Here is a 56,084-nt window from a genome sequence, read left to right on the forward strand (position 1 = left end):
ATGTATCGTCACTGGTGATGAGGAGAGGAATTCGATATATGTTCATCAGCATCCACTATCGAAATACCTGGGAGCAAACTCATAGGGTACACCAACAGCAGGTTCAGAATATAACCATATATAATATGAATATCTATGTTGAGAAATAGGATCCGGAACAAGATGGATGAGGGGATCAGAAAGGGATGCTATGAAAATAGTTGAAATGGACAGGGTTGACAAATTTGCATTCTGGGTATCTTCAATATTCAGATTGATGCTGGTGGTAGGATGCATAGTAGCAATGTTGACAGGGAACTGGATGCATCTGGGGTTCTTCATCTATGTTTTGCTCGTGACCTTCCTGCCAAGTATGGTCGAGAAAAAGTACAGGTTCGAGTTTCCCAATGAGTTCGAAGTACTGATCATGTTCTATATTTATACATCTCTCTTTTTGGGCGAATACCGGGAGTATTTCGAAATATTTTGGTGGTGGGATGTCTTCCTGCACACATTATTAGGAACTATCATTGCATCCCTTGGGTTTATTCTGGTATATGTCCTGAATTCTGAACATAAGGTGAACCTAAGCCCTTTTTTCGTAGCACTGTTTTCATTTAGCATTGCAGTGGCATTTGGTGCGATCTGGGAGATATTTGAATATGCAATGGATGCGCTGTTCGGGATCAATATGCAAACATCAGGTCTGGTGGATACTATGTGGGATCTGATCGTTGAAACGCTGAGTGCATTGTTGATATCTACACTGGGATACTTGTATTTGAAAAAAGAGATCCATGTCCATCTGTTCGAGAATGCTGAAAAGAAGTTCATCGAACGAAATCCGCGGCTGTTCAGAAAATAATGTGTGTTGATTTTTTAGAGGAGCTTATTGAAGAGAAAAAAATTAAAGGCAGTCATTGATAGACGCTATCCGTTGGGACAAATAATCGAGGCTTACAGGTATGTCGAAAAACAAAGCCAGAGAAGCTGGTGGTTTGGAAGAAATAGAACCACAGGACTATGGGTGGATGTACGGACGCAGCTTTGAAGGTATTGATGGACATATTTGGGCAATATTCCATATGGATGAAAGTGATATTATCAAAGTGATCGGAACTCAGATCGAGTTCATTTAACTTTTTATCGATTTACAGATATTTCAGCTCTGTAGGGCTCCTGATTCATACAAAATTTATAACCTCAAAAAAGACTATTTCTATTTTACCAGTTTATCAGTAGATTGATAGTGAGCACTGCCTGGATCAGGGATAGGATCAAGGTTGCTACAAGAATGAACAATGAGATTGGTATTTTGAACTCATCCCTGCCTTTCCTGATAAAATACATATGGGCTGTAAAAGCAAAAATTCCGCCAAGACTCAGGACCAATGAGAATAACAATCCTGTGAAGGATTGCTGAAAGACTAATATTAGTCCATATAGAACAAAGAATATCAATGGAATGTGTATAATAATGAATCCCGTGATACCACCCGGCAATTTGAAAAGTTCCCACTCTTTCCAATAAGCAGAGTCGATCTCATGATTTATCAACAGGACTGAATTGACCAGATATATCCAGAATAAAATTTCTGACATATTATTCTACCATCTTTTTTTGGACTTTTATAAATTATTTCATCCATATTTTTGTTCATTTTCCAGGAATTCTGCTTCATGCAATATGACACAAATAATATATAATTAAGAATTACTTCCATCTCTTTAATTTTGGAAGATTCTGTTGACTCAGTTCTTTTCCCTCTTCCAGAGACATAATTCCATATGCATCAATTGCTTTAGAACATTGTTCGATCATTTCTTCCAAAGTAATGTCAGGTTGTGTGAACTTGCCATTCTGGTAGCAATAATTGCAATATTCATCACTTTTTGAGCCATCGGCATTAGTTCCAAAATCTTCATCTTTCTCCAAAGGCATTCCGCAACTCTGGCAAAAGACCATACATTCCGGTTCTTTCATATCCATGTTTTACCCTACTCCACTAGTTAAGTACCCATTTAATAATTGTAAAACAGTCTATATCAATTCGACTGTAGAAAAATAATATACTCTGTATTAATAAGACTCTCCCCATTTCTCCAACCGCTCTCATACATGATTGTTAAAGATAAACGATTCATAAATTTTAGCATTCTCCTTCATTTAATGTAAAGTCGCCTTTGAAAATCCCATCTTCTTCCATTCAACATAAGGCATATCCAGAATCATCCCTCTCAGTCATCATAAAATACCCTGATAGCATCGACCCATGTAGCTCAGACAAACGATGAGAGGGTTTTTATACACATAAAATCCTAAAGATATTGGGGGTTTAAATGCTCAGATTGAGATTCCACGGCAGGGGTGGCCAGGGAGCAAAGGTTGCCAGCAGAGTGCTCGGGACTGCTGCATTTCTGAATGGTTACAATGCTCAGGATTTCCCGTTGTATGGTGCCGAGAGAAGGGGGGCACCGATCACTGCCTTCACCCGCATATCCAGAGAAAACATCATGGAGCGGGGCTTAGTATCGGAGCCTGATATTGTGATAGTTATGGATGAAACCCTACTGTCAGATCCTCAGGTTATGCCGCTATCAGGACTTAAAAAAGGTGGTGTCTTTTTTGTAAATACACCCCGTAGTCCTCTTGAAACAAAAGAAGGGTACGGGATCGAAGATCATGTTATCACACTCGATATCACAAAGGTCAGCCTTGATATGATTGGAAAGCCTGTCCTCAGCAGCCTCGCAGCTGCTGTTGCTTCAAGGATCGCTGGTATTGGAGAGGAGGCTTTAAGGGGTGCCCTGGAAAAAGAGCTATCCGGTATCATGTCGGACAGGGAACTTTTAGGGAAGAATACAGAGGCTGCACTTTATTGTTATAACGCCGTGATGCCGGTCCAAGTAAAAACTGCTGAGACCATCAGGGAAAGGGAGAATGTTATCACTATACCTTTCGAAACTGCTCGTGTATCCAGTCCTGCCATAAATGCCACCGGCAATACCCCCTTGCGAAGAACGGGGAACTGGCGGGTATTTAGACCTGTCTGGAATTATGACCTCTGCACCAGGTGCATGACTTGTGTTGCCAGGTGTCCTGAGGGTTGCATCCGGTTGAACGAAGACGGATATCCATACGCGGATTACGACAACTGTAAGGGATGTATGATATGCGCTGAGGAATGTCCGGCAAAAGCTATCAATAAAATACGGGAGATGCATTCCCGATCCGGAGATAGTGATCAATAATGGGAAAAGAGATGCTTACCGGTAACGGCGCCGCTGCCTGGGGAGTGCGACTGGCAGAAGTGGATTATATTCCGGCCTATCCTATAACTCCCCAGACGGAGATCATCGAGACAATTGCAAAGTGGGTCTCTGACGGTTCTATGGATGCGAGTTTTGTTACCATGGACTCGGAACATTCCATGATCACGGCAGCCGGGGCTGCTTCAGCCACAGGTGCCAGAACCTTCACGACCACGTCCAGCCAGGGCCTGTTGTATGGTTTTGAGATGATCTATACGGTGGCAGGGTGGAGAGTCCCTCTGGTGATGGTCAACGTGTCTAGGGGTTTATCCTCACCAATCACTCTTGGGCCGGACCATAACGATATTCTGGCAGTCCGGGATTCGGGATTCTTACAGATACATTGCGAGACCTGCCAGGAGGTACTTGATTCGGTCCTGATGGCATACAAACTGGTTGAGGATGAGCGAGTTCTCCTGCCGGTCATGGTGAACATGGACGGTTTTTTCCTCTCATTTACCAGAGAAACCGTAGAAATTCCGGATATTGAAACAGTCAGAAGTTTCCTGCCGGAATACCAGCCGGTACATGCCTTTTTCAAGGCAGGTCAGCCCATGGCCCAAGGAGTGGCGGTACTTGGCGGTGAGTTCTATTCCTACTTCAAATACCAGATGCACCTTGCAAGTCAGAATGCTCTTGAGGTCTACAAGGAAGTATGTGATGAGTTCGAAAAGAAGTTTGGCAGGAAATACGGGTCCATTGACGAATATATGCTGGAAGATGCCGAATATATCCTTGTAATGACAAACTCTTTTTCCACCCTTGGAAAAGCTGCTGTGAAAAGAGCACGGGAAAATGGAATCAAGGCTGGGTTATTGAGACCCAGGTTCTTAAGACCATTTCCGGATTCCGATATAAAGACTGCCTTGAAAGGAAAGAAGGCTGTGGCGGTTATCGATCAGAACATCAGCATAGGCAAAGGTGGTATTATTTATTCAGAGATGGCCGGTTGCCTGTACAATGAGAAACAAAGACCCCTTTTGCTATCTTTTATTGGAGGGCTTGGAGGGAAGAACATCAGCCAGGAAGAATTCGAATTTATCTTTGACAAAATGATCAGTGCAGTGGATACGGAAATTGTAGACCCTCCTCATCTCCTGTATACAGAGAATGAATGGAAGGGGATGACTAAATTGAAAGAGATCGCAGGGAAGGAATAAAGATATGGATACAGCAACCATCAGATCCATCAGGGAACTACCATCCGAAGAGAATATGCTACCAGGGACTCCTGCATGTTCGGGCTGTGGTGGTCTCCTGACCCTAAGGTATTGCCTGAAGGCACTGGGTGAAAAGATCGTTATCGTAAATGCTGCAGGATGTTTCACTCTCCTTCCCATCTATCCCTTCACACCATTTCAGAATTCCTGGCTTTATACAGCAATGGCATGTGCACCTGCCGGAGCCCAAGGTGTACGGGATGCCCTGGATATATTGATCAAAAAAGGGAAGCTGGACCCTGAAGAGAACCTGAAGGTGGTAGTACTGGCAGGTGACGGTTCTGCATATGATATGGCCCTCTCGTCCACATCCGGTGCTATTTACCGCAACCTGGACTTCTATTATATCTGTTATGATAACGAGGCATATGGAAATACCGGATTCCAGCACTCAGGTGCAACACCCTTTGCATCAAGAACAGCAACAACCCCGCCTGGAAGGATGAAACCGTTTGGTTCACAGCTTCAAAAGAAGAATCTGTTTGATATATGGAACAGTCACAAACCGCCCTACCTTGCAACCATTTCACCGGCATATCCCGTTGACCTGATGAACAAGTTCAAAAAAGCCGAACAGTTTAAAGGTCCAAAGCTCTTCATATCCCATATCCCCTGTCCGCCAGGATGGGGATTTGATCCATCCAACTCCGTGAAGCTTGCAAAGCTGTCAGTCGAGACAGGGCTCTGGCCATTAAAGGAGTCTGTTCATGGCAAGGTGGAACATACTTTTGTTCCAAAGAAATTCAAGCCTGTGGAAGACTACCTGAAAGAGCAGGAAAGGTTTTCCCATCTTTTCAAACCGGTAAGACAGGAGGATACCCTGAAATGTATCCAGGATATGGTGAATGAGTATTGGAGGAAACATAAACTCCTTCCTTAATTCCCTATCAATATTCATGTTCATTGTCGGGACATGACCTTCTTCCATGATTGGAAAACGGTCATATCATTTAATCATTATACGAATCCCGGGGCTGACGAGAACAGGGACCATCGCCTATAACCCATAGCTTTGCGAACCCTCTGCAGGGCAAGATCAACAGCAGCTTCCCTGGGAAGTACACCTTTGCTTGCCGATTCTTTCAACACCAGTCTGGTATTGGCACGCACCTTCTCTTCTATGGCCTGAAGTGCTGCACATTCACTGGCTCCCTCATACTCCGTAGCAGCGCAGATCACCCCGCCTGCATTGGCAATGAAGTCCGGAACGCAGATCACTCCTTTTTCATGAAGATATTTTTCCGCACCAGGAGTGATGGGGATGTTGGCACCCTCGACGACAAGCTTTGTTCTCAGACGGTGGACATTGTTCTCATTCAGAACATCCTGACGAGCTGCCGGGATCCAGATGTCACAATCAATGTCTATAACTGCATCACGCTCAAGCTTCTTCCCACCAGGATAATCCATCACACTTCCTCCGGCTTCTTTCAAAGCTATCAATACATCAACATCAAGCCCTGCAGGGTTATAGATGGTACCAAGGGAATCTGCCACAGCCACCACTAAGGCGCCCTTTTCTGTAAGGAAGCGGGCTGCATTCTTACCCACTGCACCAAATCCCTGAACTACAATTCGAGCTCCTTCAAGCTGGAAGTCACAGAACTCAAGGGCGACTTCTGTGGAATGCCTTAGACCCCATCCGGTAGCCCCGATCTCGTCTAAGGGGATCCCGCCGATAACTCTGGGAAGTCCCACCGCTCTGCCGTTCTCATCTTTCACAGAGGCCATGCAGTCCTCATCCGTACCCATGTCAGGAGCAAAGATGTACTCCTTAATTTCCCTTAGCGAGGAAGCCAGGGCTCTCATAAGTTCGACCTTTTTTTCCGGCGCCATCTTCGGGTCACCATAGACAACAGCCTTTCCCCCTCCATAGGGAAGACCTGCAGCTGCATTCTTCAACGTCATGGCCCTTGCCAGACGGAAACATTCCTCTGTGCTAACATCCGGCGCCATACGTACTCCTCCAATTGAAGGTCCGGCCGCCACATTATCTACTACCAGCACAGCTTTCAATCCAACAGACGGTTCATATATATGGATGATCTTGCTCGGTCCAAGCTCATCCGCAAATCGAAAGATATCTTCCGTATCAACCCCTCCCTTAAAAGTCTCCTGATCCACAAGATCGCAGGACATCATATTGTATTTTCTCTCTCCTGAATAATAATATTTGCCGATAGACCGCCTTTTTGATCTTTATTTCAATCAGCTCTTTGCCACAGCCCCTTTTCCTTTAGCTTTTTGATCACATCCATTTTTGTCTCGAACTCGGTGACCCTGAGTTCTTTGCGCTTGATCTTTCCACTGATGGTCTTTGGTAGTTCCCTTAAAAATTCGATATCCCTTGGATATTTGTAGGGAGCAGTCACCTTTTTGACGTGCTTCTGGATATCCTTAATAAGTTCTTCAGATGGCTCGAATCCCTTCCTCAGGACAACAAAGACCTTAACAACCTCTCCTCTTATTGGGTCCGGACTCGGGATCATCGCCGATTCAAGGACGGCTTCATGAGAATTTACCGCACTTTCAACCTCAAATGGACCGATCCTGTAACCCGAGCTTATACATATATCATCAGTCCTTGATTCGAACCATATGTATCCGTCCTCATCCAGCATTGCAAGGTCACCGGTCAGATACCAGTTTCCAACGAAGCATTCTGCTGTTTTTTCAGGCTTGTTGTGATATCCTTTGAAAAGCATCGGATGGTCCTTCAATACAGCAATTGTTCCCTTTTCGCCTGAGGGTAATTTTTCACCTGTATCGGGATCGACAATTGCCCCTTCGACACCGGGTGTGAACCTGCCCATGGATCCGGGCTTTATTTCCATTCCGGGCAGGGTGCAGGCAATGACACAGGTTTCAGTTTGTCCGTATCCCTCTCTCACAGATACCCCGAACTTTTCATCGAAGAAATTAACGATTCCCGGTGTGCAGGGCTCACCTGCAGTTAAGATTACCTTCAGTTCCGTCAGGTCGTATCTCTGGTCCGCATCTTCGATCGTTGCCATGGCCCTGAGTTCCGTTGGAGTAAGACATGCCTTATTTATCTTCCATCTATCAAGCAGTTCAAACCATTTTTCAGGCTCAAATCTTCCCGAGTAATGAAAGTTGGTAGCTCCTGCATTTAGAACAGCACCGAACGGTCCCCAATACCATTTTGCCCAACCTGGTTCTGTTGTTGCCCAGCATAGCTCGTCAGATCGTGTATTCCACCAATAATATCGATTTAGCCTGTCGAAGCAGTACATCAATGAATGGGTATGCAACACACCCTTTGGTGCACCTGTGGTCCCGGAGGTGTAATTGATGGCCAAAAGATCACTTGCATTAAGTGGTTCGATCTTCAGGTCTGTCGATGCAGAACAGATTTCCTATTCATAGTTTCTCCATCCTTCCCTCTGACCTGAAAAGAAAAGGTTGATTTTCGGGATTCTATCCTTTATTGCATCTACCTCATCAGCAACTGCCGGATCATTTGTTACCAAAGCCTTTACTCCGGCATCCAGTATCCTGTAGTCTATATCCCTGCTTTTGAGCATGATCGTACCGGGAACGACAACGCCACCTATGGCCCATATCCCGATACTCGCAACATAAACATCCGTTCCCCTGGGAAGTATTACCAGCACCCGGTCACCTTTATGGACACCCGAACCCTGAAGGACATTTCCAAATCTCATTGTATTGTCCCAGACTTCCCAGTACGCTGCTTTCTCGATCTTTCCGTCCGGATGCTCGGTAACTGCCATCAACTTTGTTCTATCCGTTGCCCATTCCTTTATGGTATTAACAAAATTGTAATCTTCAGGAACATCCCAATTGAATTTCCTTCTCTCTTTTTCATAGTCGAATGCTGCCTTTTCCTTCCCCATTTAATTCTCCCCTTTTGGTGGGTATGCTCATCCAAAATATGAATTCCTATCTTTCTTTTCTTCTTCTTATCTGTCTTGCCGGAATCTCGTGGCAATCCTATCAGGCAGATCTTCCCGATTAACTTCATCAACTGTCAGGACCTCGAAGTCCTCCCTTATCCTCTGTGCCAGTGGATGCTTGCTCGATCTATGAAGCACAGTAAGTATTGACCTGTCCGAATCAAGCGCCTCCTCAACGGCCCGGATGAAGTTCTCTGACTTGAGCTCCATGGGCCCGACCTCATCTATGATCACAAGATCACAACCAAGGGCATCCCTGATCGCCTCTGCACCTATGCCGTCAAGGTCTTCAAGGTTCACATGATATTTTCCCAGCTTCGGACCGTTGCATTTGACATGGCTTAGGATACCTTTCCTGCCTGTATCTATATCCTCTATCGAAAATCCCTGGCGTTTGCCGTCCACACGCATCTCTGCGGCCCGGATACCACAGGCTTTTAGATCAAGTTTCTCCACAACCCTTGCCAATACCGTTGATTTTCCCACACCGGGTTTTCCTGTTACCGCTATTCGAAGCATCCGGTTTTCTCCCCTATATAAAGATGGATCGGGTGGTATTTAAGTTGAATTGGTTTTTGATTAGTCATTAATTTTAGGTGTATTTATCTGCTTTATCGCGCAGATTCTGGCATATCTTCTTGTGGGATTCATTTCTGTTTTCTCTCAAGAATCCCAACCTCTCCACCAAACTTATACTTAAGATGTTACCTGTGTTGCATAATTGGGCAATTGGGTCTACAAATCATTTGCATAATCAACTTTTGAAATGTTTCATCAAAGCATTAAAATAATTTTAGATTTCAGGGAGAAGACTGCTGCCGGGACGGCAATAAGCAGATTCCTTCTTGACACCACATTCGATGAGACGATGTTTTTGATAGCCATCATTTCGTTGTCATATGAAATACCGATAGTGCCAGCAGAAGCTTAAATGTTCCTGATAGGAACGGAAACGATTGCATAGGGGATATGCAGCATTGGGATTATGACTACGATATGAATAACAGCAGATACTAACATGAGCAATCTGACAACAAGGAGTAGTGGGAGTTCCAGAAGATATAATGGATTAAATTGTGTCATTCATAGCTCTAGCAGTTCTAAGTCAAATTTTAGTATATTCTGTTCCCGAATATTGCAGAACCAACACGCACCATCGTAGCTCCTTCCTCGATGGCTATCCTGTAGTCATTGGACATTCCCATTGATAGTTCCTGGATGTCTATATTGTCCTGATCTACCTGCTTCATTTCATCAAAAAGTGCTTTCATCTTCTTGAAATATGAACGTGTTTGCTCAGGTGATACGTAAGGGGGTATGCACATTAGTCCTTTCACATCAACATTTTTGAGTGAATGGATCTCTGTTAGCACCTGTCCGATCTCATCGGACCCAAAACCGAATTTTTGTGGCTCGTTGCCAATATTTATCTGAAGGAAGACCTTCTGTACCTTGTCAATGTCTTTGGCTTTCTTATCAATGTCCTGTATCAACTTCAGTGAGTCAACCGATTGGATCACATCAAAGTGGTGAACGGCTTTTTTAACCTTGTTTGTCTGTAAATGTCCTATTAGGTGCTTTTCACAGGGCAGGATCTCATCACATTTGTCCTCGAATTCCTGAACTCTGTTCTCCCCTATGATGGTGGCTCCGGCTTTGATGGATTCATTTATCCTGTCAGGGTCTATCGTCTTTGTGACGGAGACAAGTTTTATGCTTCCAAGTTCCTTAAGGATCATCTTTACATTTTCATCGACTGTCATTTAAGTTCCCAATACGATTTTTATTCAAGATATAATGCATTTAAGAGGTTAATTTGCGGTCTATATTGACTAAGTACAATGAATTTTATATAAAACGTTCGTTTGGTTCTGCGGGCTTCTTCATGTAATACTAAGTAACCTTCGAGAACTTTATTTTCATCGATTTAGCATATAATCATGGACTGCTCCATTGATATTCAGTAAATCTCAGATAGCTTCGAAATATAATTTTGATGATTTTTGCTTTTACTCTTTAATTTTATACTCGTTATAAGAATGCTCACATAAAAAAGAATATATGTGATAATGTAAATCTTCTTTATGGGTTTGGGAATGCTGAAATGAAATTCTCTTATCTGGATCAGCTGTAAGCCGGGGGCTTTGGCTGTGATTAGTTAAATCGATAAAATGTACGTAAGTGAATGGGGAGTGTTAAGAAATGTTGTTCATAGATATAGTCACATGGGATCCAAAGGATAGTAAAGAAGTAGAAGAGCGTTATTCAACCTGGGAATTTCCGGAAGGAATTAAGGTAATAGGAGAATGGATCGACCTGTCAAGCTGCAGGACCGTTCTGATATATGATGCAGAGAATGCAGAAGCTTATGCAGCTGCCACTTTCCCCTGGAGGGATATATTCTATTTCGATAGCTTCCCAGTAATGGAAGCAAGTGAAGTTATGAAATTCATGACCGAGCATATGGATTGATCACTCAGGAAATTGATAAACCGAAGTTTTCAGTTTTCATCATTTAGTTCCTTTTTTCCATTTTTTCATATTTGAAAACCTACAATTAAAATGGACCTTTGTACCAACAAGTATAAAGGCAACCTTTAACTCAATAGATTTTAATAATTATTAAAAGCTACGAAAGGTAGAAATTATGGAATGGATATACTTACTAATTGCAGGAATATTTGAAACTGGATGGGCAGTTGGATTAAAATATAGTGATGGTTTAACAAAGTTTTATCCAGTGGTATTTACAGTAGTTACTTTAATTTTAAGCATGTATCTATTGGAAAAAGCTTTGAGAACATTGCCTGTTGGAACAGCCTATGCGGTCTGGACAGGCATTGGGATCATTGGGACGACAGTATTGGGAATTTTCCTTTTTAATGAATCAATGAATATGACCAGGCTCTTCTTTATCGGATTAATTGCTGTTGGAATTGGTGGATTAAAACTGGTATCCGCTTGATCATGCATTTCCCAATCTTTAATAGAAATAATCTGATATATAAGTGAGAAAAATGACTGACATTGAAGAAAAGATAATTGACATTGGTCATGAGATCTTTAGAGGCTATGGAGTTGATGATTCCACTGCACAGATCTTATCGATACTTAACTTTGAACCCAATGAAATAAGTATGGAGGAACTGGTACAGAGGACCGGATATAGCCTTGCTTCTATCAGCCTTAAGATAAAGAATATTGAACATTTCTGGGGTATAAAGCGGATACACAAACCCGGATCTCGCAAGACATATCTGCATATGGAAAAGAATCTGTTGGATGCCTTTGCTATACAGATCAGGAATGGTTTTGAAACTGAATTAGACATTGCAAAAGAAAAGATAACTCCTCTTATAGAAGAGTATGGAGACCATGCCAATACTGAAGAGCAAAAAATAAAACTCCAAACGTATGAGAACTATCTCTTAGAGATCAATAAGTTTGAAGAATTGATCCATCATATATATGATCGAATAGATCACTTAAAAAAGAAGCAGATTTAAGCTGTTACTTGCTTTTTCCAATACCTTTTTTGCATTAATTCAATTTTTAGAGATATGGTACTTCTATATCATTCTCTAATTAGAGGAACTATTTGGTATCTTGATAGCTCTAATTCTTATGCCAATTAGTCTGGTTCAGATCGTTAAGGGGAAGTAAGTTTTTCTCCTTTCTTTTTTAATTTAAATCACTTCATTAAAGGCATAAGTACCACTCTTTATTTACTTTTAAAGTAATTCTTATTAGGGGGATTATGTGGATACATATATAATCGTAGAGTTTATCTTAAGGATAATCGCAAGCTTATTCACGATCGTAGGAAGTATTTTAATAACGTATGGTGGCTTGAGATCAATTTATAAAGTAATCATGCTTGAGATCTTTAAGGAACCATATGAATATAATGGGATCCGAAGAGACCTAACTAATAAAATAATATTCGGACTCGAATTTTACATAGCAGCCGATATTCTTGAGACGGTGTTAGCTCCAACAACTGAAGAGCTTATACTTTTGGGTGCAGTCGTAGGTATCAGGACTGTTCTGGGATATTTCCTGGGTAAAGAAGCACAAGAGTATCAGTTAGATTGAATCAATATGATGATTTAAAATCAATGATTTGGTAGTATCGATCATTGAATGCATAACAAATACATATGTTTGTTTTAACTGTTGAAGTGATTCATTATGCAAGAAAACGCCCTTTCAATGAAAGAGATCGAGGATCTGGGTTACTATGATTTCATGAGCCACCTTGGTGTGCCGTATTTTCATGTGGGTGGCTTAACATCGACAGAACGATTGGCTGAACTGTGCCGGATCAACAAGGACAGCAAGGTACTGATGGTTGGATGTGGTACAGGATTTAGTGCGTGTTTTGTAGCTCAAAGCTTTGGTTGTTCTGTTGTTGGTGTCGATATTGCGGAGGTTTCCATCAGGAAGGCAAAGGAGCGGGCAGAGGCATTAGGTCTTGGTGAGAGGGTGGAATTCCGCATGGGTGATGCCTACGACCTGCCCTTTGAGCCTGATACTTTTGATGTGGTGATCACCGAGTTCGTGTCACAGTTCCTTGATGCGAACAGGGCATTCAGGGAATTCGTACGCGTGTTAAAACCCGGAGGAATGGTTGGGATCAATGAGATGTATAGGGATAGGAATATCCCTCAAGCCTCAGAGGAAGAGATCATGGAAGCTGAACGCATCTTTGGTGAGATCACACAATTGCCTTTTTCACTCCCCTCGTCTGAAGATTGGGGGCAGTGGCTTCAAAATGCGGAATTAAGCGATGTCCAGGTGCACAAAAATAAAGTCTCTGTGAGTGTAAAGGATCTAAAACTGATGAGCAAATCAATGGGCGGTTTCGGAAAATTTGCCCGGCTGTTCATGAGCTTGATGGTAGGAATGACCAGATATACATTAGCAAGCAAGAAGATCAGGAACAGGTTCCGGCAACTTAGTAAAGGTAAAAGGATCCTGATGAGAAATAGATCTACTTCGAAGCATGTGGGTTACGTTCTTGCTGTTGGCAGGAAGGTCTAAAAATCAAATATGTTGAATTCTAATTAATTGCTAAGTTCCCCGGAACCACTGAGCTCCAGGATGTTTTCCTCAAACCATGCGAGTTCCTTTATCGTCTTTGCCAGACATGCGACAAGCCATTCCTTTAGAAGTGTTCTCTCTCCAAGCATTCTACTTGTTTCGCTTATCTCACCGTGCAGCCAGGCATTCAGCTCCATGACATAATGCAGTGCCATTATTTGGTGTTCTTCATCATGAGAACTACATCCTTCAAAGTCAGGTGATGGCTTTAGTTCTCCTATGGCTTCAATCGTCTTTTTGATATTTTCAGGGAATGCATAATGGCAAATGTCGGTTCGATCGATCTGGTAAATGAGGGATTCGAACTGTTCCTCTAATGCTTTTCGTTCTGTCTCTAAATACAGGAGCCTGTCAAGCAGCGCTGAAACGAGTGCTTCCTTGTGTTTGCTTCTTTCTCCCAGAGAGCTATATACTTCCTCGAAAAGCTTTTCGGGAATACCTCGAGGATCTTCTTCTGGTGGCTTCTCTCCCGAGAGCCATGTCTGCAGTACCCAGATATATTCCTGTCCTTTCCGACTCCTCCCTGTCTTGTCTGCACGCCAGGCATTTTCTCCACATCTAGGGTGTGCACTGCCAATTGAGTCGGGATTAATGTCAATCTCCATCCTTCCAATGGATTCTATTATTCGCAGGACATGATGCTTAAATTTAAAATGGCAGATTTCCAGCCGGGTGATCAGGTTGCGGATGTCTTGTGCTACCTGTGGAAGGCTGCCTATGCGCTGCTCCAGCCGGTAGATCTCTATTATTTCGAAGTCCGGCTGCTCAAATCCGATATTTGCCCATGGCTCCAGCGGGATTTCTTCTGATCGTTTGTCCATTAGAAGTAATTAGAATTTGATCATGAATAGTTCTTTTGATTGTGTTTGGATGTGTACTGCTTTTTGTCAGTTTCATAGCTTCTATATTCATCTATATCTGGATATTTGGTGTCATAAACTAATTGTAGCTATACGTTAATTACTTTTTATGGAAAAGTTCAGGGGTATGGTTGTACAAACTATTAAAAAGTGGAACGCTGACGACGGTATATCTTTCAGTGCAGCTCTCTCATTTTATTTAATAGTCAGTCTTCCTTCCTTACTTTTGTTTTCATTATCAATTGGTGGAATGTTCCTGAAAGTGGAACGACTTCAGGCAACAATTATCGAGTACATTTCACCTTTTGCAGATGAAGAGATCATAAACTCATTGAACCTGCTTTTCCAGCAATTACCGGAAACAAGTTCCCTTACCTTTGGATTGATGATCAGTTTCTTACTTTTTCTTTGGAGTGCTGGCAATATCTTTTTGCATTTCCAGAAAACGATCAATAAGATGTGGGGAGTTTTAGAGTATGAAAAAGGATTTGTTCGAAGAATTTTTAATAAACGTATTTCTTCATTTGTTGCGGTTTTTATATTTAGCTTGTTATTTATAATGAGCATTCTTGCCGAGATATTTTTAGTAGTGATCTCAAAAATACTGACGACCATTATTCCATTTTCTCTGGACATTATCCAATATACTTCTTCTATCGCAAACGTGTTCGTACTCACAGTTCTTTTTATCTATCTTTACAAGACACTTCCTGAAAAGAAGATCGACATCAAGTATATTGCAACAGGTTCATTTCTTACTGTTTTTTTCATTACCATTGGCAAATATCTTTTTAGCTTATATCTTTCATACAGCAATTTAACAACGGTCTATACACAAATTGGGGCTTTTCTTGCGATCTTTTTATGGTTGTATTATTCTTCTATTATCGTAACCCTGATGGCCGAATTTATCACAATCTATTCAGACATTGAACACCAGATTGTTGGGAATAAATGATACTTTTCTACCCTGTCCAATTATCTATTCAATAATAATTGGGTTATAGCCATGCACTTCACCCTCTGATCAACTGAGTTCAAAATGTCACATGCTATTCCTCTAAAGAACCTGCACAGAACACCTATATAAATTGGATGAATATCTACATGAAGAATGTTTTAAAGAATAGAGACTAAGTTTCCTGAGGTTTTGTAAAGAGATTAAATAGCCTCATGATCTTCATGTGGCAAAAACAAAGATGTTAATATGATAATATAATGTGGTGGGATCGGCTTGAGATATAATGTAGTTCTGGGTGTACTGGGTTCTATCCTCTGGCTGCTTGCTGTATTTATGTTCATTCCATTGTTTGTGGCTCTTTATTATGATGAACCACTTTTAACTTTTGGCTTACCTTTGATAATAACGATGCTTATTGCTTTTGTTTTTTCATTGTTCTTCACAAAAGTAGAAGAGGAATGGAATATGAAGGAAGGCTTTTTCATTGTAGCATCAGGCTGGCTTATTGCAGCAGTGATCTATTCTCTTCCTTACATGCTCGAGGGTGTACCTCCGGTCAATGCCTTATTTGAATCTATGTCCGGGGTAACGGCTACCGGGGCCACAGCACTTAGCGATATTGAAAGTCATAGCAGAAGCCTGCTCTTCTGGAGAGGTATGACACAATGGCTTGGTGGTATGGGGATCATCATGTTGTTCATTGCTATCCTGCCAAAACTCGGCATTGCAGGGCGCCAGATGTTCCGTGCAGAGGTTCCGGGTCTTCACGAAGAACAACTGCGACCGAGGATCAGGGAGACTGCCAAGATCTTGTGGATTGTTTACATTGCACTCTCAGTTACAGAAGTGATCGTTCTGGACCTTGCAGGATTGTCTCTTTATGATTCAATAACCCATACATTCACATCGATCTCTTGTTCAGGTTTTTCCCCTTATTCAGACAGCATCGCAGCTTTTAATGATCCTCTGGTAGAGGGTATTTTTATAGTTTTCATGTTCCTTGGGGGGGCAAACTTTGCCCTTCATTACAAAACAATATTTTCTGATAAAAAAAGCCTGATAAGGGACCAGGAGTTTAAGTTCTACTTCGCGATAATTGCCATCGCCACCGTTGTTCTTGCCTATATGCTTTTTAGTACCCGAGTCTATTCGTTCTCAGATGCCTTCAGGTACAGCAGTTTTCAGGTCATTTCTATCCTCACAACAACCGGTTATGCAACAGCGGATTTTAATCTCTGGCCTGATTCCTCAAGATTCATCCTCTTCCTGTTGATGTTCATCGGAGGTTGTGCAGGTTCCACTTCAGGTGGTGTGAAAGTAGTGCGTGTACTTCTCCTGCTAAAATACGCACAGAATGTACTCTTCAAGGTGCTTCACCCAAAAGCCATCAGGCATGTCCGCTTTAACGGCAAGACAGTTCCTGAGGATGTTATACATTCCATCGTGTCCTTCATGGTAATTTACTTCATGATCTTCGTTGCCAGCTCGACCATGCTCTCACTAATGGGAATGGACTTCGTTACTTCCCTGAGTGCTTCCATTGCAACCCTTGGCAATGTCGGTCCCGGTCTCGGTCTTGTAGGTCCAATGGCCAGTTTTGATTCTATTCCTGATCTTGGGAAGCTGCTTCTCACCGCAAATATGTGGATCGGAAGACTTGAAGTGTTTACAGTCATGGTAATACTGACGCCGGCTTTCTGGAAGAAGTGAAGCAGATCGTTTTATACTTGTTTCTTACCTTATTTTCTTCATTTTCTTTATTTTTCAAAAATAGTTTGACTTGACATATAATTATAAATATAATAACAAAGGAATTTCTATTGGGGTTAATTGTTCATATTGCACATATCAATTCACATCGATATTTGCGACATGTATGTCCGGGGGAATTCAATGAATGAGCTTACTTATTCAAAAACTATTTTTCGCGAAATGTCAATTATTGCATTTTTAACTATCATTGTGGGAACTTATTTTATAACATTTGATCTGTTTGAAAAAATGTTTTTCCATGTCTATCTGTATGAGCATTATGAAATAGGTGACATACTTCTAACGTCTCTTTTTTTGGTATTCTGTCTCTTTGTTTTTTCATACCATCTTTACAGTGAAATTAAAAGAGAATCCGCAAGCCTGATCGAGGCTAATAATAATTTTCAGGAGATCTTTGATAATTCAAATGATTCAATAGTCGTGTATCGGGAAGATGGTTCAATTGTAAACGCAAATAGTACAGTTATCAGGACATTAGGCTACAGTACGGATGAGCTATTGCACATGTATGTGCAGGATCTGTATGATTCTGATTCAAAACCAATGAACATTAAAGGTGAAGTTTTTCAACCTCTCGAAAATTCATCAATATTAGAGATAACTGCTATTCAAAAGGACGGTTCAAGGATTCCTGCAGAAGTAAGTAGCAGTCTATTTACGTCTACTGGATATCCTTATATAATTTCTGTTGGCAGGGACATTACTGAACGTAAGAAAGCCCAAACTGCAATACTTGAAAAGAATAAGGCCCAGGAAGCCAGTCAGATCAAATCTGAATTCCTCGCGAACATGAGCCATGAATTGCGTACTCCTCTTAATTCTATCATCGGCTTCTCACAGTTTCTAAATAGCAATCCTTATGGCAACCTGAACGAAAAGGAAGTAAAATATTCATACAATATAATGAATGCAGGAAATCACTTGCTGGACCTGATCAATGACATTCTTGATATTTCTAAAGTAGAAAGCGGTAAAATTGAACTCGAATATGAAAAGTTCGGTTTACATGCTTTCTTTTCTGAAGTAGAAGGTATAGTGCAGCATCTGGCAGACAAAAAGAACATTAACATCTCTAATCAGTATAGTTCAGAAAGTATCGAAATGTATGCTGACAGGTTAAGGATGAAGCAAGTTCTGTATAATCTATTAAGCAATTCCGTGAAGTTCACACCTGAAAATGGGTGTGTATAGGTAACTGCGACTGATCGTGACGACCTGTTAGAGATATCTGTATCGGATAACGGTATAGGCATCCCGAAAAATAAACATGATGAAATCTTTGAGACCTTCAAACAGGTTGATTCTTCAACCTCAAAGCAATATGGGGGCACAGGTCTCGGATTAGCTTTGGCCAGACAGTATGTTGAGTTGCATGGCGGAAATATATGGGTTGATAGTGAAGAAGGCAGGGGTAGTACCTTTACTTTTACTATTCCTTTTAATTCCGTTTCTTACATGAACCCATAAGCTCTTTTATTGAACTTAAAAAAGCGCTTCAAGCGAGAGTCTTCTTCACGATTACATTACAGAAATTAGTATCAGAATATTGTTCAATGTATTTCTTTACTTGACCCCTTAAATTCTATCTCTTCATCAGTAAGAGAGAAGCACAAAAAGCAAAATTTTTCTTTTAAGTAGAACAGCCTCCGTATTTCTCTAAAATAAATAATCAGAAGGCATGAATGTTGTCGGTGACGTTAAGATAGTCGGTGATGTGCCCTGCATGAAATGTGGCTATGGTGAGGTGTGTGAGCTCAGCGGATCAAGCTTGAGATTTGCATATTACTTTTTAAAGTATTACAAAGTCATATCTGCAATCTTGCCTTTTTGACCACAACTTCTGCTAAGATCTGTGAAGGATCTATTAATGGAACAGGTACTTCTTCTTTAATGGAAAGTAAAGTAAGTTCTGTACAACCAAGAATTATAGCTTCTGCACCCTCTTTGATGAGCACTTCAATTACCTCTAAAATGTTTTCACGTGCACTTCCCTCTATGTATCCTGCCTTTATTCCTTCTTCTCCATAAATTGAATTCATGACTCTTTCTTGTAATTCTTCATCTGGAGTTATTATTTCGATTCCATCGATCGAATCATGATATAGTCTGGTCATTAGTGTGCCGGTAGTGGCCAATAACCCTATTTTTTTGATCTCCGGAAATGCTTTATGGATGTAAGAGGTAGTTTCTGAGATCATGTTTATTATGGGAATCCTTGTGCTATTTTGTAGTTCACGATAAAAGTAATGCATAGTATTGCATGGTATTGCGATCACCTCTGCACCAGCATTTTCCAGAGTCTCGATAGACTATTTTGCTTCCTCTACAGGGCTGATACCCAATCCAAGTATTGCCAGTGTACGGTCTGGTATATTTGGATTATTATCAATGATGATCCTCAAATGATCCTGATCAGTTTTGGCGGGAGTATTTTTGATAACTTTTAAGAAAAAACGCGCAGTTGATTCAGACCCCACCCCCCCTAAAATTCCAACCGTTTTGTCATGTGCTCTGACTTTCATTCAATTGCTCCCCAAACTTCCCCATTTGCAAGATCTTCCCATATATTCTCATTTTATGGCTAAATTCAGTACCTATATTTTTATTGGGCTATTATCATAAATCAATTTTGTATTTTTATTAATATATCAAAAAATTTTTATCATCGTAAATCTGATATTACCAAAGTTATTTTTGGGATAAAAACAACCGTTCTTTGTTATTAGATTAGCAAGGGGATATGAGGGTGTAAAATGTGCTCACATTAAAAGATTCCGTAACAATAAACCGACCGCCAGAAGTTATTTTTGAATGGTTATCTCATTTCACAGAAAATTACACATCGTGGCATCAGGATCATGTAATTGCAAAATGGATCAGTGGGGGAAATTTTGAGAAGGGCTCGGTTCTTTACTCCGAGGAATATCTCGGTGGCAAATTGGATAAATTAAGTTTTGAAATAACCGGGTTCAAAAAAGGTGAATTGATAGAATACAAAGTTCTGTTCCCACATTCTATGATTTCTCCCGGTGGTTCATTTTCCGTAGAACCTCTTAGTGGTAACAGTTGCTTGTTCACAGCTACACTTTCTTTTCGATTTGGATGGTTGTTTTCGAAAATTGCTAAAAAAAGAGTTAATGCTATAAGGGAGCACATGCGGGAGGAAGGAGTAAATCTTAAAAGTCTACTGGAAGATCCAGATCCTTAAATCCCTTTAATGAATTCTTATCTAATAGTTAATATATTATATGGAACTGCTCTGGAATAATGGTATGTGAAGTTTTCATTGATCTTTCATTAAATGGTACATGTCTGTCGATTTTGTTTTCTTTATTTTCTATGCAACAATGTTCGGAAATACTAAGCGTAAACCTTTTAGGAAATTCTCCTGAAAATATACGAGTTAGCTGTTTTAGTGTACCCTATTCCTTTCCCGAGCTCCTCGAGATATTCTTTTGTAATCTTGATCTGCTTTTTTGGAACAAAATATGATCCCAGGTTCCTGTCAGTGATATGATGCCTTCCACTCTTTACATAGATAGCTGCAATGAATTCATAATCATCATCGATGAATGCCACCCCTGCATCCCCATGACTGTTGTTTGCAAGCAGTAACCCACCAATTTTCAGATATTTTTTACATTCCTGTGAAACAAAGCCAGCATACTGTGAGATGAGCAGATCGAAACTCTTTTCGTTAAGATCCAGCTCTCTGGAGTAATCAGAAGGTATGAAATGGAACACAGCATTTGTGTCATAGGCTTTTTTCTTTGAGATCTGATCAGCAACTGAACTTTTTTGTTCAAAGAATTTCTTTGCTCGCGGATCACTATCCACATATACAACTTCAGGGAAGAAAAAAGAAGGAGTAATATGTACAAAACTTCCTGGATAAAGGGCACTATTAATGTTGAATCTGGTTTTCAGGGATTCAAACAGATCTGCCCTTTCAAAGTTATTGTCAACATAGGATTGCTTGTATAGTTCCTGTACATCAACTTTTTTCATATAAATTATGAAGAGCTATAGTTCTATAAATTTGATCGTATGATCTGCTGATAATTAGCGGTTTTGTAGTTGACCATTTTACTTAATAAAAAATATGCAAACATATAAGTCATTAAATGCGAATGTTAACATGATAGATTGTTATTATCAAAAAGAATTGAAAACAAGGGTAAGTGATTATCGTTGTTCTTTCTGATACCGGTGAGATTTTTTAGTACTAATTTTGTTGAAGAGAGGTGATAGATATGGATAAAGGTTTTTCAAAGGATCTGAGTGAATTGATGCAGTTTCCATCTGAAGGGATCTTCAGTACGGTACTTGCCAAGGCTGAAGACTATAACTATACCCTGATGTGCCTTGCTGCCGGAACGAACATTGACGAACATACTTCTACGAAAACAGGAGTTGTTCAGGTCCTGAAAGGAAAAGGTGTTTTCAGATTGTTTGATAAGGATATCGGGATGAAGGAAGGTACCTTTATCTTCATGCCAGCAAATGCACCCCATTCTCTTCAGGCGGAGGAAGATCTGGCAATACTTCTTTGTCTCACAAAGTAAGATCGGTCAAAGGAAAAGCTACAAGGATCTATCAATAGACAGGAAAAGCTGCTAAGCTCTGGCTTAACAGTTTTTCATTCCAGCTCAATGTCATAGATATTTAATAGGGCGATCACTTCCGGGATCGAAAATTTTGTCTTTTTGAGGATATTATTATTCGGATCGATATCGTAGTTCTTTGCATTCCTGAATGATGTAAAGCTCAGATCAGTATTTCTAAAGAGACTGTTCTTAAGATCGGAGTTTTCAAAATTCGCTTTTGTAATGTTAGTATTTACAAAATCACAATCATATACCTGGCAATTGATAAAATCCGTATTTTCTAATTTCAGATCGGAAAACACTGACAGTGAAAGGAAAGAGTCTTCAAATCCAAAAGTGAGTATGAAGTCATTGCATTTTGAAAAATCCAGTCCCAATATCTTGCAGTTCCTGAATCGGACATCCTGGAATTTAGTGTTATCCAGATCTACGTTTGATAAATTGCAGTTTTCAAAATCACAATCAATAAACCTTGAATTTTTGAAAGATGCATCTCTAAGGTCGATATCCTTAAAGGTTTCCGCTTCGAATTCTTCGTTCTGGTACTCCATGAGCTCTGGATATTGTTTTTGTTTTATATGATATCTTTGCATCTGAGATCAACAGTATTCTTATTTCGCAAGCGACTGGGCTGATAATTATGTCTTAATAACGGTTGAAAGTCAATTTATTCCATTAGTTATTTTTTATGAAAAAATGAAGTGATCATTTGATCCTCATTTCGGAGTAGTTTGCTGTTTTTCCATTACTGACCGGATATGTAAATTCAAGACCATTTCTACCAAGCATACAGGACATGGGCTTTGCTTTTTCAATATCCATTTCGCCATTTTGATTAAAGAAATTTTCGTTTACCTCAAGGTTTACAACTTTGCCTATGATAAGAGAAAATTTATCCCTTAATATCTCTTCAACAAAAGTACATTCTGCCCAGGCAAGACACCCGTTCACTCCTGGAGTTTCAATGCTGGAAGAGGCTTTTGTGGTCAGCCCTGCTTCTTTGAATTCGTCGATGTCAGCAGGATAATTCTTTGAGCAGATCATTACTTCATCAGACATATCCACTGAAGGTATATTGATGACGAATTCTTTCATCTCCCTTATGTTATTGAGAGTATCTCTTTTTATCCATGATGCAAGTACGATCTCTTCCAGAGGCCTGAGAATTGGAGTTATATTGGACCATGGGGCCAGGTTTAGCACTCCGTTCTTTGAAGTAGTGGAGATCAATGCGACAGGGAGTGTAAATATTTGTTCTCTTTTTCTTGGGGCGATTTTCATTGTATCACTTTAACTTTTCTTTATATTCAACGTTATCATACGTATTATAATTTTTTTATTAATAATTATGTAATAAACTAATTATAATATAATTTTAGACTTAACGATCACGGTCAAAAATTGAAATGAATGATAGTTTTCACTTGAATCTGCTTTATATTATATATTTATATTTTTTTATGTATCACCAAATAACTTATCTCTGTTTAACTAGATAGTTCATATTAATGAATGACCAATACGAGCCAGAGATCTCTGGTCATTCCTGCACAAATAACCTCCCGGGTTGGAATAAGGAACTGGAATCGGCTTTTTCTGCTTATTCAGGTCCATACTTAGCTGGAAGAGTGGTAGCTCAACACAAAGCAGTCTTCGACATTCTGGTTCCAGATGATGTGATCAGCGTACAGTTCGATCCCTCACTCCTTCAAATTAGTAAGCAACCGGTAGTTGGAGATTTTGTTGTCCTGCTGGATCAGGATGAGTTGAACTCATATAAGATCGTGGATATTTTACCCAGAAGAACCTGCTTATCGCGAGGAGCTTCCGGGGATTGTCGTGAGGAGCAACTGATCGCTGCAAATATTGATACTATATTTCTAATAACTTCGATCGAAAAGGATCTCAATTTGCGAAGACTTAAACGATATCTTACCATTGTTCATTCATCTGGTGCTAAACCAGTGGTCCTGCTTAATAAGATCGACCTTGCAGATGATCCATCTCAAATGCTAGAAAAAATACAGTCTGTTACAGGGGATGTGCCTGTAATTGCTATCAGTGCTCTTTCAAAAGAGAGTGTGGTTTTGCTTAAGTCTTATATAAATCCTAGTGATACAGTAGCACTTCTTGGTTCACCCGGGGTTGGGAAATCTATGCTTATAGATGCTTTTTTTGGTAAAAATGCCCCGGAAATAATGAATGTTTGGAAAGATGATGAGAATGGAAGGCAGATGCTTACAACTCGTCAGGCATTACTTCTTCCAAATGGTGCAATTATTATCAATAATCCGGCCATCCATTCATAAAAGACCTTGTATCCATAGCTTCCATTTAGTTCAATCTCATGAGGGTAAGGTCAGTTTCCATCTTTTCAAAAGGAACAGGATCGACTACTACTCCCATTCCTATCTTCATCTCCATCCTCATCCTCACCACCACCACCACTCCCATGTACCAAATTATTCTCTAACATGAGCATTGAGACTAAATGGCTTACCAATTTTCCTATTCTCCTTCATCCAGCATTCCGTAACATCAGCCACCTTATCCACAGCATCTACTATAACACTGTCAGCAGTTGCTATTACTGCATGTGCTCCCGCTTCCTTGAGATCGAAATCCACATGCTTTGAGGTTCTTGCATCGGCTTTTAATCTTTTGGTTTTGGCTTTTTCGCAGATGAATTTTGCAAGTTTCTCACTGTTGCTCATCTGGGAGTCCAGGAGGATAGTGGATGATCTTACTTTCAAAGCTGAAAGCGTTGAGAGCATCTCGTCAACTGCCATGCAGGTCGTATCCGTGATCCTGTGGTTACCGAATACTCCACTTATGTCACGCAGGAATCCATCATCTGCAAACCATATGGGTTCATTTTTCAGTGCACTTTCTATGGTTATCAGGACATTGTAGCCATCAACAAAGATATCGCATCCTTCTAACTGAGAGCAACTGAGCTTCTTTTTGATTCGGATTTCTGCAGTTTCGGGTGAGAACACAAGTCTTGCGAGTATATGCCTTTCCTGTCCGGTCAGTCGGTGATGGTTGCTTACAAAAGTGATAGCACTCTTTCTCGCATATCCTTTTGAGAGCAGGTACCTTACTTCTATTGCAGGCTCTGAAAGCTTTTCTTTCAGTTCTTCGACTGGAAGCAGTTGTCTATCAGACATTGCAAATACTTTGCTGTGAGTAAGATTTATAGATGTCGCAGAACGATCTCTTGTTTTGATGAGTGGGTATACAGAAAAAGACCGAAATTATCAGTTTGATCCGGAGACCGGTCCTGCACCCCCATTACCTTATCTCGAACTTCCTGATCCGATCCTTGAAAGTAGTATTTCCATCGTAAGGATCCTTAAAGGAAGGCGGTCCGTTCGTTCCTATTGTTTAAGTCAAAATACACCTAAATATATCGTCTTCTCAATTATATGAGCATGAGGTGCATAATTAACATCTTCGAAGATCTGCCTTCTTCCATCATGTCTATTTTTAAAAACGAAAATAGAAGCAAATATAATAACTATATTTTTATAATATAATACCTTATTTTCCTGAAAATATTTCATTAACTGAAGGTGTTTTCATGTTCTACCCTAGCTTATATTCGGATTTCTTAATAATTTCCGGTATCTTGCTCATAATAATGGCACTGTATATCCGGCAGTTCAAGGACTCTGAATACATTACTTATTTTGCAATGCTACTATTTTCGGTTGCAATATATTCAATATTCTATGCTTTGGAAATATCTTCGACAACACTGGAGACTTCGTTGTTCTTGTATAAGCTCCAGTATGTTGGCATCGTTATGATCCCTGCTTTTTTGCTTCTATTCTCGATCAGCTATACAAGAGGAGAAAAATGGGCCACCCTTTCAAGGATTATTGCTATCTTTATTGTTCCAGTGATCACGCTGATCCTTGTATTCACCATTGAGATGCATCACCTGTTCCACGAAGTTACTTACATCAAGACTGCAGGTCCACTTTTTTGTCTTTACTTTGAACCGGGTATCTATTATTGGTTCTATCAGTTCTATTTGATCATATTGGTAGTGTTTTGCATTGTCCTTTTCTTTAAGATGTACTTCTCTAACAGATCCTTTTTTGGTATACACCTGCTACTTCTAATTATCTACTCTTTGTTACCTTTTTCAATATACCTGCTTTATCTGGCAGGATTTTTTCCTGAGGGTTTCGATCCTATACCCTTTGCTTTCATTCTAACTGCAATAATGATATACATCGGTATATTTCGTTATAGATTATTCAATATAACTCCTCTTGCACGCAGTTTCCTTTTTGAGAATATGCCTTCAGGTGTCATAGTTCTTGATGGGAAGGGGAGAATTGTTGATATTAACCAATTTGTAGAGAAAAATCTGGGCCTTGGTGCAAAAGATATAGGTAAATCGGCATCAGAAGTGCCTGGATACTGGCATGAACTTCTGGGGCTTAAACTTAATGATAAAGGGATGAACAATATCGAGTTGAAGAAAAGCGTTGGAGGTACAACTTTCTGGTTTACTGCCAATGTTTCCTCCCTTTATGATAAACATGGTGACTTTCATGGAAGAATGATCGTTCTGGACAATATTACAGCTCGAAAGCTTACAGAAGAGATCGTTTCCATTCAACATAATCTTTCGATCGACATGGGAACACGTTCTGATCTTATAAGCACCCTGAATTCCCTGTTGGAACATCTGGTAACTATCGAAGCTATCGATTCCGGTGGGATCTATCTGGTAAGTGATAAAGGGGGGCTGGATATGATCGTACACAATGGGATTTCACCAGAGTTCGTAGCACAATGCAGCCATTACGATAAGGATTCATTGAATGCAAAAATTGTAAGGGATGGCAAACCGGTATACATAAAGTATTCTGACATGCTATCAGGCAATCTTGTTAATAGTCTGTCTGAAGACTTTTTGTCTGAAGGATTGAGGGCAATGACTGCAATTCCTATACTTTTCGAAGGCAAAGCTATTGCATGTATGAGTCTTTCATCTCATACTTACAACGACATTCCTGATCAAACAAGGAATGGGCTTGAAAGTATAGCCTCTTTTGCAGGGGAATATATCACAAGAGCAAAAATTCAGGATATCCTGCATAGGCAGAAGACCGATCTGGAAAACCTGTTTAATTCAATTGATGAGCTTTTTTTTGTGCTGGATTGGTCCGGCAACATCATATCAACAAATGAATCAGCAAGATTAAAACTTGGATACAGTGAAGAGGAATTTTCATCAATGAAAGTTACTGATGTTCATTCTAAAGAAAGTATGGATCAGGTCTTATTTGTTATTAACGAGCTGCTTTGTGGTAAAATTGATTCATGTTCAATTCCTCTTGTTTCCAAAGATGGAGCATACATCCCCGTTGAGACCAGGATCACAGTCGGTAAGTGGAACGGCAAAAAAGTAATGTTTGGAATTTCAAGGGATATAAGTGAGCGCCAAAAATTTGAAAAAGACATAATTGATGCTAAAAATAAAGCTGAAGAAGCTAATCGTATAAAATCTGAATTCCTGGCAAACATGAGTCATGAGCTACGCACACCTCTTAATTCTATCATCGGTTTTTCACAGTTGCTAAGTAGCGATCCTTTCGAGAACCTGAGTGCAAAGGAGATCAAATATTCTTACAATATTGCAACCAGTGGCAAACATTTACTGGCCCTTATCAATGGCATTCTGGATCTTTCAAAGATAGAAAGCGGAGAACTAAAACTTGAATGTGAGAAATTCGATCTGGTTGCTTTCATTTGTGAAATGGAAGAGTCAATAAAACATCTGGCAGATAAAAAGAACATTGAAGTTTGTAATAACATTCGTTCTGAAAATATCGAAGTGCATGCCGACAAATTAAGGATGAAGCAAATATTGTATAATCTACTAAGTAATTCCCTGAAGTTCACACCTGAAAATGGTTGCATATAGCTAAATGCTATTGATCGTGACAATAGGGTAGAGGTTTCTGTATCCGATAACGGAATTGGTATACCACAAACTAAGCACAATGAAATATTTGAATCCTTCAAACAGGCGGATTCATCAACTTCAAAGGAATATGGTGGTACAGGCTTAGGACTTACTTTGGTGAAAAAATACGTTGAGATGCATGGCGGAAATATTTGGGTTGACAGTGAGGAAGGTTTAGGCAGTACTTTTACTTTTGCTCTCCCTTCAAATTCGGATCACTACGATTAAAATACGAAGTTTTAGATTCATCAAAATTTAAGGTAAAAAGTCCATTGCTTCCGTAGAGGTCCACTAATTAAACAGTTCTCAGTCTCTACAAAAAATATATATGTTGTCATTCCACTTTTTTATTTAGGGGTTTTTGATATTATGGCAACAAGACAGATTGAAGTTACAAATCTGGAAGAGATTCATGAAAGAAGTAGGACTAATTCCATCACAGGGTTGGAAATAATATGGAACTAATTCCCTATTTGCATGTAATTGTTGGTATCCTTATCTTTATTGTAGGGTTCATTTTCCATTGGTTAGGTCAATTTATCTCAATATTGAATTGGGATCTTGCCACAAAAATAGGACTTCAGGAAAAGAAAATGATTCCTGAGTTCAAGGTATATGAACATGCAATAGCTGTTGCTGATGCATCAATTGGCTGGATATATGGGCTTGTGGCTGTCGGTCTGGTCCTGAATTTACCATGGGCGTTTAAACTGGCTTGGATCCCGGGTGTGATCTTTCTATATCATAGCTTAAGTTTTTGGTTTTGGGTCGGGAACCAGAACAGGTTAGGGTATCAGACCACCACGGACAGATTTAGGATCATCTGGTTCCTTACAAATTTCATAACCGGTATTCTGACAATTGTAGTTGCGTGGTAATATGGTGTTTTGATCAGCCATGATCACAAAATATGAAGCACATCTAATAAATTCAAAATGAATATAAAATTCGTTAATAAAAATCCAAACTGAGGCTGGAATATACAGGAACTTGAACTTCTGTCACGAGTGACTTTATATATTCTTTTGGTATTGTTCGGTTTAGTTACACTTATCCTCGGATGGTTCCAGATCAATGTCTACAAAGGTAAAGCCATGGATAATCCGGATGGTTCAACCGATGATTGGCATGAGCAAAATATATTGTTTGGAATGTCATTTGCAGACATAGTCATAATTTGTCCGGCTACTTTTGTAGGCATTGCCTTAATACTGATAGATTCCCACTTGGGCTTTTTCATTCTTGGATTGCTTAGTTTCTGGCATGTGTGGGTGAACACTGCTTTTACAGTTACCAGCTTACGGTTTGAAAAACCAGAAATTACTTTCATGTGGTTCATAGCCTATCCATTTGGGATATTGCTCGGTTTACTTTACCTGATCTGGCTGTTTATTCATTTCGACATTGTGTTTTTCCCCTGATAAAGTTAGATCATAGAATTAAATGGGGATGCTGATCAAAATTCAATTATGAATTTATAGCAATTTCCAATATGGTTTTGAGCACTTTTTGGGATATGTAAATTAGAAAGAGTTACTTCTTTCTCCTCTTTTTAGAAATGTTGACAAATAGGACTCATTGAAGTATAGCCTTAAGTAGAAGGAATCTCAAATTTATTAATTACCAAAGGGGGTATATTATTTGCAAAAAGGATATAACCTAAAGTATTGTATTACTAACATATCATCTTTAATTGAGGGTATGTTCCATGGCAAACGAGGATAGCAGGATACACGATAATGAGAAAGAAAGAATAAAGGCATTAAACGCCAGGCAATTAAAACGACTATTGGAGAATACCAACAGCGATACTAAAAGGAAATTGTACCAACGATTCATTAATTCATACATAATATCAGGTGCAAGCGTTTACACAATCCGTAACCATTTATCCGCATTGCTGCAATGGGATAGTATCATTATCAAAGAATACAACGAACTAACAGACATTGATATCGAAAACGCTTTGATTGAATTAGAAAATAGCGATATGTCGGATAGTTCAAAGAAAACACGACAGATCAACCTTAAGACTTTTTTGAATTATGCAGGTTTGGAGGAACTTTCCGACAAGATCAAGATTAGGAAGGTAAAACGCAAACTTCCAGATGAGTTATTGACGGCTGATGATATAGACCGACTAATAAACGCATGTCAGAATCAACGAGATAAAGCCGTTATAAGCCTACTGTACGAATCCGGTGCAAGGCTAGGGGAAATGTTGAGTTTACAAATTAAACACCTTGAGCCACACGACAAGGGCATGTATGTACAGTTCCCAGACGGTAAGACGGGTGCAAGACGTATCATGGTTGTCTATTCAGCCATGTACATGAATCAATGGATTATGAACCACCCGAACAGAAGGGATCCAGAATCATTTTTATGGTGTCAGATCGGGGGAACACATGAAGTTTTAACGATTCAGTCATTCCGGAAGTTACTAAAAAGTGCAGCAAAAAGAGCGGGTATAACAAAGCCTGTAAACCCACATGCTTTTAGACATGCACAGGCTACAGAGTTAGCAAAGGATTTTACAGAGCAGACTTTAAAGCGTTACCTAGGGTGGACCGCAGACAGCAAGATGGCTGCAACCTATGTACATCTAGCTTCAAAAGATGTTGATGAAGCAGTTTTGAAACGTGCAGGTATTGAGATTGAAGAAAGGGATACTAGGCTTAGAATGGACGAATGTCCACGTTGTCATAAGTTAATTAAGCCGGATATGTCATTTTGTGGTTTTTGTGGCCTCCCGTTGACAAAGGAAGTAACAACAGAGAATAATGATACAATATCTGGTATTATTGAAGTATTAAAGAACAATCCTGAAATACTGATGCAGGCATTGAGCAAAGCAGGAAAGGAATAATAAAATTGGTGTGAAATAAGTCACACTACTTCATCCAATTTTTCCCGAATTTCTGGGCTCAAGTTGTCTCCAGCAAACCTAAGAAAATCTTTGTAATTACAACTCAACTCATATTTGTCGGTTTGTAGTTCGTTTGCATAGAAGGACAGGTGGAAATCAAAGTCAACATAACAGCGGGCTAAAAGCAAACTAAGTTTTGTTGTCATGTTAAGCGGGGGCTTCACTAATTTCGTGATGTCATTTAATGCAGGTACAAACACGGCTTCAGTGAATTGTTTAAACTCTATTTCTGCATTGCGTCGGTTTTCCGAATTTGAATATTCTCCAAGGGCTTTAAGCAATTCTCTTATCAATATTGTGAAGCTAACATCAAAATTAATCAACTGTGCAGTAGATACGTAGTCTCCCTTGCTAACCATATCGTTCTCAATTAGAATTTCTCTTGATTCATCTATTTGTTTATTAAAAATCGAGAATGGGGCTCTGTTTGTAAACGAATAAACGACCGGGTTCCCCTTCCCGCATATCTCTTCGCGTTCAATTTCATGAATCGACACTAGTCGTTTTAAACATTTTACTACAGTCGAGTGGCTGCTTTTTGTTCCAGTCCTTTCAATCAATTTTGAATGAATGTCTTTTGTAAGGATGGGGTCTTCGGATTCTTTTATGATTTCTAAAATTGTGTCACAAGTTTTGGTAAATGGTTTTTTTTCCAAACAACCAACTCCCTAAATAATAAATTACAGTTTTCTACAAACTGTATATATATGTTTTAGACCATATATACTCATTGGTGAATGCCATGTTAAAAAGAAAAGTTCAGAAAGTGAAAGAAAGTTACTTAGTCACAATCCCGAAAGACATGTGTCGTCTTTTTGGAATTACTGACAGTACCGAGATGCAAATGGAAATCACAAGCGAAAATAAGATCGTAATGACCCCTGTCCATGCCCGCCAAGACAATGCAGGGGCCATGCTGAACAATTAGACGTGCGGTGTCCAGCATGGAAACTAAGACAACCAGCAATAAAGAACTGTCGGACTGGGCGAAGCAGTTCTCAAAAGAACATCAATCCAGTATTGATTATTTCTTGAAATTCGGATCCCCTATAGAAAAGGCCCTTTGCGAAACAGTCCAGGAACTAGCCGAGGGGGCCACAGCATGAGTCCGGAAACATTCAAGAAATTAGAGGCCCCGGAAGAAATGACCGAAAGTAAAGACAATGTGGCGCAATTTGAAACAGAAGAAATAAAAAATACACATGAAGTTGAGGATTGTAGCAGAGAACAGATAAACTATCTGTGTAGGGTCAGAGGGGACCTTAAATGAATCCTTCTTCTACGTTTGTTGATATGGACGTCCATCTTGATTATGATGTATGCAAAATACGCTTTTCATTGGAAGGCGAGTTCATTAGTTACTATTGCCACACCCCACCAGTGAACAAGGGGCGCAAGACTGACGTTTAGAAGTTCCGAAGGGGTAAGACCACAGGCAAGGACAAAATGGCCATAGCGTGCATGATAAGTCACTTTGCAGGCAAGCGAGAGGACAGCGATAAAGCAGAGCTTCTTATGCTCGCAGATACCTTCATCGAAGAACTGGAGGGACTCTCGTGGTATAATGAACTCGCATCTATCGACCTCACAAGGTGCTTTACCGTACGGGATAGTGGAAAAGTGGAAATTGTCCCGGAAGCAATCGCGGAGGAAGTCGCGGAGGCATACAACGTCATTAGCTACAACGATTTACTGTATGTCTATCAAGATGGATACTATCAGGAAGGAAAGCGACGCATCGAGAGTCTTATTCATAGCATCTTAACGAATGTCGGGGACGGGAACAAGACTTACGACAAGTCACACGAAGCTGCGACTCGCGAGATTATACACAGGCTAAAAGTCACCGATCCATACTTCGAATATCCCTTCAATAATTATGAAAACATTATTCCAGTAAGCAACGGACTCGTAAAAATTGATTTTGATGCAGAAACGTATGAACTGATCCCAAACAATCCGTATTACAAGTTCAATTATAGGCTAAACGTTGCCTATGATCCTGATGCGGAGTACGATGCGATACACGACGATGTTATATCAAAGTACGTGGACGGTGAGGAGTGTGGGATATTGTACCAGATACCAGCACAGGCAATCCTTCAAATGATGGGAACTGCACCATATAAGAAGGCATACATACTACAAGGGGACGCGAACGCTGGCAAGACTGCATATCTTACGTTCCTCGCGTTGATGTTTGGAAAGGCAAGTATCAGTAACATGTCACTGCAACAGCTTACTGCCGATCGGTTCAGCACTGCCAACCTCGAAGGTAAGATTCTAAACACCTATGACGACCTATCCGACATTCCACTTAATGAAGGTGGAGTTATCAAGACCATTACAGGAACTAAGGACCATTGGGTTCAAAAGAAGAATGTTCAGGCATACGAGGCCACAATAAACGCGGTACACTGCTATGCGTGCAATATTGCACCGGACGCGAGCAAGCTGCATAATGATACTGCATTTTGGGAAAGGTGGGAGTTCATTTACTTCTCAAATTTGTTTGAGGTCGACCCGGGATTCTATGGGACATACTTCACTCAAAAGAACATTAGCGGATTCTTTAACAGGGTGTTGGAGATGGTCGTTAGGATCAAGAAGTATGGGCTGATGTATAAATCATCTGCATCGGACGTGTTGAATAAGTGGACACAAAATTCTGATCCGCTATACAGGTTCTTAGATGATAACCTTGTATTCAATGATAACCCGATGTACTACACCAAGGACGACTTCTTAAACATGTACCGCGCATATTGTGAACACGAACGCATCGCGGAGAGTAAGCGACCAATGAATGTTGCAGTATTCTCGCAGCTCCTGTTTAAATATGGTGTCGGTGAATGTCAGGTAACATCCCAGGCGGACGGTGTAAGGAAACGGTGCTATTCTGTGTATCGTACATGGTGCAGCAGCTCTGTTTACCAGAATATGTTTGATAGAGTTATAGCAAGTACCAAACAGAGCAAGATATAAGCCTAATATTCTTACCCACTTCTTTTCTTTTTTTGGACGACACGTTACTGCACGGACTGCACGGGAATTCCCAACTTCCTTATTAGTATTATTTTTTTATAACGTATAAGAAGTAAAAAATACCTGTGCAGGTTGTGCAGCAGAATGGATGTGGGGTATAATTGGCTTTAACGATCGTAAACTTTCTGTGGGTGTTCTTATCCTTTAACTAACATCGTGGGGGGGAATGTCCTTAAAATCGATATCAATATTCAGCATCTTATATTTTATGTGTATATCTCGTAATTTTTACTATATGTATAAATACAATGGTGTACATAATATAATGTATATGTCAAACTATAGATTAGAGGTTCAGATTCCTTACAAGCTGAAGGCCGGAATAGACCAGACCATCGAATCCGGGGACTATTCCACACAGTCGGAGTTTATCAGATCTGCAATCAAAAGAGAACTAAGCACATTATCCAGGAGGGAAGCATGGCAAGACCTACCAAATTAACCCCAGAGACTCACAAAACGATTTGTAAGAACATAGCATTGGGTATGCCATACGAACACGCCTGTAGGGCTGCTGGTGTATCCTATCCAGCTTATAGAACTTGGATTATAAGGGGAGAAGAAGAAGCCCGGAGGGTAGAGGAAAATCCCAGGGCATCGATTAAGAACAGTGAAAAGCCCTTTGTAGAGTTTCAAGATGATATAAAAAGGGCCGAAGCCCAGGGAATAGAGAAAAACCTCAAACGGATATCAAAAGCAGCCGATGAAGGAAACTGGCCTGCAGCTGCATGGGTTCTTGAAAGGCGGCATCCTGAACATTTCGCAAAGCGTGACTATCTGGATATGAAAGCAGAGCATAGCGGTGGGGTCAGTATAAACCTACAGATGATGGATTGTAGCAAGAAATGAGCCCTTATATCTTATGTCATTTTCTCAATAATTTATAATAGACATAATTATTTATACGATGATTTGATGGGGATATAGGGGTGCAACATACTAACCATGGGTTTATGTCTTCATCCTTCTAATGAGGTAATCGAGAATGACATATTGTAAACATTGTGGAAGAGAAGTTAAAGGGCACAGAGCATGGAGTATAACCTCATGGGTAGCATTCAATTTTGTGTGTGCCATAATACTATTGGGCCGGGGAAGTGCAGGCCATATACCTGATGCCTTGGTAGCGGGGTCAATTTATGGGACGTTCTTATACACGTTTTATTGGGCTGCATTCGCTAAAGATAGTTGTCCCATCTGTAAAATGGAGTTGACAAAGGACAAAGTTGCATAATTGAGGTGTATGAAATGAACATGAAAACAATATTAATGATACTGTTTGCTGCATTTGTGATTATTGGGATGGTTGCAGAATTGACCGGATCAGATGACCAATCATATCAGGACGATGAGTTTCTCTTATTTGCTGACAATTCTTTTGCAATAATCGGAACTGATTTAAATAACGTGGCAGACGCACTTGAAGCCGGTGATTACGTTCGAATATATTCTGCAGGATCTGTATTGTGTGACCACGCCCAATCGGGAATGATGAAATACAACGATTACAAAGTTTCTGAGGATGTGAAGCCTCTCCAACATCAATATTATGAAATGATGACGGAATATGCCTTAGTCGGTTCTTATCTTAAATCCGCAGCAGAAAACATGGAGGACGGCAATATGATCAAGGCAGATGAGGATTTCAAGCTCGCTATGACATGTCTTAATCGGGGGTCGGATGCCCGTGAAACATACGTATCTCTGAAGAACGAATTGTAATATTAAACACTTGCATTTTGTTAGTTTATATTAAAATCAAAGGTGTGAATCATGAAAACAGCTTATAAAGTGATAACGGTTCTTTTAATATTGGTATCGATGACTGCAATTGGTTGTACAGATGTTGCAGGCGATGAACCAGTGAACGAAGCACCGGGTGTAGAAGCAGTTGAGGATAATCAAACAATGGACGTCGCTGAAGATTTTGATGATCCTGAAGAACTTGATACTGGTGAACCAGAATTAAAAATAATGTCAGTGACCGGAACACAGAACGGCATGGAGATCACCGTCAAGAATGTAGGGAATGCTACAGCCGAAAGTGTTTACTGTGGAATTCTTCCTTTTGGTTATTCCAATAGCATTACATTCAGTGAATATATGACATATGAAGAGATGCACGAGATAATGTTGCCAGCTGTAATAGAAGGTGTGTCCGGGGATGCACACGTTTATGAAACCAATTATAGCTACAAGGATACTCCGAATTTGATTATAAAGTACCGTCTCGAGAGCATTGACTATATCGGAAACATTCCTGAAGGGGAAGCTATGGCAGGTGAAATGAACGCTTACGAAGAACCATATGATGAGGAATACTGGAAGATTGCATGGATTGAAGGAGATGAGGAAAACTACGTCGTTTATTGAATGGATGAGGTCCGCTCTTCAATTTTTTAATTAATTTATTTTTTCTTTTTTTGTTTTATTATTCCGGCCCAATGTTCCTTTAGAATTGGGGTATGTGTTAACTAAAGAGTTTAAACATCATGGAAATGGTGGAAATTAGAATCAACCATACCATTAAAAGATCATGTTGCAGCAACGGATTTAAATTAATAGAAAATGGGATTCTCTAAGGGTACTTTACATTACATGAAGCTGAATGCCAAGATTGATAAGCCGTTGATAATCAGTGCTCATGTAAGACTATTCTTAATTGCACAATCCCAACAATAAAGAGAAGTTATCAGACATACCTATCATTCTTTGTGTGTGTTAGTTCATGGTATAAATTTAAATATCACTTGATTACAAAGTTATTACATGGGGGTATATAACAATGGACATACCACAGAACAAGGAAGAAATACTAACCTCTAGGTTATATCAGCAAAAGGAAGAGAAGAGTTCATCAATTCAGCCAGAGCCAATACCTTGTCCGGAACCGGAACCAGAGCCTTCGCCAGAACCAGTTCCCTGTCCCGAGCCAACCAAAAAGCCACGGGATAAGAAAGACTGACTGAAACATTAGAATGGTAGAAGCACCTCTGCTTTAGAAATTTGACCATTATAGCTAGTTGAATTTCAGGATCATTGAAGGGCAGAGGTCATAGGGGGTAATAGCAATGATAACCAGAGTCTATATTTCCCACACTGAGCAGGACATCGGTCTGGCTCAGGAACTGGAACAGGCTTTATGGGCAGTGAACCTGGAGAGTTTTTCTTCTCTGCTCAAAAAGACCGAGTCACTATCCGATGCGGAACTGATCAGCTTTGGGATCCGCCATTCAGATTGTATGGTCGTCATTCTGACTATGGACGGGGTATTATCTCCCAAGGTGAACGAGGAGATCGGGCTCGCTGTGGGTACGGACCAGTTGATAATTACGTTGTTAGAATACGGGGAGAAATCACCGGCTTTGATAAGCCACCTTCCTGCCATCGGCTTTTCCAGAGAGACCTATAAGGATGCACTTGGAGTTGTCATAAAAGACATACGGCAGCTTACCAAGCTGGACTGGTTGAAAATTAAATGTCCTCATTGCGGGGAAGAAATGACGCAGTACATCACACCTCAGGAGGAGGTCGAAAAGGTTCTTCTGGAAGGTACTGACCTTAAGACCATCTGCAGCTACTGTGAAAATGATGTGTTTTTGGACCCCAGAACATTCAGGCCTCGTACTCCTAAGTGATTTTTGAATGAACATTCAGTTTGAGTGGAGTATCTGTCCTCCAAATACTTCAGATCAGACTAAATCCCAGTTTTGATAGCTCTACAAGAAGAACAATAAGTGTAAAATTACCCACAAACAACGGGACGATCATTTTCCGGAACGGGAAATTCACGATTGCAAGTGCTATTGCGATCACATCACTTGGAAGGGGTGTGAGGGAGTAAAGGAAGATCATCAGCATGGTTAGCCTGTCATCTATATTTTCCATCCATTTTGTCAGGCGGAAAACATTGCCTGCGTATTTTCCCTTTATGCATTGCCTGCTTTTTGTACCCAGGTAGTAGAAGACCAGATCGCCGAAAGTGAGACCGATGCTTGCGAACAGTGCGATCCATAACGAATTCACTCCTCCCAGGGATATTGTGATCAGGGCTGTGTAAAAGGTAGTGGAGGTAAATGTGGAAACACCGCCTATCATTGCAAGCAGGAAGACAAAAATGTAAACGTTGCGTACTCCCAGTCTTTCGACTATTTCTCCGGGTGGATAGTAAAAAAGGAGAACCGACCAGGAAACTATAAAGAGAATAATTAGCCCGAGGACCCAGATGCTCCTTTTACCACTATGGTGGGGACAAATTCCCATTTCATTATCATCAGCTTTTAATGAGACCAGCTTTTCATTTTGTTCCTGCATTTAACCTCTTGGAAACTTGAATAGCTATAAGTGACTCCTTTCATTTATATTATGTACTTTGCTATGCTCTTAAGTTATAACAGTTTCATACGGCCTTCCGGGTCCTTATTCTTGATCCGTTCCATTTCATTCCAAAAATTCAAATAGATTGCAAGCTGTTATTCTTATTATGAGCTCGATTCATGAAGATCTGGTCCGATCGCTCGATTCCAAACAGGCAGCTTATGTGAATCTTGAAATACCGGACCCTACTAACGGGGAATATCTTCTTGGGGTCTTTCATTTTATTCCGGGGGGAGACCTGAATATATTGCAGGCAGCTGCAGAGATCGCAGCTGAATCATCAACTGGTACAAACTTTAAGGTCAATACGGAGACCAAGTTCTCTAAGACTATGAATGCTCTGGTATATCAGCTTGATCTGGAGAGGAACCTTGTCTGGATAGCTTATCCGTGGAGACTTTTTGACAGGGGTGGAAATGTCCAGAATATCCTGACATACATTGTCGGAAACATCCTGGGAATGAAAGAGATATCAGCACTGAAGTTGCTGGATGTATGGTTCCCGCCATCCATGCTCGAGCAGTATGATGGTCCTGGCTTTACTGTTGATGACATGCGAAAGTACCTTGATGTCTATGACAGGCCGATCCTTGGTACTATTGTAAAGCCAAAAATGGGGCTCACTTCTGCAGAATATGCTGAAGTCTGCTATGATTTCTGGGTAGGCGGAGGAGACTTCGTTAAGAACGACGAGCCTCAGGCAAACCAGGACTTCTGTCCATATGACAAGATGGTATTGCATGTAAAGGAAGCAATGGACAAGGCAGTCAAAGAGACGGGGAAGAAAAAGGTCCATTCCTTCAATGTTTCGGCTGCTGATTTTGACACTATGATCGAAAGGTGTGAAATGATAGTCAATGCCGGCTTTGAGCCCGGAAGCTATGCTTTCCTCATCGATGGCATAACCGCAGGCTGGATGGCAGTCCAGACAATCAGGAGACGATATCCTGATGTATTCCTGCACTTCCACAGGGCAGCCCACGGAGCTTTTACAAGACCTGAGAACCCCATCGGATTTTCAGTATTGGTCCTGTCCAAGTTTGCACGCCTTGCCGGTTCTTCAGGCATCCACACAGGTACAGCGGGTGTTGGTAAAATGAAAGGAACACCTGAAGAGGATATAGTTGCTGCACATGGTATCCAGTACCTCAGTTCCACTGGTCACTTCTTTGAGCAGTCATGGGCCAAGATCATGGATACCGATAAGGATGCGATAGATCTTGTACATGAGGATTCAGCTCACCATGTTATCCTCGAGGACGACAGCTGGAGAGGTATGAAAAAATGCTGCCCGATAGTTTCCGGGGGTCTGAATCCGATCAGGTTGAAGCCTTTCATTGATGTAATGGGCAATGTGGATTTCATAACAACAATGGGTTCAGGTGTCCATGCACATCCAGGAGGAACTCAGGCAGGAGCAAAAGCACTTGTCCAGGCATGTGATGCTTATCTTAAGAACATAGACATTGCAGAATATGCCAAAGACCACGAGGAACTTGCACAGGCAATTGAGTATTTCCCAAAGGTCTGAATACGTTAAATATTTTCATTGAAATAACTCCAAAATGGGGTGCAGGGCTGACCAGGATCATATCGATCTTCTTCAGGTCAGCTTCTGTAATTACTTTTTTGATCTGATCTTACTATCCGTTAGGAATCTTTATTATTTTGCAACAGATCGCTCAGGTTAATCTGTTTTTAAATGAAATTATGTCGGGATGATGCTAATTATTTGCTGTAATGACCTATCTCGAACCTTCGAAGAATGTAATTGTGAAAAGTGGCCTTGGCCTTTATCATAGGATATTGACTGTAAAATTGAAATAATTGTTGGAAATGGCTAAAATTTCGATGACTCAGTTATTTCTGTAAAAAAGTTTATCTGCACTGGCATTTTTGAGTAATGATATGAATGATGAATACAGGAACAAAATGAGTGATAATTTAGATTTCTACTTTATCCCCGGCTGGAATGCTTCACTTGCATCTGCATTTTCAGCCTATAAAGGATCATATATTCCCGGCAGGATTGCAGCCCAACATAAGACGTTATGCAATATCCTTACTGAAAAGGGTGAGATGCAGGCAGCAATATCAGGAGCTATGCGTAGGACTGGCAAGCAGCCGGTTGTCGGAGATTTTGTAGTAGTACTTGATCAAAGTGACATTAATTCATACACCATCGTGGACATCCTTCCACGAACCTCCTGTCTTTCCAGAGGTTCTACAGGTGAGTCCAGTGAAGAACAGTTGATAGCTGCAAACATTGATACAATTTTTATCGTCACTGCTGTCGGACACGATCTTAACGTTAGAAGACTTGAAAGATATCTCACCATCGTTTATTCTTCCGGTGCAAAACCTGTTATTCTCATTAACAAGATTGATCTTACTGAGGACCTGCCGGATGATCTATCAGCAACTATACAGGAAATAAAGGATATTGCTGACGATGTTCCTGTGATAACTCTTAGCGCTCTCTCAAAGACAAATCTGGAAAAATTAGATCCTTTCATGAATCCGGCTGAAACCATAGCACTCATCGGTTCTTCCGGAGTTGGCAAATCAACCCTCATCAATGTTCTTTTGGGTCACGATGTCCAGAAGACATTAGGTGTTCGTGAAGATGACGACAAAGGCAGGCACACAACCACTGTCAGACAGCTTTTCCTTCTTCCGAATGGAACGATATTCATCGATAACCCTGGCATTCGTGAGATCCAGCTTGGAGATTCATCCGATGGTATCGACAGAACATTCTCCGATATTACTGAACTTGCTCAAAATTGCCGTTTCAAGGATTGCACGCATCAGAATGAGCCACACTGTGCCGTCAGGAAAGCAGTCGATGTGGGAGTTATCACACAAGAAAGGCTTGATAGCTATCATAAGTTGAACGATGAGCTGGCCTTTCAGGCAGATAAGGCTGAGATCGGTTTGAAGGGATTGGAAAAGAAAAAGTATAAAGGGATAGCAATCGCCAGAAAATATATAGGGTCTAAGAGGCAGTGATAGGAAGGTTGAGTACAGGAAGAAGAAAAGTTCCTGGGAATCTGTACTGTTGTTGAAGGGAAGAGAGTTAAGTCATCATTTTGTTGGAAAGCGGAAGGCTGTTGAGTTTAGCAAGCCTCGGTATGTGGGTGAAAGGGATGATACTGATTTGTTGAGAAAGAAGATCATTGACATGCCTTATACTGAATGGAAGAAGGTGGGATTTTCGAAAGGTACTTTGCATTACATGAAACAGAATGCCAGAAGTGAGAAGCCGTTTACTCTCAATGCTCATGTGAGGGAGAGGTTGGAAAACGGGAATAATGAAGTTTCTGTTAATGGATAATTTACATGTGAATTGTGAAATTTACACCCAAAATTTACGTGTAAAATATGGTTTTACAGGTTTCACAGTTAATGTGTGAAAACAGGAACAACAGGCGTTGGAATATATTTAACAACCTCTTTATGTTGCTGAAAGGGATGATTCTGATCTGTTGAGGAAGAAGATCATTGATATGCCTTACACTGAATGGAAGAAGATGGGCTTTTCTAAAGGTACTTTGCATTACATGAAGCAGAATATCAAGAGTGAGAATACATTTACTCTCAATGCACATGTTGTGAGAGAGAGGATGGAGATGTGGGGCGAATGCCATTAATTATGATTTGACCTTTAATGCCAAGATAAAATTTGATCTTTGATTCAGATCAGTTTATCAAAAAAGATCACAGAAGGGTTAGATTACCCTTCTGAATTCTGTATCATCTCGATGATACGTTCTGCTTCACTGATTAGATATGCAGCTTGCGTACCATCCAACTTACCTTGTCGTTCCATTATACCAACAAATTTAATGAAATCCTCGAGTTTTTTGATGGCTTTGTCATTGTCTCCTTTATCAAGCTTATCGATTACGTTGTCGAGTTTTACATTGAGAACATGTTTGGTAGAATCTGCAACCTCCCCATCCAGACCATTCACATATTCTTTGAGATTTTCTGTTTCCTCAATAGGTGTTAGTAAACATAATGGTAGGTAATCGATGTTGTTCCCATCAATTATGTATGGTAAATCGCATATCCCATCCACACCTCCATGGGTCTGGCTGAAACCTGTGCCATCTGGGTTTGCCCAGTAGTTTCCACCTAGGTAAGGTCCACCAATGATGTTTGGACCTGCTGTTTTGGTGGTGTTCCAAGTGCTGGGCCCTATGTCGGGATCAGGTTCATCAGTCTGAGCATTCATCGTATTGTTGAAATAGTTGTTATAAACATCACCGCGGGAATCGTCTAATATCCTGATTCCAACTTCACCATTCCCATATATGGTGTTGTTAGCTACCTTTCCGTAGGAGTTGCTAACTATATCGATTCCAATTTCATTCCCATATATGGTGTTGTTGTAAATATGGCCGTCAGCAAAACTAAACATTTCAATTCCTGCAGAATTGTTGTATATGGTGTTGTTAACCAAGGTGACGCGTGCCTGGTCTAGAATATGTATTCCAGCACCAGAGCAAGAAAACACTTCATTATTCTCTAATAAAGCACTAGTATGCAAATAGGAGAAGCTTATTCCTTTCGAAATTATGGTGTTATTGATCACGGTAATGTGGCTTGAAACAGCACGAATTCCCCCATCCGATATAATGTTATTTCTCAGTTCGCCGCTGGATTCATAAAAATGTATCCCGTTACCACCTGTTACATTAAAGCCGTTGATGGTCACGTTATTAACACCTTCGTTTATCTTTCCAATAGAGAAGACGCAATCGTCCACCCCCGTAACATCCTGAACAGTGGTAACATCAGGTCCGGATTCCGATTCTATTGTTATGTTTGCTTGAGATATGTCCACATTTTCTTCATAGAATCCTAGATAAACAAGGATTGTATCCCCATCGTTTGACGCATTTACAGCATCCTGTATCGAAGTAAAATCTGCTACTGGGCCTGTGCTGTTGTTTACTGTGAATGTGCCTGCGGATGCTGTTCCAATGGTCATTAATACTAAAGCCATTCCAAAACAAATCAGTATACTTTGTTTAATTTTCATTTGTACTCACTACCAAAATTCACTCATTACTAATTCCCATAATTATATTTGGCTACATAATTATTTAAGTCAGTTGGTCTGTTTTTTTATAATGTGTATATACAGTGTGATGCATCCGTTTTGAATGATCATTTCTAAGAAAACATTGTTTTCCTTATCTAAAGCAACATTTTAGTTCTGCTCTTCAAACATTATCATTCACTTTTATCCTGTAATCTCTTCAAATACCCGTGTGCATCAATCTCTCATGTAAATGTTTGTGGAAGAAATAGGAATATCATCATCGGTGAATTGCTGTGCGATGTGTAAGATTCGAACTCAGAGATTAATCAAAAAAAAGTAGGAAGTTCGGTTTTTCACATTACCTATATCCCCAACATTCTATGCGAATGATAAGATTCGAACCTCAAGCTTCCACGAAATACAAGTGCTGCCTGTCTACTCCTCTGACCTTAATTAGTCCCACTCACATCGCTATCTTAAGTTCATTGTAACATTTTGAGCAAAAATAAACGACATGCTCGGATTTAGGTCTGAGAAACTTGATGCGGATTGTCTCGTCAGTAGAGCTGCATGCTGCACACTTCTCTGGATACGCAGCTTTGTGTATGTATACTGCCATTGTTTTGATTTCCTTACTTTTAAGCTTCCACAAAGTAGAGATGTTGCCTATCAGGACAATACATAGACAGGCATTATAGTGACATCAGTAGTCCTTCCTCTTTCTCACAACATCAAAATAGAAATCAAACGCCAATGCGAAAATCACAATTCCAACTACTAGTGCTCCCATTAAATACCACATTTCATCTGTGAAACTTATCATGTTCTACCCCCATTTGATTCAAAATATCATTATATAGTTGTTTCATGCTTCTACAAAATAAAGATGCTGCCTGTCAGGACAGTACACGAAGCAGAATCGATGTGGGAACAGGAACCACCGCTACGAGAATTAACTCGTATCTCTGGATAATTTATCAAACAGGGATCACTAAATGATTGACAAAAATCCTCAGCTCCCACTCCCACATTATATATTGTTTTTTGAGTAAATACGGCTATTGGTTCAAGATATAGATCATAGAAAGAGATCACGTTAACAATGAGTGTGGGAGCTATTTATCCAAGAATACTACCGTTTAGCAGCATTCTTGTCCCCACAAGTCTTCCCCAAACTCGCCTCGTTTCTGCATCTCCCACACCCATATAATATATTGCTTTCAAAGTTAAAAGATATTGTGATGTGGGATCTGAGAAAACAAGACAAGTGAAATGGCTCTAATTCCGGGTTATACAGACTTGTCATGTGCCGGTAAAGAAAAGAAATAAAATTTTTAAAAATTAAAAGAGGGATGTCTTACTCATACCTCAAAGCGTCCACAGGTTTCAACTTTGAAGCTCTGTATGCAGGTACAACACCTGATACAACGCCCACAAAAATTGCGATGGATATTCCTAAGATCACCAGGTCAGGGGAAAGGGTGGACCCCATTGAGGAGCGCATGATCGATAGTCCAAGCATGGGCAGCATCGATGTCAGAACAAGGCTTAAAAGAATGCCTAGAACACCGCCGACAAGGCCAACCATGGCAGAGTTGAACAGGAATATCATTAATATGTCCCTGTTCCTGGCTCCTATGGCTTTCATTGTTCCTATATCCCTGGTCCTTTCCATTACGGATGTGAACATTGTGTTTGCAATCCCTACTGATCCTACTAACAAAGAAACACCAGCGATAGCACCAAGGAAAAGGCTCATTGAATCCATCATCTCGGATGCGCTCTCCAACTGGGAACTGGAGTCAGATACGGTAAAATCCCTGTCACGTTCTGTCACGTGTCTGGAGATCATGAGCTTCTCTTCGATGTCTTCTACCACTGCATCAACATTGTCAACATCATCAACCGTTACAATGATGGAATCATAAACATCTTCTTCAGCATCCTCTATTATATCAACTGCTGCATCTATGGGCATAATGATTCCATAATCATTGTCTCCTGATTCCAGTATACCTACAACTCTTACGGATTTTCCATTGATGGTGATTACCTGGTTGACGCCTATGGGCTGGTCAAAGATCTCATTGGCAACGTTGTTCCCGATGACAGCAACATAGTTGTCTGAAGCTTCAAGTAACCTTCCGGAGGCAACATCATAGGATGTAGCGTACTGCCATACTTGCGGGTCAACACCTGTTATGGAAATGCTTGCTGACTGGCCCAGATAGTATACATCTTCGCTGCCTTTTATCTGTCCATACAGATAATCTATATTCTCAACCAGTTTCAGGGCCATAACGTCCTTATCGGTCAATTCCGCATTTGTTGAGGAGGAAGAAGTTTCTCCGGACTTTCGATCCAATGCTGATGATGCCTGGGAGTATCCCGGAGTTATGGTAATGGATGTCATATCCATGTCCGCAAAACGGCTTTCCACATCTTCCTCCATGCTATCACTAATGGCCATTATGGTGACGACAGACCCGACACCTATCACAATACCTATTATTGTGAGCCAGCTTCTGATCTTGCTGTGGAAGAGGATATTTGCAGCAAGCTTAAGATATGTCTTGTATCTCATCGTCCTTACCCTTTGAAGCTTTCTTTTTCCTGTAATACATTGCTCCGCCAACCACGACTGCCAGTACTGTCAGGTATAACAGGTAATTGCTTGTGGAAGACGAATTTTTTGAGCCACGAGCCCCGGAAGCAGTAACATCACCTGTAGCAGACATCAGCTCAATAGGAACATATTTTTCAACCGAAAGCCTTTGTCCGGTTGAATCCGTATATTCTATTACAACCTTGAGTTCGTTCTGGGAAGATTGTGACTGGCGCAATGTTTCTATTTCTTCAGGATCCATTTCGTCCCTGTTGATCGATGATTTATCTATCTCTTCTGAATTGGTAGCAAGATCATTATTGACAATAGTAAATGACGTGATAGTGTAGTCACCTTTATCAAGGTTACCTACTATGGATGCAGAGCTGCCAATAACTTTGTAATTATCCTGTTCAGGGATAATCACTTTGACAGAATACGCTTCATTGTTACCAACATTGGCAACTGATAGGGAAACTTCACCTGCATTTCCTTCGGAGAAAGCAACATCAAAGTCGGTTTCTCCACCAACGAAGATACCTGCTTTGGTGTTGATCTTGTTGACATTGGAATCGTAATCCTCGAATTCCAGGCAAATGTCAAGCTGGTAAAGTCCGGGGTCAGCGTTCATATCGGCGATCACTGAATATGTGACTGTGGCTGATTCTCCAGCTCCAAGATAAGATATGAATTTGGTATTGTCAGAATATACCGGAAGTATCTCTCCGTTTGGTTCATCCCATGAGATTGCCATGTTCTTGAGGGGTGAACTTCCTGTGTTTGTTACTGTGAATTCCAGTGTTTCTTCTACTGCACGATCGATAATTGCTTCGCTAATTAGTACCTGAGCGTATTCCATTCCACGTACTTCAACATCAACTGTTGTAGTTTTAGTTGCACTGTTTCCTTCATTGACAGTTATGTCGAGATCATAGAAACCTTCTGCTGCATTAGGATCAACATTTAGTGTGAACCTGAGGATCGCTGCATCTTCTTCGTCCTGACGTGCATCGAGGAATGCGATGGTTTCACTCAACGATTCGCCGGATACTTCTGAAAATGGATATTCGGGTTCAATTTCAACCTTCACATCGGCAAGATCTTCGTTTCCGATGTTCTGTACACTGACTGTCAGTTCAACAGTCTCACCGGGTCTTGCAGGGTTTGGGCTCTGGCTCATTATGTCAACACTGACACCAGGAGCACTGGTATAAGTTGCTGCAGATGCAGCTGTAACCGGTAATGCCAATAGCATTAGTAATATCAAAAAAGACTTTATATTTTTCATGTTAATCTTTTCTCCTTAAGTTCTATTTTTTCGATCATCCCGTCTTTGATGTGTATAATTTTTTCAGCATATTTTATGAGTTCTGTATCATGGGTAACGATAATTATCGTCTTATTCTGTTCTTCATGCAATTCGTTCAAAAATTCCAGTATATAGTCTCCGGTTTTGCTGTCCAGAGCACCGGTAGGTTCGTCTGCCAGCAGTATTTCTGGATCGACTGCAAGCGATCTTGCAATAGCAACTCTCTGTCTTTGTCCTCCTGAGAGCTGGGAAGGCGAATGTTGCATTTTGTCTCCAAGTCCCACAATCTTCAACAGTTCTCTGGCCCTTTTCTCTGCAATATTTGCGTCCTCTTCCTGGAATTCCAGTGGTAGCATAACATTTTCTAGGGAATTGAGTGTGGGGATCAGGTTAAACTGTTGAAAAATGAATCCAATGGTTCTTCCCCTGATCTGTGCCAGCTCGGATTCACCAAGGTTGGAAATATTTTTCCCATTCAGGCTAACAGTACCTTTTGTAGGGGTATCAAGGCATCCGATCTGGTTCATCAGGGTACTTTTACCGCTTCCACTTGGTCCGAGTATGACTACGAACTCACCTTTTTTTATGTGCAGGTCGACTCCTTTTAGCGCAGCAAACTCTATTTCTCCCATCTGGTAGATCTTCCACACATCCTTCAGATCTATAAGGGGCACTTCATTTTCATTCATCTTTATTGAAACCTCACGGAATTAATTATCTGATTAGTTTTCTTCAATTTGTCATTAGATTCTGGCTATACCTCCTCTCAAGGTGGATTTGAATGAGATGTGTGGGGGTTTTGCTGTCTCACCAATAGGCTTTCAGGTGGTAGTGCTACCACCTTGAGAGGAGGGGCGTGGTAGCAATCCACCAATTAGTTATTTTGAATATAAGCATACTTTATTTTTAAAGAAAAAATATACATGTAAAGTCAAAATGAAGCTTTTTAATGCTTAATAATCCTTAAAATTGCATTATATATTTTATAAATCTGAATTTAAGTAACTAAAATCTTCTATTTTAAATTATGATTGATAAAACAGATTTTCTGTTTTCTGATGGCATAAAAAATGATCATTAAAAATAAGGTTTAACCTTGTAAGTTTCGCTGCAATTAGCAAGTAGAATTCGAATTTTAAGTTCTAGCTCAATGAACTTAGAATATCAGGAATGGACAAAATAAAGTTAAGTTGTAGATTAAGAAAAAGAATAAGTTGCTGATGTTATTTTCGCTCTTTTAATATAATGACGTTCCCACGCCCTTTTCTGAACTTCTCCACATAGCCTTTTACCTCAAGTTCCGATAGCATAAGGCTGACTTTTCCTTCGGAATATTTGATCTTGCTTCGAAGTTCTTTTTGTGTTATCCTTCCCCCATTCGCTATTATTATATCGAGCACTTCCTGAAGGTCAGATGGGAATTCTTCATTTGTTTCTTCCGGTTCAGAAACGACTTCTGCCTTGTATGTGACATGCTCAGTTCCTTTTTTCTTATGCAAGAGGGAATATGCACCGATCACTAGCAATGCAAACAATATGAAAACCATAGAATAGGTGCTGATAGATGACTGGTTACTTTTTTCGGAATCCACTGACCTTTCTTCAACAGGAGCGATCTCAGCAAGATCGGCTTCAGTTATCAGTCCCTCGGAGTAGGCAGGGTAAAGCAGGAGATCAATGATGTAGTTACCATCATCTGTGATGACAATATCTTCTTCTGCAATATAGACAAGAGTGTCATTCTGGTAATATTTAGCCGTGATTGTATAGCTGCCTGGATTAAGGTCAAATGAATATGTTCCGTATTTTGCCACAAAGGATTGTGGAGGGGTTGAATTGACCTCTATTATGGTATTCTCCAGAGGTTCAAACGTGTTCCACTCATATGTTGCTCCATGAACGGTAGCTGAGCTGTTTGTAGTTGCCATTCCTGTTGGTAGCATGCTGATCAGGATAAAAAGTAGCAATATTGACTGTCTGGTTTTCATGTTAATAGCTGTTGTAATTATATTTTACCTAAAGTGGTCATCCATTGTCCCTGTTCAGTCTGGCCATTCATTGTACTAAAGTTGTAGGTTCCATTTCCAGACATCATTATTTCTCCCTTACCGGATGAAGTGAATGATATGTTACTTCCTTTTACCATAACTGCCAGGCTGGAACCAGATATGTTTGCATATCCATAAAATCCTCTGTACAAGGATACATTATATCCTTCTCGAAGAATAGTTGAACTTTCATGATCTCCGTCGGTAACTATCTTCATATCACCTTTGTAATCGGATAAAGCTATCATTCCTTCTTCGGCATATAAGCTAATACTAAGTTCACCAGAAAGTATTGCTGTTCCGTTCCCGTTAGCAGAGATATTATCTGTAAGGTCAAGCTTTACAGACCCAGGGTTTATGAGCTTCAGTTCCTCAAATATTTCTTTTAATATCCTGTTTGCTTCGTTTAATTCCTGCAAGGACTGAGTAAGATAGTACCTCTTATTGATCTGAGTTATTGGTTCTGTCTCATATGCAAGTTTTTGGTTTTCTCTTGCTCTTTCGATGGCCTGATCATAGCTTTCAAGCAGATCTTTAAGCTTTTCAACGCCTTCACCACTTGCTTCCAGTCTATTTATTCTCTCTTCAACTTGAAGAGCTGTGATCTCTGATCTCGTGATCATGTCCTCTATGAAGATTTCCGGGTTCTTTCTCAAAGGATCGGTTTCGTTTTTGGGAGGAAAATTGTTGTTGTCGTGGTGGAATCCAAACCTATCATTAAGCCCTAGTAATTTCAGAGGCGAATCTTTGAGACTGTTCCAAGGAGTAATATTTTTTTCCTGATGATCTGTAGTTTTCTGGTCGACACATCCTGATATGAAAAGCGTGAGTATAAAGAGTGCAATTAATGCTAAATATGCTTCTTTTTTCATATTCGTTTAGATCTCCTTATGCTGGATGGTTTGTCGATAACTTGCAGATACATTGGTTTTCATACAACGGATATATGTTTATTGATTGAATAACCGAGCTTTTTATCACTTGTTATCAGCTACTTGTTGTCGACTTAAATATATATGCATACTTTACATGAATGAAAAAAACAGGATGATTTATTTTGTATATAGATGTGTGATCATTAATTCTTTTCTTTATAATACTTTATTATTACTCTAAAATTAAAATTGGTGCTATTTATTCTTTTAAAATCATTTTAAGGTTGAAATATTATGTTATTTGTAATTTCCTTAATATTACTTCTATTTTCACTAATTTAAACATTATAAATTCAAACTTAAATTTGGTCAAATATTTTGTCGCTTAGGCTTTAAGTGTATATATTATTCGAATCTTAATTTAATATCTCTATTGTAGAAATTTAAGTATTAGCTGCTATTAAAATGCTTCATTTAATCTTTAGACTTGTTTTATGCACTAAATAAAGAAAGTATGCTTATATTTAACCCTGCCAATGTCGCAATTGCAGGCTACCAGTAATATACTGGTGCTCAAGGAGTGATAGTATGGCAAAAAAACTGCTAAAATTGTTCTCCTGTCTTGCGGTCATGTTGATGGTGGTAAGCATTATACCATCGGGTGCACTTGCTGCAGAAGAAGATGTGAATTTAAAATTTGAAAAGATGAACAGATCAGATTCTGGAATGGATATCAATGACAAAGTGAACCAGGAAATGCCTGAATTCGAGACAGAAGAAGAGATGTTCGTATATATGCAGAATGATCTGTTCGAATTCATCGATGAGCAGATTGCAGGTCTTGAAAATAAAAAAGAGAATCTCGATGAGATTGACAATGAAAAAATAACTGCTGAGCTTATCAATGAGCAGATTGAAATTCTCGATAATGCAAAAGAAGAGGCTGGAAACGCAGAGTCTCTGGAAGATCTTGATGAAATAAGGAAGTCAATTATGACATCTCGGATGTATGAAAATGATTTTTCGGAGTCTGGAACGATGGACAGATCAGGTTCTGGAATCGATATCGATAACAATATGAGAACAGAAAGGCCTGAAATCGAGACTGATGAAGGAACATTCGAATCCATCATGAATCGTGTTTTTGGATTCTTCGATAAGTGGATCTAAGAGTGTTAAAGCGCAGAATTCCAAAGATGATAAAAACCCAACGGTTGTGAGTTAATGACACTGTTCTCAGAAGAAGTTGTAATAGTAGCTTTGGCAATCCTGTTCATCACTGTTATTGTGATCGTCATATCTCATTGGGTGTATCGTGCACAAACAGCACTTGAAGAAGGTCGTATCAGGACTGAAGTCCTGAAAGATCTTCCTCCGGATCATAATGAGTGTGGGAAGGAAATTAAGCTACCAGATACAGATGGGATTAATAAGCACAATTGATCCCATATTTTTTTTATCGAATATTCACTCTTCTAATTTGGTTATCTTGCAATTGCCTCTCAGCAAATACAAATAATGTTTTAATGTTATTCTTAAATTTGATATGCTACAAGATTTTCAGATGTCTGTCATGCAATTAAGTAATTGTTTCTATCTACTTAATTTCCATGTTCATTTATTAGAAATCTCTCTCTGCGAAAGATATGGTTGGTATTCAAACTTCACATTACGATTTTGATGAATAATGGGTATGATTTATCGCCAACATAGATGGTCGGAACGATACTTTCAATCTTGAAAAAATATAGCGTAGTCTCTGTACGAAGAAATATAAAACTTAACTGAAGAAAGTGGAATTAAAAATATTGATACACAATCTTGATGGATATATCAAGATTGTGTATTTAGTTTGATTAAGGGTTTCTACCGAGCCGTACTAACAAAAGAGTAACCATTTCGACAGTCTCGCCAAAATCTGTGGAGTTTGGATTCGGAATTATAACGTCTATGTTTACGTCATCAACATCTACATTTATGTCAGTAGCATCCGCATTTGCGGATGCAGATGAAGATGTGATTGTGCATGTTAATATTATTAGCAACATCACGATACTTCTTATGCCATTCATTTCAATTTGATCTCCATTCAATAGGTTTGCATTTTAGTGGTGCCACCACCTTGAAAGAGGGGATTGTGGTAGCAATCCATCAATTAGTTATTTTGAATATAAGCATACTTTATTTTCAAAGAGCAAATGAGATAGTAATGCAATAAATAAAGCATTTTAATGCTTAACAACTCTTAAAAATCTCTTTTAATTCATTTGAATGTAAATTAAAGCATTAAATTGCTTTAATTGAATAATGAATTATTCAAAATAAGAATAATCTCGTTTTTGATGATAGTGATATAATGATCTTGTGTGGGAATTTGTGACGTCGTACTTCGATTTTGTTTTCCTGATTTCCTCGAATACGCTTTGCAATATTTGCCGCAATACTAACTACAATATATCACCCCTATCATTGTTAGGCATACCAAACAATACTAGGAATGATGAAATATGTTTTCAAGCTTTATGATAACATTCAGGGAAGGTCTTGAAGCCTTTCTGATCGTGGGGATCATCCTCGCGTATCTTGTACAGACAAGACGAACGGAACTGAACAGGTACGTCTATAGTGGTACGGGACTTGCTATCGTTGGAAGCCTGATCGCTGCAGTTGTCTTCAACCTTCTTGCGATACAATTCGAAGGGCGTAACGAGGAGCTCTTTGAAGGAATTGTGATGCTGGTAGCAGCAGTTATCCTGACATCCATGATAATCTGGATGGCACGTGAGAATAATAACATCTCGTCAACGATAAAGGAGCAGGTCGAAGGAAAGAAAGCCTACGGACTCTTTGCACTGGCATTCCTCTCTGTACTGAGGGAAGGTATCGAGACCGTACTCTTCCTTGGGGCAGCTGCAATGAACAATGAGACCAATGCTGTGCTCTATGGAGGACTTGCAGGTCTTTCTGTATCCATTGTGGTCGCATACCTGGTATTCAGATACTCTTCACACACGAACCTGAATAACTTCTTCAAGATCACCAGTATCTTCCTGATCCTCTTTGCAGCAGGACTGGCAGCACATGGTGTACACGAACTTCAGGAGGCAGGCGTAGTTCCGATCATTGTAGAACATGTCTGGGATATCAATCACGTCATCGATGAGAAAGGAACCTTTGGTTCTATCATGAAATCCCTGTTAGGATACAATGGAAATCCGTCACTGATAGAAGTGCTGAGCTATGCCGGATACTATGTCGTAATAGGCATAGGGCTGAGGGTGCCTGGAAGGCGAAATAAGGTCGCTATAACTGCCTGATCATATCGGGGCCAGAGATCCATAACTGCTACCATCGATAAGAATGGTGGCAGTTTTTTTGTTCATCATCTATCTCTTTTGAGTTAACCATGTCATTTGATCTTGATTTACGAATTGTTGGCATTTATCTTTAAGCGGTTGTGATATTTTTTGGCACAATCCTTATATACGAATGAGTACATGTGTAACATATAGGCTACATATACAAACTATAGTTACATAGTTTGAAGCGAACAAAGGATGTGAGCAAAATGAGAAAAATAACAAACATGCTTTTGATAGGTGCTATATTTCTTGCCGGTGCAGGAATGATCACACTGACGATGCAAACTGATACTGTTCAGGCTGCTTATGGTTCAGGCCCGGGATCAGGATGGGGTGGATGCCCTGCATATGGTTCAGGATATTCGGGCTATTCCGGATATAACATGGCAAATTCCTATTCCGGTAGTTATGAACTGACCGTTGAAAGCATTGAGGATGCACTAGACATAGCTCAGCAAGAGATCGATGCCGATGTGAAAGAGGAGAACATCTACCAGATGGGCAGATGGTGGGTTGTGTATCATACCAACGATGATGGCATTGTAACACGCAGCTACATCGATGCATTTAGTGGTGATGTTCTGGACACTACCAGTCAGACATACGACTATGCGAATACAGGACGTGGATACAGCATGATGTACGGTTCTGGCTCTGGCTCCGGATCGGGTTATGGATATGCGATGGGTCATGGCAGGATGTACCGTTACTGATAAATGAATTATGTGGATTCCCTGCCATTTATTTTTGAATTGTACCTCCACTCCCCATTATGGCAGGGATCATCCACTGACCTCTATGAAGAGTCTGATCTTAGCATGAAGGTGATAATATGATGGGCTATGGAATGTATGGTGACTATGGGTTATTTGGAGGTTTCGGAGGTTTTAACATGATATTTAGCTTGCTTATACTGATAGTTCTTATCTGGTTAGTTTCTTCTTATTTCAGCAATAAGTCATGCATTTTCAATAATGGATCGTGCAATACTAAAGACGACAGTGACATGCGTTTATCCCGTATTGAAGAACAGGTAGAGAGCAATCGTGAATCACTGGAAAAGATATTAAAGAAACTGGATTGAGCCCTTTTTCTTTAATATTGATCGGTATTTTACTAAAGCTTAATATGAAAACAAGAACATCTTATGAGTAACTATGATGCACTATTACAATTCATTTGGTCTATTGGATTTCTTTTTGGAAATTCTCCTCATACTATTGGTTGTCGGTGTAGTTCTTTTCTTCCTCAATAAATCAGGTTTTGCAGGTTCAGCTAGCAACGAAAAGCTTGTGAGCATGGAGAAAGATGTTGCTGAGATCAAGAAGACTGTAGAGGAGATCAAAGAGAAACTGGAAGAGATCTAAGATCAACCAAACTCCTTAGCCGGTCTTACTATGGGAAAAACAATGCAACAGATAGTATCTATAGGCGAGGCTATTTCACATCCTCTGAGACTTAAGCTTCTCTACATGCTTTCAGAAAGGGAATGGTATGTGTATGAGCTTGCCAAAGAACTCAATGTTTCCCGGCAGGTCCTGTATCTTCACCTAAAGCGCCTTGAAAAGGCCGGATTTGTGGAAAGTGATCTTCGTCTCGAAGATGATGACATGAGGGCAAAGAAATTCTTCAGGCTCAAGGAGTTCGATGTTTCACTGGACATCGAAGATCTAAGAACGTTCTTTGAATGATCTCTCGATGCTTTTTATTTCCTACTGATCTCCGGATTAATTAAATAGAAATACCAGGGATCACAAACTAACATCCAACTTCTGATACCGTCTTCAATATCGGTATTTTTTAAAAAAGAAAGCGGGAGTCATCCCACTTTTAAATGAACATATTTGCATCAAATTATTTTCAGATATTCGATCAGATCTTCCATGTCCTCATCTAAAAGATCCCATTTTGGCATTGTGTAATCCAGTTCTTCACCAGAAGGATCCTTTCCTTCCCTTATGGCAATACTGATCGTTTCATCAGTGTATGGTGGATGCTCTTCATGTTCATCTTCGTGTTCTCCTTCAGAAGTCAGGGCTTCATAGGTTATATCTGAAGGTATTACAGTTCCCATCATTATCGGAACTCCACCTTTCCCATCAATACCATGACAGCTTACACAACTGCCACCATGGACATACAACCAATGTGGACCGCCACTAACCGGTATTTGTTGTTCTTTTTCATTAAGACCGGTATAATAGATCATTTCTCCATTCGATGAAAAATCTGTAATAATGTTCGAACCTGGCATTGGTTCATATTGCTCCGGATACATGTATCCGGGATCGTGCCACCCATATTCCCGATTCATTGCATCAGATCGTTCATCGTAAACGTTTACACATCCTGCGACCATTAATATAATTCCGATCGAGATCAGTGTTCTGGCGATTGGTACTGTCAACTTCAATTTCCCCCTTTGATTTTAGAACTTATTGATCAAAACAATTCGTTCTATCTACTCATCGATATATGTGCATATATATAAAACAAACAAACAAATAAATAAATAAATAAATAAATAAATGAATATCTGTATGAAAATGTAAAAAATCTCTAAAACATATCAATGGTTAGCCATCATTACCGATCGCATCTACCGGACATGAATCTATTGCATTCTCGCAATCTTTTATCTCAGAATCCTTTTCTGGTTGCTTAAAGACAAATGCGTTCGATTCATCTTCAGTCATCTTGAAGTTATCCGGAGCATCATTTGTGCATAGGCGACATCCA

General features: G+C 40.0%; 68 protein-coding genes and 2 pseudogenes (1 of these 70 running past the window's edge). 45 read left to right on the plus strand and 25 right to left on the minus strand.

Features of this window, described 5'->3' with window-relative positions:
• The first annotated feature begins 190 nt into the window (after positions 1–190).
• Positions 191–844, plus strand: coding sequence for a hypothetical protein (locus tag E7X57_RS05900; protein ID WP_135611597.1), 654 nt, complete (start codon positions 191–193; stop codon positions 842–844).
• 100 nt (positions 845–944) lie between these two features.
• Positions 945–1,118, plus strand: a complete 174-nt coding sequence (locus E7X57_RS12660; RefSeq protein WP_210409038.1) for a hypothetical protein — start codon at positions 945–947, stop codon at positions 1,116–1,118.
• An 85-nt stretch (positions 1,119–1,203) separates the two neighbouring features.
• Here E7X57_RS12660 and E7X57_RS12925 read toward each other — a convergent pair whose 3' ends face one another.
• Positions 1,204–1,581: a DUF6713 family protein gene (locus E7X57_RS12925; protein WP_371413167.1), complete on the minus strand. Its 378-nt coding sequence runs from the start codon at positions 1,579–1,581 to the stop codon at positions 1,204–1,206.
• A 112-nt stretch (positions 1,582–1,693) separates the two neighbouring features.
• On the minus strand, positions 1,694–1,969 hold the full coding sequence (locus E7X57_RS05910) for a zinc ribbon domain-containing protein (protein WP_135611599.1): 276 nt from the start codon (positions 1,967–1,969) through the stop codon (positions 1,694–1,696).
• A 350-nt stretch (positions 1,970–2,319) separates the two neighbouring features.
• Between E7X57_RS05910 and E7X57_RS05915 the strand changes: the two genes are divergently transcribed.
• From E7X57_RS05915 to E7X57_RS05925, 3 genes are read left to right on the plus strand one after another with little or no spacing between them, the layout of a single operon-like run.
• Positions 2,320–3,231, plus strand: a complete 912-nt coding sequence (locus E7X57_RS05915; protein WP_135611601.1) for a 2-oxoacid:acceptor oxidoreductase family protein — start codon at positions 2,320–2,322, stop codon at positions 3,229–3,231.
• The gene (locus E7X57_RS05920) at positions 3,231–4,451 is read left to right on the plus strand and encodes a pyruvate synthase (RefSeq protein WP_135611603.1); all 1,221 of its coding nucleotides are present in this window, start codon (positions 3,231–3,233) and stop codon (positions 4,449–4,451) included. The genes E7X57_RS05915 and E7X57_RS05920 overlap by 1 nt, the downstream gene beginning before the upstream one ends.
• Before the next feature lie 4 nt (positions 4,452–4,455).
• Complete coding sequence (locus E7X57_RS05925) at positions 4,456–5,391, plus strand: thiamine pyrophosphate-dependent enzyme (RefSeq protein WP_135611605.1); 936 nt, start codon at positions 4,456–4,458, stop codon at positions 5,389–5,391.
• Between the two features lie 77 nt (positions 5,392–5,468).
• On the opposite strand, the gene E7X57_RS05930 is transcribed toward E7X57_RS05925, so the two are convergent.
• The 6 genes and pseudogenes from E7X57_RS05930 to E7X57_RS05950 form a co-directional block, all read right to left on the minus strand.
• Positions 5,469–6,653, minus strand: coding sequence for a Glu/Leu/Phe/Val dehydrogenase (locus E7X57_RS05930; protein WP_244603613.1), 1,185 nt, complete (start codon positions 6,651–6,653; stop codon positions 5,469–5,471).
• 62 nt (positions 6,654–6,715) lie between these two features.
• Positions 6,716–7,216 (minus strand): hypothetical protein, encoded by a 501-nt coding sequence (locus E7X57_RS12725; protein ID WP_371413174.1) that lies wholly within the window; start codon positions 7,214–7,216, stop codon positions 6,716–6,718.
• Positions 7,208–8,389 (minus strand): annotated as a pseudogene (locus E7X57_RS12730) (AMP-binding protein); the annotation flags it as partial. The pseudogene E7X57_RS12730 and the gene E7X57_RS12725, both read right to left, overlap by 9 nt.
• A gap of 66 nt (positions 8,390–8,455) precedes the next feature.
• A complete protein-coding gene (locus tag E7X57_RS05945; RefSeq protein ID WP_135611611.1) occupies positions 8,456–8,968 on the minus strand; it encodes an NTPase in 513 nt (170 codons plus the stop codon).
• Between the two features lie 408 nt (positions 8,969–9,376).
• On the minus strand, positions 9,377–9,532 hold the full coding sequence (locus E7X57_RS12445; RefSeq protein WP_167880910.1) for a hypothetical protein: 156 nt from the start codon (positions 9,530–9,532) through the stop codon (positions 9,377–9,379).
• Positions 9,533–9,561: 29 nt separating this feature from the next.
• Complete coding sequence (locus E7X57_RS05950) at positions 9,562–10,212, minus strand: YggS family pyridoxal phosphate-dependent enzyme (RefSeq protein ID WP_135611613.1); 651 nt, start codon at positions 10,210–10,212, stop codon at positions 9,562–9,564.
• Positions 10,213–10,651: 439 nt separating this feature from the next.
• Here E7X57_RS05950 and E7X57_RS05955 point away from each other — a divergent pair, with 439 nt between their 5' ends.
• From E7X57_RS05955 to E7X57_RS05975, 5 genes are all read left to right on the plus strand, one after another.
• Positions 10,652–10,921, plus strand: a complete 270-nt coding sequence (locus E7X57_RS05955; RefSeq protein ID WP_135611615.1) for a DUF3303 domain-containing protein — start codon at positions 10,652–10,654, stop codon at positions 10,919–10,921.
• A gap of 175 nt (positions 10,922–11,096) precedes the next feature.
• Positions 11,097–11,414 (plus strand): multidrug efflux SMR transporter, encoded by a 318-nt coding sequence (locus E7X57_RS05960; protein WP_135611616.1) that lies wholly within the window; start codon positions 11,097–11,099, stop codon positions 11,412–11,414.
• Positions 11,415–11,466: 52 nt separating this feature from the next.
• On the plus strand, positions 11,467–11,955 hold the full coding sequence (locus E7X57_RS05965; RefSeq protein WP_135611617.1) for a GbsR/MarR family transcriptional regulator: 489 nt from the start codon (positions 11,467–11,469) through the stop codon (positions 11,953–11,955).
• Between the two features lie 253 nt (positions 11,956–12,208).
• Positions 12,209–12,544 carry a DUF1622 domain-containing protein gene (locus E7X57_RS05970; RefSeq protein WP_135611618.1) on the plus strand — a complete coding sequence of 112 codons (336 nt, stop codon included), beginning with the start codon at positions 12,209–12,211 and terminating at the stop codon, positions 12,542–12,544.
• 96 nt (positions 12,545–12,640) lie between these two features.
• Positions 12,641–13,492 (plus strand): class I SAM-dependent methyltransferase, encoded by an 852-nt coding sequence (locus E7X57_RS05975; protein WP_135611620.1) that lies wholly within the window; start codon positions 12,641–12,643, stop codon positions 13,490–13,492.
• A 23-nt stretch (positions 13,493–13,515) separates the two neighbouring features.
• Here the strand turns inward: E7X57_RS05975 and E7X57_RS05980 are convergent, their stop codons facing one another.
• Positions 13,516–14,373 carry a hypothetical protein gene (locus E7X57_RS05980; RefSeq protein ID WP_135611622.1) on the minus strand — a complete coding sequence of 286 codons (858 nt, stop codon included), beginning with the start codon at positions 14,371–14,373 and terminating at the stop codon, positions 13,516–13,518.
• Between the two features lie 166 nt (positions 14,374–14,539).
• Between E7X57_RS05980 and E7X57_RS05985 the strand changes: the two genes are divergently transcribed.
• From E7X57_RS05985 to E7X57_RS12930, 4 genes and pseudogenes are all read left to right on the plus strand, one after another.
• Positions 14,540–15,370 carry a YihY/virulence factor BrkB family protein gene (locus tag E7X57_RS05985; RefSeq protein WP_244603614.1) on the plus strand — a complete coding sequence of 277 codons (831 nt, stop codon included), beginning with the start codon at positions 14,540–14,542 and terminating at the stop codon, positions 15,368–15,370.
• A 276-nt stretch (positions 15,371–15,646) separates the two neighbouring features.
• Positions 15,647–17,083: a TrkH family potassium uptake protein gene (locus E7X57_RS05990; RefSeq protein ID WP_135611626.1), complete on the plus strand. Its 1,437-nt coding sequence runs from the start codon at positions 15,647–15,649 to the stop codon at positions 17,081–17,083.
• 291 nt (positions 17,084–17,374) lie between these two features.
• Positions 17,375–18,337, plus strand: a complete 963-nt coding sequence (locus E7X57_RS05995) for a PAS domain S-box protein (protein WP_167880911.1) — start codon at positions 17,375–17,377, stop codon at positions 18,335–18,337.
• An 18-nt stretch (positions 18,338–18,355) separates the two neighbouring features.
• A pseudogene (locus tag E7X57_RS12930) lies at positions 18,356–18,613 on the plus strand (ATP-binding protein); the annotation flags it as partial.
• A gap of 338 nt (positions 18,614–18,951) precedes the next feature.
• Here the strand turns inward: E7X57_RS12930 and E7X57_RS06005 are convergent.
• Together E7X57_RS06005 and E7X57_RS06010 are read right to left on the minus strand one after the other, a co-directional pair.
• On the minus strand, positions 18,952–19,452 hold the full coding sequence (locus E7X57_RS06005; protein WP_135611630.1) for an amino acid racemase: 501 nt from the start codon (positions 19,450–19,452) through the stop codon (positions 18,952–18,954).
• 3 nt (positions 19,453–19,455) lie between these two features.
• Positions 19,456–19,668 carry an aspartate/glutamate racemase family protein gene (locus tag E7X57_RS06010; protein ID WP_135611632.1) on the minus strand — a complete coding sequence of 71 codons (213 nt, stop codon included), beginning with the start codon at positions 19,666–19,668 and terminating at the stop codon, positions 19,456–19,458.
• Positions 19,669–19,901: 233 nt separating this feature from the next.
• Here E7X57_RS06010 and E7X57_RS06015 point away from each other — a divergent pair, with 233 nt between their 5' ends.
• Positions 19,902–20,354, plus strand: a complete 453-nt coding sequence (locus E7X57_RS06015) for an SRPBCC family protein (RefSeq protein ID WP_135611634.1) — start codon at positions 19,902–19,904, stop codon at positions 20,352–20,354.
• 167 nt (positions 20,355–20,521) lie between these two features.
• On the opposite strand, the gene E7X57_RS06020 is transcribed toward E7X57_RS06015, so the two are convergent.
• Positions 20,522–21,154, minus strand: a complete 633-nt coding sequence (locus E7X57_RS06020) for a hypothetical protein (RefSeq protein WP_135611636.1) — start codon at positions 21,152–21,154, stop codon at positions 20,522–20,524.
• Positions 21,155–21,399: 245 nt separating this feature from the next.
• Between E7X57_RS06020 and E7X57_RS06025 the strand changes: the two genes are divergently transcribed.
• Positions 21,400–21,711 (plus strand): cupin domain-containing protein, encoded by a 312-nt coding sequence (locus E7X57_RS06025; RefSeq protein ID WP_135611638.1) that lies wholly within the window; start codon positions 21,400–21,402, stop codon positions 21,709–21,711.
• A 74-nt stretch (positions 21,712–21,785) separates the two neighbouring features.
• On the opposite strand, the gene E7X57_RS06030 is transcribed toward E7X57_RS06025, so the two are convergent.
• Together E7X57_RS06030 and E7X57_RS06035 are read right to left on the minus strand one after the other, a co-directional pair.
• Positions 21,786–22,304 carry a pentapeptide repeat-containing protein gene (locus tag E7X57_RS06030; protein ID WP_135611640.1) on the minus strand — a complete coding sequence of 173 codons (519 nt, stop codon included), beginning with the start codon at positions 22,302–22,304 and terminating at the stop codon, positions 21,786–21,788.
• 154 nt (positions 22,305–22,458) lie between these two features.
• Positions 22,459–23,034, minus strand: coding sequence for a flavin reductase family protein (locus E7X57_RS06035; RefSeq protein WP_135611642.1), 576 nt, complete (start codon positions 23,032–23,034; stop codon positions 22,459–22,461).
• A 227-nt stretch (positions 23,035–23,261) separates the two neighbouring features.
• Between E7X57_RS06035 and rsgA (E7X57_RS06040) the strand changes: the two genes are divergently transcribed.
• Positions 23,262–24,062 (plus strand): GTPase RsgA, encoded by an 801-nt coding sequence (rsgA, locus tag E7X57_RS06040; RefSeq protein WP_135611644.1) that lies wholly within the window; start codon positions 23,262–23,264, stop codon positions 24,060–24,062.
• A 153-nt stretch (positions 24,063–24,215) separates the two neighbouring features.
• Here rsgA (E7X57_RS06040) and E7X57_RS06045 read toward each other — a convergent pair whose 3' ends face one another.
• Positions 24,216–24,923 carry a DUF434 domain-containing protein gene (locus E7X57_RS06045; protein WP_135611647.1) on the minus strand — a complete coding sequence of 236 codons (708 nt, stop codon included), beginning with the start codon at positions 24,921–24,923 and terminating at the stop codon, positions 24,216–24,218.
• A 58-nt stretch (positions 24,924–24,981) separates the two neighbouring features.
• Here E7X57_RS06045 and E7X57_RS06050 point away from each other — a divergent pair, with 58 nt between their 5' ends.
• The 6 genes from E7X57_RS06050 to E7X57_RS06075 all read left to right on the plus strand — a co-directional run bounded on the left by E7X57_RS06050 (position 24,982) and on the right by E7X57_RS06075 (position 30,611).
• On the plus strand, positions 24,982–25,185 hold the full coding sequence (locus E7X57_RS06050; RefSeq protein ID WP_135611650.1) for a hypothetical protein: 204 nt from the start codon (positions 24,982–24,984) through the stop codon (positions 25,183–25,185).
• Positions 25,186–25,336: 151 nt separating this feature from the next.
• Positions 25,337–27,700 (plus strand): histidine kinase N-terminal 7TM domain-containing protein, encoded by a 2,364-nt coding sequence (locus tag E7X57_RS06055; protein WP_135611652.1) that lies wholly within the window; start codon positions 25,337–25,339, stop codon positions 27,698–27,700.
• Positions 27,701–27,709: 9 nt separating this feature from the next.
• Complete coding sequence (locus tag E7X57_RS12935) at positions 27,710–27,970, plus strand: ATP-binding protein (protein WP_135612095.1); 261 nt, start codon at positions 27,710–27,712, stop codon at positions 27,968–27,970.
• Positions 27,971–28,197: 227 nt separating this feature from the next.
• Positions 28,198–28,620: a hypothetical protein gene (locus E7X57_RS06065; RefSeq protein WP_135611654.1), complete on the plus strand. Its 423-nt coding sequence runs from the start codon at positions 28,198–28,200 to the stop codon at positions 28,618–28,620.
• Positions 28,621–28,749: 129 nt separating this feature from the next.
• Positions 28,750–29,163, plus strand: a complete 414-nt coding sequence (locus E7X57_RS06070) for a hypothetical protein (RefSeq protein WP_210409039.1) — start codon at positions 28,750–28,752, stop codon at positions 29,161–29,163.
• A 287-nt stretch (positions 29,164–29,450) separates the two neighbouring features.
• Entirely contained in the window at positions 29,451–30,611 is a 1,161-nt protein-coding gene (locus E7X57_RS06075) for a tyrosine-type recombinase/integrase (RefSeq protein ID WP_135611659.1), read from the plus strand.
• Positions 30,612–30,631: 20 nt separating this feature from the next.
• On the opposite strand, the gene E7X57_RS06080 is transcribed toward E7X57_RS06075, so the two are convergent.
• On the minus strand, positions 30,632–31,327 hold the full coding sequence (locus tag E7X57_RS06080) for a hypothetical protein (protein ID WP_135611661.1): 696 nt from the start codon (positions 31,325–31,327) through the stop codon (positions 30,632–30,634).
• Between the two features lie 86 nt (positions 31,328–31,413).
• On the opposite strand from E7X57_RS06080, the gene E7X57_RS12940 reads away from it, so the two are divergent.
• The 11 genes from E7X57_RS12940 to E7X57_RS06115 all read left to right on the plus strand — a co-directional run bounded on the left by E7X57_RS12940 (position 31,414) and on the right by E7X57_RS06115 (position 37,354).
• The gene (locus tag E7X57_RS12940; protein ID WP_371413169.1) at positions 31,414–31,599 is read left to right on the plus strand and encodes an AbrB/MazE/SpoVT family DNA-binding domain-containing protein; all 186 of its coding nucleotides are present in this window, start codon (positions 31,414–31,416) and stop codon (positions 31,597–31,599) included.
• Between the two features lie 16 nt (positions 31,600–31,615).
• Entirely contained in the window at positions 31,616–31,777 is a 162-nt protein-coding gene (locus E7X57_RS12450; RefSeq protein WP_167880915.1) for a hypothetical protein, read from the plus strand.
• Positions 31,774–31,941, plus strand: a complete 168-nt coding sequence (locus E7X57_RS12455) for a hypothetical protein (RefSeq protein ID WP_167880916.1) — start codon at positions 31,774–31,776, stop codon at positions 31,939–31,941. The genes E7X57_RS12450 and E7X57_RS12455 overlap by 4 nt, the downstream gene beginning before the upstream one ends.
• On the plus strand, positions 31,938–32,081 hold the full coding sequence (locus E7X57_RS12460; RefSeq protein ID WP_167880917.1) for a hypothetical protein: 144 nt from the start codon (positions 31,938–31,940) through the stop codon (positions 32,079–32,081). The genes E7X57_RS12455 and E7X57_RS12460 overlap by 4 nt, the downstream gene beginning before the upstream one ends.
• A gap of 36 nt (positions 32,082–32,117) precedes the next feature.
• Positions 32,118–33,656 carry a DUF5906 domain-containing protein gene (locus tag E7X57_RS06085; protein WP_135611663.1) on the plus strand — a complete coding sequence of 513 codons (1,539 nt, stop codon included), beginning with the start codon at positions 32,118–32,120 and terminating at the stop codon, positions 33,654–33,656.
• A 331-nt stretch (positions 33,657–33,987) separates the two neighbouring features.
• Positions 33,988–34,158, plus strand: coding sequence for a ribbon-helix-helix domain-containing protein (locus E7X57_RS06090; protein ID WP_135611665.1), 171 nt, complete (start codon positions 33,988–33,990; stop codon positions 34,156–34,158).
• Entirely contained in the window at positions 34,137–34,565 is a 429-nt protein-coding gene (locus tag E7X57_RS06095; RefSeq protein WP_135611667.1) for a hypothetical protein, read from the plus strand. Before E7X57_RS06090 ends, E7X57_RS06095 begins: the two co-directional genes overlap by 22 nt.
• Before the next feature lie 399 nt (positions 34,566–34,964).
• A complete protein-coding gene (locus tag E7X57_RS06100) occupies positions 34,965–35,438 on the plus strand; it encodes a hypothetical protein (protein ID WP_135611669.1) in 474 nt (157 codons plus the stop codon).
• Positions 35,439–35,489: 51 nt separating this feature from the next.
• Positions 35,490–36,089, plus strand: coding sequence for a hypothetical protein (locus E7X57_RS06105; protein ID WP_135611671.1), 600 nt, complete (start codon positions 35,490–35,492; stop codon positions 36,087–36,089).
• A gap of 412 nt (positions 36,090–36,501) precedes the next feature.
• Complete coding sequence (locus E7X57_RS06110) at positions 36,502–36,681, plus strand: hypothetical protein (protein ID WP_135611673.1); 180 nt, start codon at positions 36,502–36,504, stop codon at positions 36,679–36,681.
• 106 nt (positions 36,682–36,787) lie between these two features.
• Positions 36,788–37,354 (plus strand): toll/interleukin-1 receptor domain-containing protein, encoded by a 567-nt coding sequence (locus E7X57_RS06115; RefSeq protein WP_135611675.1) that lies wholly within the window; start codon positions 36,788–36,790, stop codon positions 37,352–37,354.
• Between the two features lie 49 nt (positions 37,355–37,403).
• Here E7X57_RS06115 and E7X57_RS06120 read toward each other — a convergent pair whose 3' ends face one another.
• Positions 37,404–38,030, minus strand: coding sequence for a VTT domain-containing protein (locus E7X57_RS06120; protein ID WP_135611677.1), 627 nt, complete (start codon positions 38,028–38,030; stop codon positions 37,404–37,406).
• Between the two features lie 169 nt (positions 38,031–38,199).
• Here E7X57_RS06120 and E7X57_RS06125 point away from each other — a divergent pair, with 169 nt between their 5' ends.
• The 4 genes from E7X57_RS06125 (at position 38,200) to E7X57_RS12465 (ending at position 41,746) form a co-directional block, all read left to right on the plus strand.
• Positions 38,200–39,624, plus strand: a complete 1,425-nt coding sequence (locus E7X57_RS06125; RefSeq protein WP_135611680.1) for a ribulose-bisphosphate carboxylase — start codon at positions 38,200–38,202, stop codon at positions 39,622–39,624.
• Positions 39,625–40,001: 377 nt separating this feature from the next.
• Complete coding sequence (gene rsgA / locus E7X57_RS06130; RefSeq protein ID WP_135611682.1) at positions 40,002–41,105, plus strand: ribosome small subunit-dependent GTPase A; 1,104 nt, start codon at positions 40,002–40,004, stop codon at positions 41,103–41,105.
• A gap of 52 nt (positions 41,106–41,157) precedes the next feature.
• A complete protein-coding gene (locus tag E7X57_RS06135) occupies positions 41,158–41,430 on the plus strand; it encodes a hypothetical protein (protein ID WP_244603615.1) in 273 nt (90 codons plus the stop codon).
• A gap of 151 nt (positions 41,431–41,581) precedes the next feature.
• A complete protein-coding gene (locus E7X57_RS12465) occupies positions 41,582–41,746 on the plus strand; it encodes a hypothetical protein (protein ID WP_167880918.1) in 165 nt (54 codons plus the stop codon).
• Positions 41,747–41,829: 83 nt separating this feature from the next.
• Here the strand turns inward: E7X57_RS12465 and E7X57_RS06140 are convergent, their stop codons facing one another.
• The 6 genes from E7X57_RS06140 to E7X57_RS06165 all read right to left on the minus strand — a co-directional run bounded on the left by E7X57_RS06140 (position 41,830) and on the right by E7X57_RS06165 (position 49,980).
• Positions 41,830–43,092: a NosD domain-containing protein gene (locus E7X57_RS06140; protein WP_167880919.1), complete on the minus strand. Its 1,263-nt coding sequence runs from the start codon at positions 43,090–43,092 to the stop codon at positions 41,830–41,832.
• A gap of 1,411 nt (positions 43,093–44,503) precedes the next feature.
• A complete protein-coding gene (locus E7X57_RS06145) occupies positions 44,504–45,730 on the minus strand; it encodes an ABC transporter permease (protein ID WP_135611687.1) in 1,227 nt (408 codons plus the stop codon).
• Positions 45,708–47,039, minus strand: coding sequence for a COG1361 S-layer family protein (locus E7X57_RS06150; protein WP_135611689.1), 1,332 nt, complete (start codon positions 47,037–47,039; stop codon positions 45,708–45,710). Before E7X57_RS06150 ends, E7X57_RS06145 begins: the two co-directional genes overlap by 23 nt.
• A complete protein-coding gene (locus tag E7X57_RS06155; RefSeq protein WP_135611691.1) occupies positions 47,036–47,749 on the minus strand; it encodes an ABC transporter ATP-binding protein in 714 nt (237 codons plus the stop codon). Before E7X57_RS06155 ends, E7X57_RS06150 begins: the two co-directional genes overlap by 4 nt.
• 534 nt (positions 47,750–48,283) lie before the next feature.
• A complete protein-coding gene (locus E7X57_RS06160; RefSeq protein WP_244603616.1) occupies positions 48,284–48,988 on the minus strand; it encodes a winged helix-turn-helix transcriptional regulator in 705 nt (234 codons plus the stop codon).
• Positions 48,989–49,065: 77 nt separating this feature from the next.
• Positions 49,066–49,980: a hypothetical protein gene (locus E7X57_RS06165; protein WP_135611695.1), complete on the minus strand. Its 915-nt coding sequence runs from the start codon at positions 49,978–49,980 to the stop codon at positions 49,066–49,068.
• 591 nt (positions 49,981–50,571) lie between these two features.
• Between E7X57_RS06165 and E7X57_RS06170 the strand changes: the two genes are divergently transcribed.
• From E7X57_RS06170 to E7X57_RS06200, 7 genes are all read left to right on the plus strand, one after another.
• On the plus strand, positions 50,572–51,153 hold the full coding sequence (locus tag E7X57_RS06170; protein WP_135611697.1) for a hypothetical protein: 582 nt from the start codon (positions 50,572–50,574) through the stop codon (positions 51,151–51,153).
• 54 nt (positions 51,154–51,207) lie between these two features.
• Positions 51,208–51,426 carry a hypothetical protein gene (locus E7X57_RS06175; protein ID WP_135611699.1) on the plus strand — a complete coding sequence of 73 codons (219 nt, stop codon included), beginning with the start codon at positions 51,208–51,210 and terminating at the stop codon, positions 51,424–51,426.
• A gap of 1,064 nt (positions 51,427–52,490) precedes the next feature.
• Positions 52,491–53,300 (plus strand): FTR1 family protein, encoded by an 810-nt coding sequence (locus tag E7X57_RS06180; protein WP_135611701.1) that lies wholly within the window; start codon positions 52,491–52,493, stop codon positions 53,298–53,300.
• Positions 53,301–53,551: 251 nt separating this feature from the next.
• Positions 53,552–54,058, plus strand: coding sequence for a PepSY domain-containing protein (locus E7X57_RS06185; protein ID WP_135611703.1), 507 nt, complete (start codon positions 53,552–53,554; stop codon positions 54,056–54,058).
• Between the two features lie 119 nt (positions 54,059–54,177).
• A complete protein-coding gene (locus tag E7X57_RS06190) occupies positions 54,178–54,429 on the plus strand; it encodes a hypothetical protein (protein WP_135611705.1) in 252 nt (83 codons plus the stop codon).
• Positions 54,430–54,532: 103 nt separating this feature from the next.
• Positions 54,533–54,712 (plus strand): hypothetical protein, encoded by a 180-nt coding sequence (locus E7X57_RS06195; RefSeq protein WP_244603617.1) that lies wholly within the window; start codon positions 54,533–54,535, stop codon positions 54,710–54,712.
• Positions 54,713–54,742: 30 nt separating this feature from the next.
• Complete coding sequence (locus E7X57_RS06200) at positions 54,743–55,036, plus strand: winged helix-turn-helix domain-containing protein (protein WP_135611709.1); 294 nt, start codon at positions 54,743–54,745, stop codon at positions 55,034–55,036.
• Between the two features lie 158 nt (positions 55,037–55,194).
• On the opposite strand, the gene E7X57_RS06205 is transcribed toward E7X57_RS06200, so the two are convergent.
• Positions 55,195–55,752, minus strand: coding sequence for a cytochrome c (locus E7X57_RS06205; RefSeq protein WP_244603618.1), 558 nt, complete (start codon positions 55,750–55,752; stop codon positions 55,195–55,197).
• A 169-nt stretch (positions 55,753–55,921) separates the two neighbouring features.
• On the minus strand, positions 55,922–56,084 hold the 3' portion of the coding sequence (locus E7X57_RS06210; RefSeq protein ID WP_135611711.1) for a ferredoxin. Its footprint extends 68 nt past the window's final position; 163 of the gene's 231 nt are visible here — the last part of the coding sequence; its start codon lies off the right edge, out of view; its stop codon occupies positions 55,922–55,924.

This window comes from Methanococcoides sp. AM1 (assembly GCF_900774055.1).
In the GTDB taxonomy this organism is placed as follows: Archaea; Halobacteriota; Methanosarcinia; order Methanosarcinales; family Methanosarcinaceae; genus Methanococcoides.

Coding starts and splice junctions, on each gene's coding strand:
- E7X57_RS05900 (WP_135611597.1), top strand. CDS start 191: ATGAAAATAGTTGAAATGGACAGGGTTGACAAATTTGCATTCTGGGTA.
- E7X57_RS12660 (WP_210409038.1), top strand. CDS start 945: ATGTCGAAAAACAAAGCCAGAGAAGCTGGTGGTTTGGAAGAAATAGAA.
- E7X57_RS12925 (WP_371413167.1), bottom strand. CDS start 1,581: ATGTCAGAAATTTTATTCTGGATATATCTGGTCAATTCAGTCCTGTTG.
- E7X57_RS05910 (WP_135611599.1), bottom strand. CDS start 1,969: ATGGATATGAAAGAACCGGAATGTATGGTCTTTTGCCAGAGTTGCGGA.
- E7X57_RS05915 (WP_135611601.1), top strand. CDS start 2,320: ATGCTCAGATTGAGATTCCACGGCAGGGGTGGCCAGGGAGCAAAGGTT.
- E7X57_RS05920 (WP_135611603.1), top strand. CDS start 3,231: ATGGGAAAAGAGATGCTTACCGGTAACGGCGCCGCTGCCTGGGGAGTG.
- E7X57_RS05925 (WP_135611605.1), top strand. CDS start 4,456: ATGGATACAGCAACCATCAGATCCATCAGGGAACTACCATCCGAAGAG.
- E7X57_RS05930 (WP_244603613.1), bottom strand. CDS start 6,653: ATGATGTCCTGCGATCTTGTGGATCAGGAGACTTTTAAGGGAGGGGTT.
- E7X57_RS12725 (WP_371413174.1), bottom strand. CDS start 7,216: ATGCTTTTCAAAGGATATCACAACAAGCCTGAAAAAACAGCAGAATGC.
- E7X57_RS05945 (WP_135611611.1), bottom strand. CDS start 8,968: ATGCTTCGAATAGCGGTAACAGGAAAACCCGGTGTGGGAAAATCAACG.
- E7X57_RS12445 (WP_167880910.1), bottom strand. CDS start 9,532: ATGACACAATTTAATCCATTATATCTTCTGGAACTCCCACTACTCCTT.
- E7X57_RS05950 (WP_135611613.1), bottom strand. CDS start 10,212: ATGACAGTCGATGAAAATGTAAAGATGATCCTTAAGGAACTTGGAAGC.
- E7X57_RS05955 (WP_135611615.1), top strand. CDS start 10,652: ATGTTGTTCATAGATATAGTCACATGGGATCCAAAGGATAGTAAAGAA.
- E7X57_RS05960 (WP_135611616.1), top strand. CDS start 11,097: ATGGAATGGATATACTTACTAATTGCAGGAATATTTGAAACTGGATGG.
- E7X57_RS05965 (WP_135611617.1), top strand. CDS start 11,467: ATGACTGACATTGAAGAAAAGATAATTGACATTGGTCATGAGATCTTT.
- E7X57_RS05975 (WP_135611620.1), top strand. CDS start 12,641: ATGCAAGAAAACGCCCTTTCAATGAAAGAGATCGAGGATCTGGGTTAC.
- E7X57_RS05980 (WP_135611622.1), bottom strand. CDS start 14,373: ATGGACAAACGATCAGAAGAAATCCCGCTGGAGCCATGGGCAAATATC.
- E7X57_RS05985 (WP_244603614.1), top strand. CDS start 14,540: ATGGTTGTACAAACTATTAAAAAGTGGAACGCTGACGACGGTATATCT.
- E7X57_RS05995 (WP_167880911.1), top strand. CDS start 17,375: ATGTTTTTCCATGTCTATCTGTATGAGCATTATGAAATAGGTGACATA.
- E7X57_RS06010 (WP_135611632.1), bottom strand. CDS start 19,668: ATGAAAGTCAGAGCACATGACAAAACGGTTGGAATTTTAGGGGGGGTG.
- E7X57_RS06020 (WP_135611636.1), bottom strand. CDS start 21,154: ATGAAAAAAGTTGATGTACAGGAACTATACAAGCAATCCTATGTTGAC.
- E7X57_RS06025 (WP_135611638.1), top strand. CDS start 21,400: ATGGATAAAGGTTTTTCAAAGGATCTGAGTGAATTGATGCAGTTTCCA.
- E7X57_RS06030 (WP_135611640.1), bottom strand. CDS start 22,304: ATGGAGTACCAGAACGAAGAATTCGAAGCGGAAACCTTTAAGGATATC.
- E7X57_RS06035 (WP_135611642.1), bottom strand. CDS start 23,034: ATGAAAATCGCCCCAAGAAAAAGAGAACAAATATTTACACTCCCTGTC.
- rsgA (WP_135611644.1), top strand. CDS start 23,262: ATGAATGACCAATACGAGCCAGAGATCTCTGGTCATTCCTGCACAAAT.
- E7X57_RS06045 (WP_135611647.1), bottom strand. CDS start 24,923: ATGTCTGATAGACAACTGCTTCCAGTCGAAGAACTGAAAGAAAAGCTT.
- E7X57_RS06050 (WP_135611650.1), top strand. CDS start 24,982: ATGAGTGGGTATACAGAAAAAGACCGAAATTATCAGTTTGATCCGGAG.
- E7X57_RS06055 (WP_135611652.1), top strand. CDS start 25,337: ATGTTCTACCCTAGCTTATATTCGGATTTCTTAATAATTTCCGGTATC.
- E7X57_RS06065 (WP_135611654.1), top strand. CDS start 28,198: ATGGAACTAATTCCCTATTTGCATGTAATTGTTGGTATCCTTATCTTT.
- E7X57_RS06075 (WP_135611659.1), top strand. CDS start 29,451: ATGGCAAACGAGGATAGCAGGATACACGATAATGAGAAAGAAAGAATA.
- E7X57_RS12940 (WP_371413169.1), top strand. CDS start 31,414: ATGTTAAAAAGAAAAGTTCAGAAAGTGAAAGAAAGTTACTTAGTCACA.
- E7X57_RS12450 (WP_167880915.1), top strand. CDS start 31,616: ATGGAAACTAAGACAACCAGCAATAAAGAACTGTCGGACTGGGCGAAG.
- E7X57_RS12455 (WP_167880916.1), top strand. CDS start 31,774: ATGAGTCCGGAAACATTCAAGAAATTAGAGGCCCCGGAAGAAATGACC.
- E7X57_RS12460 (WP_167880917.1), top strand. CDS start 31,938: ATGAATCCTTCTTCTACGTTTGTTGATATGGACGTCCATCTTGATTAT.
- E7X57_RS06085 (WP_135611663.1), top strand. CDS start 32,118: ATGGCCATAGCGTGCATGATAAGTCACTTTGCAGGCAAGCGAGAGGAC.
- E7X57_RS06090 (WP_135611665.1), top strand. CDS start 33,988: ATGTCAAACTATAGATTAGAGGTTCAGATTCCTTACAAGCTGAAGGCC.
- E7X57_RS06095 (WP_135611667.1), top strand. CDS start 34,137: ATGGCAAGACCTACCAAATTAACCCCAGAGACTCACAAAACGATTTGT.
- E7X57_RS06100 (WP_135611669.1), top strand. CDS start 34,965: ATGAACATGAAAACAATATTAATGATACTGTTTGCTGCATTTGTGATT.
- E7X57_RS06105 (WP_135611671.1), top strand. CDS start 35,490: ATGAAAACAGCTTATAAAGTGATAACGGTTCTTTTAATATTGGTATCG.
- E7X57_RS06110 (WP_135611673.1), top strand. CDS start 36,502: ATGGACATACCACAGAACAAGGAAGAAATACTAACCTCTAGGTTATAT.
- E7X57_RS06115 (WP_135611675.1), top strand. CDS start 36,788: ATGATAACCAGAGTCTATATTTCCCACACTGAGCAGGACATCGGTCTG.
- E7X57_RS06120 (WP_135611677.1), bottom strand. CDS start 38,030: ATGCAGGAACAAAATGAAAAGCTGGTCTCATTAAAAGCTGATGATAAT.
- E7X57_RS06125 (WP_135611680.1), top strand. CDS start 38,200: ATGAGCTCGATTCATGAAGATCTGGTCCGATCGCTCGATTCCAAACAG.
- rsgA (WP_135611682.1), top strand. CDS start 40,002: ATGAATGATGAATACAGGAACAAAATGAGTGATAATTTAGATTTCTAC.
- E7X57_RS06140 (WP_167880919.1), bottom strand. CDS start 43,092: ATGACCATTGGAACAGCATCCGCAGGCACATTCACAGTAAACAACAGC.
- E7X57_RS06145 (WP_135611687.1), bottom strand. CDS start 45,730: ATGAGATACAAGACATATCTTAAGCTTGCTGCAAATATCCTCTTCCAC.
- E7X57_RS06150 (WP_135611689.1), bottom strand. CDS start 47,039: ATGAAAAATATAAAGTCTTTTTTGATATTACTAATGCTATTGGCATTA.
- E7X57_RS06155 (WP_135611691.1), bottom strand. CDS start 47,749: ATGAATGAAAATGAAGTGCCCCTTATAGATCTGAAGGATGTGTGGAAG.
- E7X57_RS06160 (WP_244603616.1), bottom strand. CDS start 48,988: ATGGCAACTACAAACAGCTCAGCTACCGTTCATGGAGCAACATATGAG.
- E7X57_RS06165 (WP_135611695.1), bottom strand. CDS start 49,980: ATGAAAAAAGAAGCATATTTAGCATTAATTGCACTCTTTATACTCACG.
- E7X57_RS06170 (WP_135611697.1), top strand. CDS start 50,572: ATGGCAAAAAAACTGCTAAAATTGTTCTCCTGTCTTGCGGTCATGTTG.
- E7X57_RS06175 (WP_135611699.1), top strand. CDS start 51,208: ATGACACTGTTCTCAGAAGAAGTTGTAATAGTAGCTTTGGCAATCCTG.
- E7X57_RS06180 (WP_135611701.1), top strand. CDS start 52,491: ATGTTTTCAAGCTTTATGATAACATTCAGGGAAGGTCTTGAAGCCTTT.
- E7X57_RS06185 (WP_135611703.1), top strand. CDS start 53,552: ATGAGAAAAATAACAAACATGCTTTTGATAGGTGCTATATTTCTTGCC.
- E7X57_RS06190 (WP_135611705.1), top strand. CDS start 54,178: ATGATGGGCTATGGAATGTATGGTGACTATGGGTTATTTGGAGGTTTC.
- E7X57_RS06200 (WP_135611709.1), top strand. CDS start 54,743: ATGGGAAAAACAATGCAACAGATAGTATCTATAGGCGAGGCTATTTCA.